This window comes from Nocardia elegans NBRC 108235 (assembly GCF_001612845.1).
Taxonomy (GTDB): Bacteria; Actinomycetota; Actinomycetes; order Mycobacteriales; family Mycobacteriaceae; genus Nocardia; species Nocardia nova.
Genome location: NZ_BDBF01000027.1, coordinates 56,975 through 113,915, shown reverse-complemented (window position 1 = coordinate 113,915; position 56,941 = coordinate 56,975). Strand labels below are relative to the sequence as shown.

Here is a 56,941-nt window from a genome sequence, read left to right as displayed (position 1 = left end):
CAGCACCGAGTCCAGATCGACGCGCGGGCCGGGCCGGAAGTCGGTGCCCTTGGTGTAGGCGACCGGGAGGAGCACACCCTGACGGACGTCGTCGGGAATGCCGAGAATCTGCGCGACCTCGCGCTCGTACTGCAAATGCAGTGTGGTCCACGTGGTTCCGAGGCCGCGTGCGCGCAGTGCCAGCGCCAGGCTCCACGCCGCCGGGAGCAGCGAACCCCACAGTCCTGCCTGGTTGTCGGGCAGCGCCCCGCTGGTGCCCGTGCTGATCGCACCGATCACCAGCACCGGAACCTCAGCCATCACCTCGCGCAGATAATCCGAACTGGTGGCGATGCGGGCGGCGCTCTCGTCGGCGGGTTCGCCCCCGGCCTCCCGGTAGGCCAGATGTGAGCGCCGGTAGTGCTCCGCGACCTGCGCCTTGACTTCCGGATCGGTGAGAACGATCCAGTGCCAATGCTGCCGGTTGCCTCCGGACGGCGCCTGCAAGGCCACCTCCAGCGCCTCGCGGATCACGTCCAGCGGTACGGGCCGGGTCAGATCCAGACGGCGGCGCACCGCACGCGTGGTGGTCAGCAATTCATCCGGGGTGAGCGGAAGCAGTTCGGTCACTACGGGTCTCCTTCTGGGTCGGCGTATACCGTCCAAGGATGCCCGACGCGGGTTTTGTTCCCTGAGCCGAAGCGATGCGGTCCGCACCCGCGAATGGCGAAGCGCGTACTCCCGCCACACGGTGGGAGTACGCGCTCCGGAGAAAGGAATTCGCCGTCGCTAGAAATAGTGCGCGCGGCCGGCGACCGGACGTCCGAACGCTCCGAGCAGGGCCAGGATCGCGCCGATGACGACGGCGATGATGCCCAGAGTCCAGAGGATCGGGATGCTGAAGACGAACCCGAGAACGAGGAGGATGACTCCCAGAATAATCATGTGAAACTCTCCCTTTGCCTTTTGTTATCCAGGCGCTGCCACGTTCGGCCGTACTGCGATAACAAATCGCAGATACCCGGCCTCGAAGGCCGTAAACAGAACGTCTCGGGAGAGAAAGCGGCGTCAGGGCGCCCGGGTCAGCCACCGCCAGCGCGGCAGTTCGGTGCCGACGGTCGCGACGGCCAGTACGGTGACGAGCACGGCGACCCAGGCCGGCCAGGCGAACCAAGCGCCCAGCACCGCCGCGGCGATCAGCGCCAGCGTCATCGCGATGGTGGCCCAGCCGGGGACGGCGACGAGGACCTGCTTCTTGTCACCGCGGGTCGCGAAGATCGCCGGGATGCCGATCAGCACGACCACCGCGATCACCGCCGCCACCACGGACCACGACGCCAGCGCCCACGGCGCCGCGACCCACGCGATCAGTTCGGTGGCGACGCGCGCGATGGCCGGCCCGCGGCCCTGCTCGGTGAGATTCGGTGAGACATCCGCACGTTCGGACATGTCGCTCAGCCTCGCACGTCCACCTCCCGCACGCACGACGAACGCTGTGCGAGGGCCTCAGCCGGGCGTTCGCGCGCCGGGAAACATGATCGGGCTGATCAGATAGGGCCGGCGATCCGGTCCGGGACCGTTGCCGCTGACCGAGGCGAGGACGCGGCGGAACCCGTCGAGCATGGCGTTGCGCTCCTCGGGTGAAAGCCACAGCGTGCCTTGGCGATAGCCGACCGAGTCCGCGACCGGATCGGCGCCCGGCTCGGCGAGATAGGCGTCGAATTCGGCGACCAGGACGGCCATGGCGGTGGCGAATCCGCGGCGGTGGTCGTCGAGCGTCATGGCCGCGGCCGCTTCGGCGTCGATCACGGGACGGTCGGCGCGCAGCCGATAGGACCGCTCGACCGCACCGCGAACCCGCCGCTCGTCGGCGACCTCCAGGATGCCGCCCTCCACCAGGAGGCCGAGGTGCCGGTAGATCGTCGTCCGCGGCACGTCGTGCAGACGGTCGCACAACTCGCCCGCGTTGCGCGGCGCGTCCCCGGACAGCGCGTGCACGATGCGCAGTCGCACCGGATGCAGAAGGAGATCGGCAGGGTCCATCGCTCAACTATCCCATTCTTGGTACCATTTCCAAAGTTGGTATTGATCGAGAGGGAATTCGGATGCGGAACGTGCCAGGCGAACGAATGACGGTGCGCGGCATCGAGATCTATGTCGAGCAGGGCGGTGCGGGGGAGACCTGCGTGCTCTTCGAATCCGGCGCCGGCGCCGGGCGCACGCTGTGGGATCCGGTGGTGTCCCGGCTCGGCGATGTCGTGCGGACCGTCACCTACGACCGTGCCGGTCGCGGCCGCAGTGCCCGGGTGCGGCCGCCGCAGAGTATCGACGAGATGGCGGCGACGCTGGTCGCGCTGGTCGAGGCGCTGGCACCGCGACGGCTGATCCTGGCCGGGCACAGTATGGGCGGGCTGATCGTGCGCCGCGCCGCGGAAAACCTTGTGCCGCAGCCGATCGGTATGGTGCTGGTCGATCCGACTCCGGAAGCGGCTCCCTTCTACGCGGACTGGGCGGCGACCGCGGCGAAGACGGATCGTGTTCTCGCGGTGCAACAGTCGCTCGCCCGTGTGCGCCCGGTGATGCGGGTGCTGACGGCCTCCTACGGCCGGATGTTTCCCGCCGACACCTACGAGACCATGCTGCGGGAGGACTTCACCCCCGCCGGCATCGCCTGCACGCGCAGCGAATTCGATGCCTTCGCCACCGGCATCGGCCCGTTCCGGGACAACCCGCCGCAGCCGCCGCGCGGCGAGGTCGTGGTCATCTCCGCCCGGCGCGCCAACCGGTTGCACGCTCGCAACCACGCCACCATTCGCGAGTACCAACGCCGATTCGCCGATCAGGTGAGTGGCCGGTTCGAGGACGCCGACTCCGAGCACATCGTGCCGGCCGAGTGCCCGGATCAGGTGGCCGCCGCGGTGCTCCGAATGGCCGGCGCGCCCGAGCGCGCGGTATGACGAACGGTGCTCAGGAACCGAACATCCGCGCCAACACCGTCACGACGCCGTACTCGTGGTTGGCGGGCGCGAGGTAGCGGGCGCGAGCACGAACCTCGGGGTGCGCGTTGGCCATCGCGAACGACCACCGCGCGGCATCGAGCATCTCGAGGTCGTTGAGGTAGTCGCCGAACACCGCGGTCCGGGCGGGTGGTATCCCGAGCGCCTCCTGCAGCGACTGCACCGCGCGTCCCTTGTCCGCGTCACGGCTCATGATGTCGATCCAGTGGTGCCCGGACACCACGACCTGCTCGCGGGCGGCGATCGATCCGAACACCCGCTCGGCTGTCCGCTCGGCATCGGTGAAGTCGTAGATCGCCAATTTCAGCACCTTGTCGGTTACCGCGGTGAGATCGTCGACGCGCTCGAGGCGGGCGTAGTATTTCGCCGCCTCGTCGACGAATGCCGGATCCGTACGCTCGATATAGGCGCTGTCCAGACCGCAGACCACCAGACCGAGTTCGGCGGCGTCGGGTGCTTCCCGCACCGCCCGCACGACCTGGTGCACGATCTCGACATCGAGGCAGGTCGCGGACACGGTGACGCCGGAATGCACAACGAGACAACCGTTCTCGGCAATGTACGAGACCCCGTCCGGCGCCTGCTCGAACAGGGCGGCGAGCGTCGCGTATTGCCGCCCGCTGGCCGGCACGAAGGTCACTCCCCGCGCACGCATCACGTCGAGCAGCGGCCAGAACGTGTCGGGCACGGCACCGGAATCCGTGAGCAGAGTGCCGTCCATATCGCAGACGACCAGTCGCACATCCTGGTCACCAGGCGGGATCGAGGACCACGACGGTGGTGCCGGGACCGTCGAACGGCCCAGGGGGCCACTGTCTTCCGGCATGTCACACGATCCGCTACGCACCTGCCCACTTTCGTCGTCGACCACGCCGCCCCGAACGCGCCACAGCGTTGTGCGAGGTCGTCGTGTCTGGTCTCTCCGTGGCCAGTATGTATGCCGTCCGGTGCGACGGTGCGATGTCCCCGGCCACGGGCCCGTGCCGCGAGTCGGATACATCCCCTAAGGGGCCGGGCGGGACCCTAATCTGCCGGGAACTCAGGTGTTTTCACCATCCACGCGACGTCGCGGCCCGAAGATACGGTGGAGCACGGCGCGCATTGAGCCGCAGCGGCGCGCTCCACCTCGGCCGCATCCGGCCCGTCGGATTTCTCAGCGGGCCGGGATGTGCGCGCGATAGGCGCGGGCGACGAGGGCGGCGCGGACCTGGAGCAGCCCGGACGGGGAGGTCGGGTCCACCCCGATCAGCCGGCCGATGCGTTTGAGCCGGTAGTCGACCGTATTGGTGTGGACCCGCATCTCGTGTGCGGTGCGTTGCCGATTCAGTTCGTTACCGCAGTGCCGCACCAGCGTTTCGGTCAGTTCCGGATGGTCGTCGAGCGGGTCGAGGAGGGTGCCGAGGATTTCCAGCGCCGGTCCGGGCCGCGTGAGCTGGTATTCGAGGGCCAGGTCTCGCATGCGGTAGAGCCCGGGCCGGCATCGCAACGCGTGCACGGTGTCCAGCAGTTCGTGGGCTTGGGTGGCCGCGGCGGGGACAGCCGCACGGGCGGCGTGGACCGCCGTGGCGGTGATCGGTGTCCGAGTCGCCGAGGACAGCGTGTGTACGACGTGATCGAGACAGCGGTCGGAACCGACGAACGGGTAGGGCAGCAAGACGGTGCCGCCGCTCGGGGACAGCTGGAACAGCACCGCGCCGTTGCCCATCCGTTCCAGGACGGCCCGGGCCCGGCGCAACGCCAACCGCGCCTGAACCGACACATCGGCCGCCGGGCTGTGCCCGGCGGATTCGGCCTGCAACGAGATCGCCAGCACGTAATAGTGTTCGGCGAGCTCCACTCCGCATTCCCTCGCCGCCGCTGCGGCGGACCGGCCGCCGAGCAACGCGGAGGTCACCGCGTCGCTGCTCGGCCGGTAGTCCTCCGGCGCATCGGGGACCGTCGCCGAATAGGCGTCCGCGACACCGGTGGTCACGATTTCGAGGGCGTCGAGCACACGGCCGACCGACGTCATGATCGTGTCGAGGTTGTCGCCGGAAGTCCGCAGCGACTCCAGATGAAGCCGGAATGTCTCGAACACCGTGTGATGAACGGTCTCCAGGCTCGATTTGCGCCGGGCCCAGCGGTCCGCGGCCTCGGCCAGTCGCGCGGCCGCGCTCGAACAGCGTCCGCCGGAGGATAATTCGCGCAGAACCTCGTGGCAGAGGCCGGTGATCTCGTCGGCCGGTGCTGCCGGCGGCAGGTGTGGGCTCGGCGCCCGGGCGGTTCGTTCCCCATCGGGTTCGGCCCACTCGACGGGCAGCTGCTCGACGGACGACGGGGCCGCGGCGATCTCGACACCCATGGCAACCTCCAGCTGCGGTCCGGCACACGTCAGCCGCGGCCGGTTCTTCGACTCTGTACCTGCCGACCTGGTGGCAACCATGTCGGCAACGCGAGTATGTTACTTCACATTCACGTGCTGTGAATAATTTGAGACTACTGATAAAAGCAGGTAAGAGCGCAATTTTCTGTGCGTTTCGGCTCGGCAAGTTATCATGAACTCGTTCAATGATGACGCCGGAGCGAACGATCTCGTCGGCGGAATCCGCCGAGCCGGTGGTCGCCGTCCGAGCGACCGCGGCGCACGAACGGAGGTTTCGATGGGTTCGTTGAGTCCGACCCACTGGCTGATCATCGCACTGGTGATCGTGGTGTTGTTCGGCGCCGAACGCCTGCCCGACGCCGCCCGCGGTCTCGGCCGCTCGTTGCGCATCTTCAAGGGCGAAATGAGCGAAATGCAGTCCGGCGACTCCGGCCCGCCGAACACCGCATCCCCGAGCGCCCCGGGTGCGGGTCACCGGCCGGTGCCCGCGGTACCGCTGCCGCCCGCGCGACCGGCGACTCCGTCGTCGGTCGCAGTGGAGGATCGTCACCCGAGCTGACCGGATCGTTCGCCGCGGCAAGAAGCCGAATGCTCGACGACACGTTCTCGAGGGCCCATTGTCGCCGCGCGACCGCCCCCGGACGCGCATCATTCAAAGATGCGGTTACAGCAGTCGAACGCTGCGGCCATGACCGAAGGGCGCGTGTGGCCGTGCGTGACGTCCTGGCGGCACTGACCGCGATCTGGCGATCCGGTGGCACCGCCGGTGTCGCCACGGTGGTGCGCACCAAAGGCTCGTCACCGCGCCCGGCGGGTGCGGCGATGGTCGTGGCTCCCGACGGCGCCGTGGCCGGATCGGTCTCCGGCGGCTGCGTGGACGCGGCCGTCTACGAGCTGGCCACCGACGTGGTGCGGATCGGGCAGCCCCGGCTGCAGAGCTACGGGGTCGACACCGATGAGCTGTTCGGTATCGGGCTCACCTGTGGCGGTGAGATCGATATCTTCGCCGAGCCGATATCGCGGCAGACGTTCCCGCACCTGCCGGCGGTGTTCGCCGATGTCGCCGCCGACCGCCCGGCCGCCATCGCCACCGTTGTCGCGCACCCGGATTCCGCGCGACTGGGCCGGCGGCTGATCGTCACCCCGGATTCGATCCACGGATCGCTCGGCTCCGGACGAGCCGACGTCGTCGTGGCCGAACTGGCCCGCGAACTACTCGCTGCCGGGCGTGCCGGTGTGATCGGCTGCGGGCCGGACGGCCGCCCGCTCGAGTCCGGCATGGACGTCTTCGTGAACCCGTTCGCGCCCCGCCCGCGGATGCTGATCTTCGGCGCGATCGACTTCGCCGCCGCGCTGGCACAGCAGGGCGCTCTGCTCGGCTACCGGGTGACGGTCTGCGACGCCCGCCCGAGATTCGCGACCGCGGACCGGTTCCCGGCCGCCGACGAGGTCGTCGTCGACTGGCCGGATCGTTACCTCACCGCCCAGGCGCAACGGAAAACCCTCGACGGCCGGACCGTCGTATGCGTGCTCACCCACGACCCGAAATTCGATGTCCCGCTCCTGCGGGTGGCGCTGCGGCTTCCCGCATTCGGCTACGTCGGCGCCATGGGATCGCGACGCACGCACGACGATCGGCTGCGCCGATTGCGCGCGGCGGGACTCACCGACGCCGAACTCCGTCGCCTCGCCGGCCCACTCGGCCTCGACCTCGGCGCCCGTACTCCGCAGGAAACGGCGGTGTCGATCGCCGGGGAGATCATCATGCGCACCCGCGGCGGCGGCGGTAACCCGCTGACCGAACTCGCAGGACGAATCCACCACGACCACACGCACTGACGTGTGGCGAATACCGTTCTGTCACAACGTCTCACCGCCGTCGCGCTCCCCGAACATCCGGTACACCTCCACGGCGCCGGCGCGCGGCAGATAGCGCATCGGCAGCCGCCGCTCATCCCAGGGTTTGGCGAACTCGGCGTAGAAGGTGCCGGGCTCGAAATACTTGTCGCTCCCGCCCGCCAGGTACGGCGCGCAATCCTCGCGCGTGGCCAGGAAGACGACCTCATCGGGCGCGCAGTGGTACAGCGCCGCCAGGCACATCGGGCACGGGTGGGCGATGGCGTAGACCGTGCAGCCGGTCAGATATTCGGTGCCCAACGTCCGGCACGCCGCGCGGATGGCGCGAATCTCGGCATGGTCGGTCGGATCATGAGTGGTACGAACACAATTGCTGCCCTCGGCGAGGACCGCGCCGTCCTTGACCACGACGGTCCCGAACGGCAGTCCGCCCGCGGCGACACTGGCGCGAGCGATGTCGACGGCACGCTGTGCGAAATCCGCGGAACTCGTCGCCTCCGGCATCAGCCGACCGGCTCCGGCCGGACCGGGCATCCGACGTCCTCCAGCCGTGCGGGGCCGGTTCCCTTGGTGGGATCGGTCTTCCACGGCCAGTCGTCGGAACGGAACGGCGCCAGGGACGGCAGCACCGCTTCCCGTCCCCGCGCGGCCATTTCGCGTGCGATGGCCGCGCGCCCGCCGCCACCGAGTAGTTCTGCGTCCATGAGGTAGTAGTCGCGGAAGAACACCATGCCCAGCGAGCGGTCGGCGACGATGCGGCCGAGTACGTCGAGTAACTTCTCGGGTGTGGTCTCGAATTCCGTCGTCTCGACCAGCAGCAACCGGTCACCCATGGCCGCGGTGCCCATGAACTGGACGAGAACGCTGTAGAGGATGTTGTTCTGCCGCGCGACGTACAGCGAGTTGCTCACCGCGTAGGTGCGCTCCCAATCCTCGCCGAGGCTCGCCTTCCAGTCGTCGAGAACCGACATCCAGTGGCCGACCTGAGCTCCCGAGCCGATGCCGATGGACCGGGCCGAGTAGGGCTCGGTGTCGCGGATGTACTTCTCGACGTCGTCGTAGCGGTAGCCGCCCCGGGCCAGGCATTCGTCCATGAAGGTCAGATTGCGCTGCAGGATCGCGTGCAGTATCGCGCGGTCCTCGTCCGAGATGTCCAGCGCGTCGAGGCTGTCGAACGCCGTGCGGTGCTGAGCCCGGTACATCTCCAACGGGGGACGCCACAGCTGATTGGCATACGCGTCGGAGAGGTACGGGGCGAGGATCTCGTAGATCGCCATGGTGCTGTGGCCCACCGACTTCGCCAACTGGTAGACGATCGGCACCGGCGGCGCCACTTCCGGTTCCCGGCCGGGGCGGTACAGGATCATCTGCCCGCCCGCGCCGGTGAACAGCGCCAGGATGATCGGCACCTGGTCGAGCATGTTCTGTTTGAATTTCTCCAGCGAGGTTTCGTACAGCTGCATCATGGACGCGTTCAGCGCCAGGACCGCCTGTTCGGCGACGGTGCGGGAACTCGCGGGCGGTTCGTCGGCGATCACCGGACGCATGAAGGCAGGGATCGCGCTGCCGTCGGTTTCGGTCATTGTCGTCACTTCTCCTTCTCGAATGTGGGCCGGTCTCACGGCAGATGCCAGAACACGCTGGTCACCAGCCAAAACAGCAGCGTCCAGAACGTCATCACCGCGGCGATGAGCACGGCGCCGCGAATCTCGATCGCCTTCCGCGCCGAACCCGGGGCAGGCTGCAGCCAGCGTGCGAGCAACGGATTCACATAGCGCGGCATCGTCACGAACGTCATGACGAAGCTGGACAACAGATTTCCGACCAGCATGCCCAGCCACAGCGGCAGCCCCGCCGGCGCCATGGCCAGCGAGAGCAGCACGACCGTCGGATACAACCCGACCCACACCGCGATCGACGTCTTCGTCTGCGAGGGTGGGTGTGCGGGGTCGACGTCCTCGAAGGCGAACCAGCTGCCGAACGAGTTGTCGATCGTGCGTAAGTGGAAGTCGCTGAAGCGTTTTCCCTCGTCGAGTAGTCGCTGTCGCTCGGTGGAGGTCAGCCAGCGGTCCAGGTCGGCGGCGCTGTCGTAGCGGTAGAGCATCGTCCACTCGTCCTGCACGCCCTCGATCGGCCGGAAGATCTCCGAGCCGCGGAATCCGGGAAACCTGTTCTCCGCGCAGCGAAGTCGTTCCTGCCAGGCCAGGAACTCGTCGATCTGGTCGGGAAGGACCCGATGGGTGACCATCGCGGTGACGAGGGTGTCGGGCGGGGCCGCCGCGCCGGTGACGATCTGCTGCGTGGGCGGGCCGTCGAGATAGCGGCGGCCCTCCGCGAGGCTGTCCTGGCGGGTGGCGCTGTTGATCCACGCGCGCAGATTCGGAATCGAGTCGAAGCGGTAGATCAGCGACCAGTGCGCCCGCGGATGCGCGGGCGGATCGATCTCCGCGGCAATGAATCCCGGATACCGCGAGGCCATGCTGTTGAGCCCGTGCTGCCACGCCAGGAACGCCTCCTCGCAGCCGGGACGAACCTTCTCACCGATGATGACGGTGGCGGCGTGACCGGCCGGCGTTTCGCGGGGCATGGTGGTCTCCCGGCTCAGCCGGTTGGGGTCAGCCGGGTCGGTCGCAGGGCCCGGAAGATCCGGTCGGGCGTCAGCGGCAGTTCGCGATAGCGCACACCCGTCGCGTCGTACACGGCGTTGGCCAGTGCCGGTGCGACCGGATTGATACAGGATTCGGCGATGCCCTTGGAGCGCACCGGACCCGCCGAATCGGCCGACTCCACCAGGAGTACCTCGGTGCGCGGAGCATCGGCATAGGTGGGGATGCGGTAGTTGCGCAGCGTCGGATTGGTCATGACGCCGTTCTCGTCGACGAGATGGCGTTCGGTCAGGACGAAGCCGATGCCTTGGACCACGCCACCTTCGATCTGTCCGCGCACCTGCGCGGGATTGATGACGACACCGGCGTCGGTGGCCTGCACGCTGTAGAGAATGCGGATCTCGCCCGTGACGCGGTGCACGGCCACCCGGAAGCCGTGCGCGTTGCAGGACAGGCTGCGGGGTGAGCCGTAGGCCTTGCGTGATTCGGTGAGCCGCACCCCGCGAGCCCGCGCGGTGGCCGCCAATTCGGTCAGCGGGATGCGGTGCTCGCCGCAGCGTACGGCGTCGTCGTCGAGTGTGCACGAGGTCAGGCCGACGCCGGAATCCGCGGCGGCGAAGCGCAGGATGCGTTCGCGCAGCGCGGCCGTTGTGCGCTGAACGGCGTTGCCCGCGACGAACAGTCCGGCGCTGGCGAAGGCTCCGGTGTCGAAACCGGTGCGGTCGGTATCGGATTGCACGAGCCGGATGCGGGCCGGGGTGGTGCCCAGTTCGGACGCGGCGATCTGAACGTGTGCTGTCGAGGTGCCCTCGCCGAATTCCACGGTGCCGATGGCGATGTCGTAGATCCCGTCGTCGCCGAGGGTGGCCAGCCCGACGGATATGTGTTCGGTCGGCGGGGCGGTCTCGTGTATCGAACCGGCTGCTCCGGTGCCGATCAGCCAGTTCTCGTCGAGGGCCTGTCCGTCGGGACGGGCGCGCAGCGCGGCGTCGACCCGGTCGATACACGCGGACAGGGTGTCCTCGGTGAAGGCCACGTCGTCGGCCTCGTCGTGTATCGCCAGCAGCGCGTCACCGGGGCGAATGATGTTGCGGCGGCGCAATTCCAGCGGATCCATGCCGAGTGCGACGGCCAGTTCGTGCATCGCCGACTCCATCGCGAAGACCGGTTGCGTCATGCCGTAGCCGCGCAGCGCGCCGCTGGGCACGGTGTTGGTGTAGACCGAGTAGCCGTCGAACTTCTTGTTGGGGCAGCGGTACATCGCGACGGCGGAGCCCCCGGCGAACAGGGTTTCGCCGCCGTGGTTGCCGTAGGCGCCGGTGTTGGAGACATTGCGGAACTGCAGCGCCGTCAGGGTGCCGTCGGAGCGGGCGCCGAGTTTGACCGTGATCTTCATCGGATGCCTGGGGGAGGCGGTGGTGAATTCCTCCTCCCGGGTGTATTCGAGGCAGGTCGGGCGGCCCGTGTCCAGCGTCGCCAGCGCCACGAGGTCTTCGCTGATCACTTCCTGCTTACCGCCGAAGCCGCCGCCGACCCGCTTGCAGAACACCCGGATCTGGTCGGGCCGCAGATCGAACAGGTGGGCCAGCTTGCCCTTCGCGATCCACGGCGACTGCGAGCTGGTGCGCACATGCAGCCGGTCCTGTTCCATCCAGGCGATCGACCCGTGCGTCTCCAGATGCGCGTGCTGCACGCGCGGTGTGAGGTACGTACCCTCGTGAATGACGTCGGCGTCGGCGAAACCCTGTGCCACATTGCCGATTTCGCCGTGGAGTTCGATCAGGACGTTGTGCGAGGGATCCTGTACGAATGGGTCGTCGGATCCGTGCAGCTGCGGCGCACCGAAGCCCATCGCCTGCTCGGGATCGAAGACCGCGGGCAGCACCTCGTACTCGACGACGACCCGGCGGCAGCCCTCTTCCGCGGCGGCGATCGAATCGGCCAGCACCGCCGCCACCCGCTGCCCGGCGAAACGGACCACATTGTCGAGGATGTAGGTGTCGTCGGGGTCGACGAGATGGTCGGTATGGATCGCGGTGGTGAACCGTTTGCGCGGCACATCCTCCCAGGTGTAGACGCGGTGCACCCCCGGCACTGCCAGCGCCGCGGATTTGTCGACGGAGACGATGCGCGCATGCGCGTGGGGCGAATGCAGCACTTTCAGATGCAGCATTCCTTCCGGCGCGGTGTCCATCGTGTATTCGGCGCGCCCGGTGACCACGTCGGTCCCCGCGGGCGCGCCGACACTCGTGCCGACGGCCCGGCCGGGCGCCGCCGTCTCGACCGCGGCCATCCCGGCGATCGCATCCTCGATGGCCCGGTAACCGGTGCAGCGGCACAGATTTCCCTTCAACGCGTGCGGAAGGTCCTGTCTCTGCTCGTCGGTCAGCGCGGACGCCGTCATGATCATGCCGGGGGTGCAGAAGCCGCACTGGAATCCGGGGGCGTCGCGGAACTGCCGCTGCATCGGGTGCGGAGCTTCCGGCGAACCCAGGCCCTCGATCGTCGTCACCGCGTGCCCCTCGGCGCGGAATGCCGGGGTGATGCAGCTGTGCACCGGCCGGCCGTCGAGCCAGACCGTACACGCGCCGCAGTCTCCGGCGTCACACCCCTTCTTCACCCCGAACCAGCCCAGGTGGCGCAGAAACGTCCGCAGGCACTGACCGGGGTTCGGTTCCTGCGAGAACGTCTTGCCGTTGACGGTGTAGGTCATCTCGGGCTCGCGAGTTCGGTCCGCAGTTGTTCGGCGTAGTGCTTCGCGAGATGTTCGCGGTGCTCCGGGGTGCCGTTGGGGTCGGCGAACCATACGTGCGCCGGAATCGCGTCGATGTGGTCGTGCAGGGCGTGCGCGTCGGGTGCGGTATCGAAGTGCAGGACAACCGGATAGGAGGTTGCCGCGGTGAGTACCAGCGTCAGATCGTCGGCGCCCGGGGTCCGGGTGGCGACCATGTATATCGTGGAGCGCCCGAGTGCGGTGAGCGTGAATCGCCGCTGCGCGTGCGCTTTTCGCGACGCATCGATCGGAATGTGAATACTTCGCAGAATTTCACCCGGCCGCAGCACATTCCGGTGATTGCCGACGACGAAATCTTTCGCCGCGACGGTTCTTTCCGTTCCGTCCGCCGCCCACAATCGATATGTGGCCTCGAGGGCCACCGTCACGGTGATCATCGGGCCGGCGGGCAGCGACATGCAGATGTTGCCGCCCACCGTCGCGGCGTTCCATATCTTGAACGACGCCAGGAACGCCTCACAGCCGGAACGAAGCAGGCCGGCGGCGGGCCAGTCGCCCGGCGGCTCGAACTCGTGCAACTCCCTGATCGTGCACGTCGCGCCGATTTCCAGGCCCTGGGCGGTAGGAACCAGGCTCGGCCAGCCGAGCGCCACGAGGTCGATCAACCGGCGGACCGCGGGCTGTGGTTCGGAGAACAACCATGTTCCTCCGGCCAGCCATGCGTCTCCGGCGCGCCAATCCGGACCCGGTCGGGTCGAGGGCCGGCGAATGACGTCCTCGACGGTGTTCAGATCCATACGAGCCTCCAAGACTCGCGACCGGCTCTGCTGGACATATCGACTGTAGGATTTTATGTCGATACCCGAGGAGTTTCGCGATTTTTCGTATTTGCCGATGAGTTGCTCGTGATTTTCTCGAATATTCGATCGGCTGTGTGTTCGCGATGGAGTGCCGGAAGAGGTCGCGCCGGCGTCCAGAAGTTCCACGGCGCGTAGGGGTGGAGACCCGTCCGAAGGCGTTGGGCGGGATCGGTTCCGGGGGCCGGGGCGCCGCCGTGCATCCGAAGCGCTTGCCGAGACCGCTGTTTGACGATCCGGAAGCGGGTTATTTCCCAACTACACCAGTCCATCGATGTTGAGAATCGGTAGTAGCCATGATCGTATTCATCGGGTTGATCATTCTGTTCGCCGCGCTGGTCGTCGGAATCGCCGCAGCGTTGGCCAATTCCGGCGACACGCACGTGCTGGCGAGCGAATTCACCGTGTTCGGAGCCCATTTCACCCCTACTCAGAACGAACTGTTCGCCGCTGGTGCCGCGGTCGGTGCCGTCGGCATGCTCGGCCTGGGCATCGCCCTGAGCGGGGCGTTCTCCTCCGCGCGCCGGCATGCGGAGATACGCCGCGAACTGCGGCAATCGCGCCGCGAAATGACCGCCACTCGTCAGGATCTCGCGAAGACCCCGCCGGCGCAGCCGGTTGTCGCGAAGGCCGCGCCCGCGGAATCGGCGGCCACGCCGAAGCCGCGGCTGCGCAATCCCTTCACCCGGCGTGGAACCGGGATGTCGCGCAGCGCGCAACCTCAACCCTGATCGCCGCACCCCGTGACGAGGCCCGGAATACACTGAGCTACAGCGTATTCCGGGCCTCATCCCTGTCCGGACTCATGCGATGGTGTGATCGGTGGCCGTGCTCAGCCGATCGCGCAGAATGGCCGCCCCGGAACCGGAGAGGTCGTCGCAGTAGGTGATTCGGCCGGCCATCGCCATGGTCAGTGCGATCGTGCTGCCGGCGACCGGTGAACCGGTCCCGGCTGTGAAGGGGCCGTCGGTTGCCTCCAGCCGCAATCCCTCGATCCTGCTGCGGCTGGACACCGTGAAATTTCGTCCGGCGTAGAAGCGGGCGACCGCGGTGGCGGCGTCCACGGAGGGCGTGCCGGACAGTCCGAGGGGGCGGCGGATGTCCTGCGCGTGGACCACCACCTCACCGAGCCAGGCCGCGGTATGTCCCGACGGCGCGACGGTGCTGGTGGCGACCGCTCGAAACCGTGCCAGAGTTTCGGCGGGAGTCGCGCCCCGATGCTCGGCGAGTCGCCGATTGTTGTGCTCGTCGAAGTCGAACCGGGCGCCGAGCACACTCCGGAGCCAGCGAAACCGGCCGATGGTGGCCGTCGCGGTGAGGTGGGCGACGACCTCCTCCACCGTCCACTCCCCGCACAACGTCGGCCGGTCCCACTGCTGCTCGTCCAAGCCGGCGAGCTCTTCGGCCAGCGCTGCCCGTTCGGCCCGGACCATAGCCCAGATATCCTCGCGAGCGATCCTGTTCGACATCCACAACCTCCAGTCCGGGTGTGCCCGCGCCGCTGATCAACGGTGTCCCCGCAGGGCGGACGAGCGTTCCCACTACAGACGAAGGGGCGGAGGCGAATTCATCGGCTCGGCGGTTGCGACATCGGCGATGTGCGCCCGAACCGTCGACCACCTCGTCTCCGGCGCGTCACGAACGCTGCACGAACCTGAGGTAGAACGCGGCGAACACCAGCACGATCCCGATATTCACCAGCAGCCGTGCCCAGAAATGGTGTCTGAAGAACAGCACATCCACGCCGACCACGACGGCCACCAGTGCGAGCACGTAGACAACGACGGTCGCCTGCCTTCCCATGACCTCTTTCTACGCCGAGTAGCCGCCGTGGAAGAGGATTTCGAGCAAGGCGGCCCACGATCCGACCCGTCTGCTCGGCCGCCTGTCCCGTGCTCGGGTCGTGAGCGTAGCCCGTCGCGGTGAACCCGCTCGCGATCGATGGCAGCCTGACAGCTAATTTGACGCCTGTGTGGTGAAACCGGTCCCGGAGGGTGCGGGAGCGTTGCGGTTCGCGTTCCGATCGGACTCTGCCACGAATTTGCCGAGAATTCGTAGTCGACTGCGCCGCACGCTGGGATTCACTGTTTCGGGCGGCGAAATCGTCATTCGATCGACGCACGTGAATTCGCCGTTTCTCCACTGCCCGGTCCGGGTTGGAGCTTAAACTACCTCAGCCGCAACGTGCACAACCATGCGAGAGGGTCGGGAAAAACTCGAAGATAAACACCCGGGAGGTGTGAAATGCCGGAGACTGGTCATCGGCGCATGTCACGTCCATTGTTGATTGCGAGCATGTTGCCGCTTGCGGTCTTTTTAGGCACGGGAGTGGCCACGGCATCTCCCGGCGATCTCGTTCTCACCCCGGCCGACGCCGCGCAGGCGCCCGCTGTGCCGCCGCTGGCAGTGGACTGGCAAACGCTGGCGCACGATGTGCAGGGGATGATTCCCTTCCCGGTGCCGCTGCCCCTGCCGCCCGCCGACGGTCCTGTCGTCCAGGACAATTCGGCCGCCGCCCCGCAGAACGGACCCGGCGACGAAGGGTCGGCCCAGGCGGCGACGGCAGACGCGCCGTCCGTCGCCACCGCGGCCGCTGCCGTTACGGACGCGACACCCGTCGACACGGCGGCCCCGATCGCGGATGCGCTGCCCGTCGAGGACCAGCATCCGATCGAGACGTTCTGTGAACAGGTTCCCGCCGATCCCGATCGCTGTGCCGCCACGGTGGTCGACGCCGGAGTCGGTGCGGCCATCGGTGCCGGCATCGGCGCGGCGGTGTCCGCACCCCTCGCGATCCCCGCTGCGGCGCTCGGTGCGGCAGCCGGATTCGTCGTCGGTATCCCGTTCCTGCCGACCGGTCTGGTGGCCGGCCCGCTGATCGGCGCGGCCGTCGGCGCCGCGGTCGTCGCCGCGCCCGCTGCCGCGCTCGGTGGGGCGCTCGGTGCGGCGGTCGGCGCGATCGTCGGGCTCACCGCGCCGCTCCCGCCGAAAGCCGCTCCCACCGATGCGCCCATCCCCGCCGATGCATCCGGCCCCGCGGCGACATAGCGCACGGTCACCACGACGCCCGTATTCCCTCGCGGTCTTCGCGACTGCGAGGGGATAGGGATGTCGTCAGCCGGAAGGCCACACGTCATGCCGGAGGTCATCGACGGACTCCGGAACCGGCCCGAAACCACCGATGGCACAGTGGATTCCGATGTGCTCGCGCATTTCGTCCCCGGCTTCCGGCGTCCGACGACGGTCGAGAGCATCCTCGGCTCGCCCTGGCCGAGCCGACCCGACAATCTGCCGCTGCCGACGGGGATGTCCCGGGAAAGGACTCCAGCATGCGAGCGATGACCGTGCGCGACCGTGATTCCGGTATCGCCGGGCTCACCTCGACCGATATGCCCTACCCGCACGCCGCGGAGAACGACGTCGTCGTGCGGGTGCACGCCGCCGGCTTCACGCCCGGCGAACTCGACTGGCCGACAACCTGGTCCGATCGTGCCGGCCGCGACCGGACACCCACCATCCCCGGACACGAGCTGGCCGGTGTCGTCGTCGAACTCGGCTACGGAACCACCGGTCTCACCGTCGGCCAGCGGGTATTCGGGCCGACCGACTGGGCGCGCAACGGATCGCTGGCCGAATACACCGCGGTGGAGGCCCGCAACCTCGCCCCGCTCGCGGCCGATATCGACTACATCGTGGCCGCCGCGCTGCCCATTTCCGGCCTGACCGCATGGCAGGGGTTGTTCGACCACGCCCACCTGACGACCGGCCGGACGGTCCTGATTCACGGCGCCGCAGGCGGTGTGGGCTCGATCGCGGTGCAACTCGCGCGCGAGGTGGGCGCGCACGTGATCGGCACCGGCCGAGCCGGCGACCGTGACCTCGTCCTCGGACTCGGCGCACAGGCCTTCCTCGATCTGGACAGCGACGACCTCCGGGACGCCGGTGCGGTGGATGTCGTCTTCGACGTCATCGGCGGCGCGATCCTCGAGCGCTCGACCGAACTGGTCCGTCCTGGTGGCACCCTCGTCACCATCGCCATGCCGCCGACGACGCAGCCCAGGGACGGGCGCGCCGTCTTCTTCGTCGTCGAACCCGACCGCGCGCGGCTGGCCGATCTCGCCCAGCGGGTGCGGTCGGGGCGGCTCGAGCCCATCGTCGGCTCCGTGCGACCCCTCGCCGACACGGCGTCCGCATTCGCTCGCCGCCATCGCACACCGGGCCGGACGATCATCCGGGTCGCCGACGAGTAGCAGGGGGCAGGGTTGACGTATTGACTGGCCGGTCATTAGTGTTGACTGCGTGGTCAATAAGTCACCCGCTGCGTCGATCGAGCTCGAGCGTCTCGGTGTGCTGGTGCGGGTCTATGTCGGGACAGCTCTGGCAACCGTTGCCGCCCTTGCGGTTCTGTCCGCGGTCGCCCCGTACGAGGCGCCGCGCGAGGCATGGGGGCACGCGGTGATCGTGGCGGTGTTCGCGGTGCTGCTACCGCTGCGCTTCCGGTCGGCACGTCGCGGCGGTATCGCCGCGCTGCGCGCCGTCGGCCTGATCGCGGCCGCGCTGTTCCTGGTGAACGTCGTCGAAGCGCTGCTGCCGCATTTCCTACCCGGATGGATGCGCGTGGAGATGCTGGGCATCGCGGTGCTGATGGCGCTGATGATCCTTCTGGTCGTGCGCGAGCGGATATGACGGGCCCGAATCAGCGCGCCCGGCAACGGCTCAGCGCCGAGGCCCGCCGCCTCCAGTTGGAGACCGCGGCCATCGAGATCGTCGGGCGCGACGGGCTCGCCGCGGCCACCGCCGACGAGATCGCCCGCACCGCCGGAGTGTCGAAAGGCTTGCTCTGGCACTACTTCACCGACTTCGACGACTTGATGGCACACGCCGCCCGGCGCGCGTTCACCGCACTCGAAGCGGTCGTCGCGGCCGACATCGACCTCGACGCCGATGTCGATGATCTGCTGCGCGCGGCGATCCGGCGCGCGGCGCAGCTGCCCGCCACGCACGGTGCCGAGCTGCGGACGATCCGCCAGATCGTGCTGAATCTGGGCGCATTCGGCGGCGGTGCCGCCCTGCGCGACCGGGAATACAGCGCCCTGTATGCCCGGCAAGCCGCACTCCTACGGCGCGGTCAGGACCATGGACAGCTGCGCGCGGACCTCGATCCGCGGCTGTTGGCGGTGACGTATCAGGGGATGGTCGACAGCATGCTCGATTATCTCGACACGAATCCGGATGTCGACCCCCTGACCTATGCCGACCATGTCGCGGATGTCCTCCTCGCCGGAATCACGCCGCCCGGAAAACGATGAGCCGTGGCGGCCGCGTCCTCGTCGGATCACGAGATGGCCGCAACTCGGCGGCGGCGTCGAAACCCTCCCCTCGGAGGACCCCGGCCGACGACCGCGCGTCGATAGTATTGCCGCGCTCGACTACGACGCCGCCACGGTGATCGCGCCCCGTCCACCGATGCCGGCAACACGCGGAAAAACCTGTCGCCCCGGGCAATCCGGGGCCTCCGAGTTCGAACCCAACCGTAGGAGCAGCATGAAAGTCTCCGTCATCGGCACCGGACTGATCGGCTCCCAGGTGATCCAGCGCCTCACCGCGGCGGGACACGAGGCGTCCGGGCACGCCCGCTCGACCGGCCTCGACCTGCTCACCGGGCAGGGCCTCGACGACGCGCTCAGCGGCGCCGAGGTCGTCGTGAACGTGACCAATTCACCGACCTTCGACGACGCGTCCATCGACTTCTTCCGCACCACGGTGACCAATCTGCTGGCCGCCGCGGAGGCGGCCGGTGTCGGGCATCTCGTGACGTTGTCCATCGTCGGTGTCGACCGTGTGCCGGCCCTGGCCTACTACCGGGCGAAAGCCCTGCAGGAGAATCTGGTCGAGGCGGGGCCGATTCCGTACTCGATCGTGCGCGCCACCCAATTCATGGAGTTCGTCGCACCGACGATGGACGCGACCACCGACGGCGACGCCGTGCACCTGCCCGCCACTCCGATCCAGCCCATCAGCTCCGCGGAGGTCGCCGCCGAGGTCGCGGAGGTGGCCGTCGGCGCACCACTGCGGGGCATTCGCAATATCGCGGGTCCGGATGTCTTCGCTCTCGACGAACTCGGCCGCATCACACTGGAAGCCACCGGCGACCACCGCCACGTTGTCACCGACAACGCCGCGGGCCTGTTCGCCGCGGTCGAAGGCGATGAGCTGACAGCGCCCCCGGACGCCCATCTGGCCCGCACCCACTACCGCGACTGGCTGCGCTCGCACTGACCGGACGCGCCTGCCGGTTGCGCAGGGCAGCGGTACCTTCGACATGGTGAATGCCGAGGTCTTCGAAAAGCACCGCGCGAACAACTATCTCCGTCGCCTCGCGGATTCGGATCTAGGCCGGCACTACAAGGCGATCGCGTTGGAGCAGCTGGACATACAACCGGGCCACACAGTTGTCGACCTCGGCTGCGGGCCCGGGGCGGACCTGCGTGGCTTCGTCGCGGCGACCGGTCCGGGCGGCCGGGTCGTCGGCGTCGACAGCGACGCTGCCGCCCTCACCGAGGCACGGTCGGACATTCGGGCGGGGGAACCGATCGAACTCGTCCACGGCGACATCCACGGTCTCGACCTTCCCGATGCCGTCGCCGACCGCGCACACACCGACCGGGTGCTGCAACACGTGGCGGACCCGGCACGGGTGCTTGCCGAGATCCGCCGGATTCTGCGGCCGAACGGCATCGCCGTGCTTGCCGAGCCGGACTGGGACACGCTGGTCATCGACCATCCCGACATCGACATCGCCCGTGCCTACACGCGTTTCGTCACCGATGTGGTGGTCCGCAACGGACAGATCGGCCGGCAGCTGCCCCGGCTCGCCGTCGGCTGTGGTTTTCACGTCGCGGACGTACTGCCTATCACCACGGTCTTCCGGGATGTCACCACCGCCGACCGAGTGCTCGGCTTCGAACGAGTCACCGATCGTGCCGTCGCCGCCGGATATTTCACCCGCGACGCGGCCGACACGTGGCTGACCCACCTCGCCACCGAACCGTTCTTCGCGGCCGCGACCCTGTTCGTCGTCGTCGCTGTGCCGAATACGGGCACGCCCGGCGTGATCGTGGGCGAAGGCCGGGCCTGAGGGGCGGTGCGGCGACCGGGCTGCCCTCACGTCCGGCCGGTGCGGTAGGCGTCGAGGATCGGCGCCAGTTCGTCCGGCGTGGCGCCGTGCAGGATGACTCGGTCTGCGCCGTAACCGAATTCGTCGCGGATGCGGCGGGCGCATTGTTCGGGGCTTCCGGTGGCGGCGGATGCGAGCCACTCGTCCGGAATCAGGCCGGCGATGTGTTCGATCTGTGTGGCGCCGGCCTTGCTGTCGATTCCGCCGGCGACCGATTGCACGACCGGGTCGGCACGAAAGCGTTGCAGCACAGCGGGATCCCAGTCATTGGTGCGAACCAGGAGGTCGCCGTAGCCCTGGAGGTAGGTCGCGAGGCGTGCCACGGTCTTCTTCAGGCGCAGTTCCTCGGGCAGGTGGTCGCCGACGGTGGCCAGGCAGGACCATACTCGCACCGTGGCGGGGTCCCGTCCGGCTCGTTCGGCAGCCGTTTCGACCGTGGTGACACACCGCTGCAGGGTCTGTGGCGTGAAGTAGGTGTGCAGGATGACGTCGTCGAAGACGCGGCCGCCGAGTTCGAGTGTGCGCGGTCCGAAGGCGACCAGTCCGAGCGGGATGTGTTCGCGAAAATCGCTGTCCAGGAACAGAACCGGGTATTTCCCGATCGGTCCGTCGTGGCCGATCACGGCCTCACCGCGCCACAGCCGTCTCATCACGCCGGCGAAATCCTCCAGTTGCGCGGTCGTCACCGCGGGAATGCCGAAGCCGGCATAGAGCGCGCCGATGCCGCGGCCGATGCCGAGGGTGAAGCGGCCTCCCGACAGGCGATGCATGGTGGTCGCCCACGAGCCGGTGATGAGCGGGTGGCGCGTGTTGTGATTGGTCGCCGCGGTGGCGATCCGCATGCGTGTGGTGACGGCGCATGCCGCACCGGTCAGCGAGGATGCTTCCTTGATATTCCATCGTTCCGAGATGAACGCGGTGCCCAGGCCGAGCTCCTCGCCTCGGCGGGCCTCCTGGATCAGCGCCGCGGGCCCCTCACCACCCGCTCCCGCGAGAAGATAGTAGCCGAGTTCCGAAAGCTGTTCGGGCACAGACGAATCGGCGTCGAGCTGCTCTGGTCGGCCGCTGCCCTCGGAGGGGTCGGTCATCTGCGAGTCCTTTCTCATTGCGGACCACTCGGCGGATGGTCGATCTCCTGCCGCACCACATGGGATCCGAGGAATCCGCTCGCGCCCATGACGAGCTTTCGGGTACTCAACGCTCGCCTCCGGCTTCGGTCACCGGCTCTCCGATCACAGGGCCTGTTCGCCACGACGTGTCGGAACCGCGGCACCCGGGAAGGGATGTGGCTTGCGGACTCACCGAAAATAGACACGTGTCTTGTCAAGTGTCAACAGTCTGCGGCGGGCGAGGTGCGGAACTTCGGCGCAGTCATCCGCCCGTCGCTGCTACGCGAATCCGGTTGGGTCCGCGACCGGTCCCGGGCGGTGATCCGGTGTTCCGATGAGTAGGAGACTCACGTCACAAATGCGGGTTCAGCGGCCAAGCTGAGCTGTATGTCCAACACAGTGATCGGCAATATCGACAGAATCGCCGAGGAGATCCACAACGGGGCCGACGAGGGTGACTCGCTCGGCCGGCTGCCCGACGACATGGCCAAAGGGCTGAAGGACGCGGGCGTCATCCGGATGCTGCAGCGCAAGAAGTACAACGGCTACGAGGCGCACCCGCGCGAGTTCGCCGAGACGGTGATGAAGACCGCGAGCCTCTACGGTTCGGCGGGCTGGGTGGCCGGCATCGTCGGCGTGCATCCGTGGCAGCTCGCCTTCGCCGATCCCAAGGTGCAGGAGGAAGTTCTCGGCGCGGACACCGACACCTGGATGGCATCACCGTATATGCCCGGTGGTGTCGCGGTTCCTGCCGATGGCGGATATGTCATGAGCGGGCGCTGGCAGTTCTCCTCCGGCACCGATCACTGTGACTGGATCTTCCTGGGCGCCTTGGTCGGCGACGCGGACGGCAAACCGGTCATGCCGCCGCAGCCACTGCATGTGATCCTGCCCCGCTCGGACTACGAGATCGTGGCGGACTCGTGGGACGTGGTCGGGCTGCGGGGCACCGGCAGCAAGGACATCGTGGTGCGAGACGCCTTCATCCCCGATTACCGGGTGACGGACCAGGGCAAGGTCATCGACGGCAGTGCCGCCGCGGAATACGGCGTCACCGAGACCCTGTACAAGATGCCGTGGTCGACCATGTTCCCGCTGGGCATCACCTCGGCGACGATCGGCATCTGTGAGGGCGTGCTGGCCGCGGGCATCGACTATCAGCGAAATCGGGTGGGGGCCACCGGAACTCTGGTCAAGGACGACCCCTACGTCCTGCACGCGCTCGGCGAATCCGCGTCGGAGATCGATGCCGCCCGTCAGCAGCTGCTCGCCAACGTCGACCGCATCTGGGACCTCGTCGACGCGGGCAAGGAGATCGAATTCGCGATGCGCGCCGCAGTGCGCCGGGATCAGATCCGGTCGGCATGGCGGGCGGTCCGGGCCGCCGACGACATCTTCGACCGCGCCGGCGGCAACGCGCTGCGCATGGACAATGCGCTGCAACGGTTCTGGCGCGATGCCCACGCGGGGTTGCACCACGCCATCCACGTCACCAGCACGACCTATCACGCGTCGGCCATGGCCTCGCTGGGTGTGGAAGTACCGCAGGGTCCCCTGCGCGTGATGATCTGACCGAGCGAACCGAATGCGAGTTGTGTTCATGAGTGAAAGCGGTTGTCCATGAGTGAAATCAAGGGTCTCGGCTACGTCCGGGTGCTCGCCACGGATATGGATCGCTGGCGGGAGCTGGGCTTCGATGTGCTCGGCTTCGCACCGGGATTCGGGGACGAAAAGGACGCGCTGCATTTCCGGATGGACGAGCGTCCGTCGCGGATCACCGTCGAACGTTCCGATGTCGATCGGGTGAGCGCGGTCGGGTGGGAATTGCGGGACGGGCCGGCGCTGCGCCGGCTGGAAGCGACATTACGGGACGCCGGATACGAATACACGGCCATGTCACAGGAATTGGCCGACCGCCGCAAGGTCGAAGCCGGTATCCGCATGACCGACCCCGGTGGCACGCCGCTGGAGTTCTTCCACGGTCCGGTACTCGAGCACAGTCCGGTGGTCACCAAATACGCGCAGCGATTCGTCACCGGCGCACAGGGACTCGGTCACGTGGTGATGCCGACCGCCAACTTCGAGGAGTCCTACACCTTCTACACCGAGACGCTGGGCTTCCTGTCGCGCGGGGCATTCCGGATGCCCTCACCTCCCGGTGCCGGACCGCTGCGGATCAGGTTCCTCGGAGTGAATCAGCGCCACCACAGCCTGGCGATCATGCCTGCGCTGGAAGGCCGTGATCCCGGGTTGATTCACGTGATGGTCGAGGTCGATTCGCTCGATGCCGTCGGGCAGGCCCTCGACCAGGTGATGGCACGGGATTTCCCGGTGTCGTCGACACTCGGCCGCCACACCAACGACAAAATGGTGTCCTTCTACGTCGGGGTGCCCGGCGGCTGGGATATCGAATACGGCACCGCGGGCGAATTGGTCGACGAGTCCTTTTACACCGCCGAGGAGATCACCGCCGACAGCTATTGGGGACATGAATGGCTGTGGGCCAAGCAGATGAAACAGGCGTGAAAGGACATGGACATGACGACGACGCATGACGAGGTACGCCGGATCGAGGCCGGGGCAGTGCCCACGCGATTCGCCCGCGGCTGGCATTGTCTCGGGCTGATCAGGGACTTCGCCGATGGACGGCCGCATTCGATCCGGGCCTTCGGCACCAAGCTGGTGGTCTTCCGCGGTGAGGACGGCCGGGTCAACGTGCTCGACGCGTTCTGCCGGCATATGGGCGGCGACCTGTCCGACGGCGAGGTCAAGGGCAACGAGATCGCCTGCCCCTTCCACGACTGGCGCTGGGGCGGCAACGGGCGCTGCAAGCAGATCCCGTACGCCCGCCGGGTGCCGCCACTGGCGCGGACCAGGGCCTGGACAACGCTCGAGCAGGACGGCATGTTGTTCGTCTGGAACGATCCGGAGGGCAATCCGCCGCCGGAGGACGTCACCATCCCGCGGATCGCGGGCGCGGGCGCCGACAACTGGACCGACTGGCACTGGTACACCACGGTGGTCGACACGAATTGCCGCGAAATCATCGACAACGTGGTGGATATGGCGCATTTCTTCTACATCCACGGCTCCCTGCCGACCTTCTTCAAGAATGTCTTCGAGGGACCGGTGGCGACCCAGTACTTCGAAAGCGGCGCTCGCGCCGACCTACCCGGACCGGTGGGCCGGCCGCAACTGCTCGGCACCTCGTCGGTGGCCTCCTACTATGGGCCCTCGTTCATGATCGACGACCTCGTCTATCACTACGAACACGGTGACTACAAAACCGTGTTGCTCAACTGCCACTACCCGATCGACGAGAATTCTTTCGTCCTGCAGTACGGCATCATCGTCGAGAAGTCCGACACGCTGCCCGAGGATCAGGCGATGGCCACTGCCGTCGCGCTCGGCGACTGGGTCAAGCTCGGCTTCGAGCAGGACGTCGCGATCTGGAAGAGCAAGGCGCGCATCGACAATCCGCTGCTCTGCGAGGAAGACGGCCCGGTATATCAGCTGCGCCGCTGGTATCAGCAGTTCTACGTCGATGTCGCCGATGTCGCTCCCGAAATGGTCGACAGGTTCGAATTCGAACTCGACACCACGCGACCGCTGGCCGGCTGGGAGGAGCAGGTCCGCGAGAACATCGCCCGCAAAGCGGCGGAGGCGACTTCGTGACGCCGATCGACGAACGCATTCGGGAGGTGCCGATGGCGCCGGTCGAGTGCCGGCAGTGCGGTGCGCGCGTGCTCGCTCGGAAAAGCAGTTGGGCGCAGACGAGCATTCAATGGGACGCGGAGTCGAGCGCGGCGTGCGTGGAACGTCATGCCGCGGACGCACTCTCGGGCGAGGCGATGCGGCACTGCTCGCAACTTCGCGAATCCATCAGAGCCGCTGCGGAATCCGGAGAACTGCGCGTACTCGACAGCGCGGTGAGCTGAGCGCGGAGGCAATGGGCCCCTGCCGTCATCCGACGGCAGGGGCCCGTTCTGCTGCGCGTGTCCGAAGCTGCGATGCTCTGCGATCCCGCGGGAGGACGCATCGCTCCATCGGCGCGGCGACCGTCAGACGCGCACCGCCCGCGGCTCGATGCGGCGCGAGGCCGAGGCCGCGCGCCGAATCTCGTTCGCCGCGAGGCGCACTTCCGATACGACCGCCGTGGTTGTGATCGAGCGCGTCGGACCGCACAGGGACACCGCCATGCGACCGCGGTCCACGTCGATGTCCAGCGCGGCCGCCACCACAGTGACTCCCAATGCGCAGCCCTGCGAGTCCACGGCGACCCCGCTGCGATCGCGGACCTTCTCCAACTCGCGTTCCAGTTGCCGGCGAGTCCGCACGCTGTAGCAGGTGGGGGCGATGGCGAACGGGAGCTCGGGCCACTGCTCCGGATCCATCGCCGCGAGCAGCGCATGACCGGCCGCGGTGAGTTCGACGGGCTGGCGTGCGCCGACCGCCCACTGCCGTCCCGGTATCGGCCAGGCTCCGACCCGATGGAGATGCAGGATTTCCGCGCCGGACAGCAGGCTCAGATGCGCGGTCAGACCCGTGCGCCGGTGCAATCCGGTCATGACGGCCGTCGCCACGTCGTTGAGGCTGCGCTGGCGCACCACCTGCGACCCGAACTCGAACATCCTTATGCCCAGGACATATTCGAAGCCGTGGCGTTCCACCCAGCCGAGTTCCACGAGCCGCTGCAGGATTCGATGCGCGGACGAGCGAGGCAGTTGGGACCGGCGTGCGATATCGGCCAGCGTCATGGGCCGCTGCCCGACGAAGGCCTCCAGCAGGGACGCCACGCGATCGATCATCGCGTTGGGGGGTTGTTCGAGCTGCACCGTTGCCATCTGTTGCCTCCAACCGCCAGACATGGTCAGAATGTGACTACATGTCAGATTCTGACAGGTTTGAGTGTAGGGAGGGCGCAGATGGATGTAAAGCAGATCACACCGATCTGTTCGAACGGTTCGACGAATGGAAACGTGCCAGGCGATTTCCGGGCAGCGTTACTGTGGACTGCGATCAAGGAGGACAGAGGTCGTGAGCAAGTCGTCCAGGCCGACGCTGACCGAACGCCGCGCGGAGGAACTGCGTCTGGCCATCGCGAATACCGCGCGCGATATGTTCGTCGCCGACGGTGACACCTCCGCGACCGTGGAGCGCATCTGCGAGACGGTCGGCATCGCGCCGAGGACTTTCCACCGCCACTTCCCGGTGAAGGAAGACGTTATGGGGCCGCTGTTCCGGCGCAGCCAGGCGATCATCATCGACTTCCTGAAGAATGCGCCGGCCGACGCCGACGTCGCCGAAACACTGGCGCGCGCGTTCACCACCGAGGTCTACAAGCGCCGGACGCCCGAGTCCGACCGCAAATTCATGACGTTGATGATCCATACGCCGCAGTACCGCTTGCGCTGGCTGGAATGGGGCGAGCAACTCTGCGGACCGATCACGGAATTCCTTTCGGCGAGAGTCGAACTCGGTGACGATCCGTTTCTGCGCCGACTCCCGGCCGAGCTGATCGTGCACACCAGCCGCCAGGCCTACATCCAGTGGGTCGACCAGGAGGTCGGCGGCGATTTCTCCGAGGTGGAAGCCTTGCAGCTGCGCGGCATGAAGATGCTGCTCGTCGGTCTGCGGGCGGTGATGGGGCAGCCGTCGGCGCCGGTAGCGTAGTCGCACGCGTGCGGCGGAACCGGCGCCGGCACTGTGGCTAGCGGGCGAGGAACGCCGAGACGGTCGCCTCCCATGCCTGCTTCTGCTCGATCATCACCCAGTGCCCGCAGTTCGGGAAGATGTGCACCTCGCCGTGCGGCAGAGTCCGCATCGCGATCAACGACATGTCGACCGGGCTCACCCGGTCGTCACGCCCCCACGTGATCAGCGTCGGAACGGAGATCCGGCGCAAGTTCGCCCAGCCCGGTGTGACATCGGCGGCACGCGCCGCCTCCGCCATTCGCGCCAGCGCCGCACGTCCGTACATCCGCCGCGAATTCTCCAGGACGCCGGGTTCGGTGGCCTGCTGCCAGCGCTGTTCGATCAGCTCCTCGGTGAGCATGTTCCGGTCGTAGACCATCGAGCGCAGCCAGGCGACCAAGCTGTCGCGGGTCGGATTCTCGACGAACTCACTGAGCCGGATGATTCCTTCGCCCGGCTGCGGACCGAAGATCGTGGTGCCTATGCCGCCGATGGTCACCAGGCGCTCGACTCGCTGCGGCGCGGCGAGAGCGAATTCCGTTGCCACGAAACCGCCCATCGAGTTCCCGATGATCCGGACGGTCTCGAGTCCGAGCCCGTCCAGGAACGCGGTGACCGCCTGCTGCGCCGACATCATCGGATGTGCTGCGCCGAAGTCGTCGCTGACCCCGAATCCGGGGAACTCGAGCACGAGCGTGCGGTACCGCTGTGCGAATGTCGGCACGTTACCGCTGAAGTTGCGCCAGCCGGTGACACCGGGTCCGGACCCGTGCAGCATCAGCAGCGGCGGGCCCTCGCCGCTGTCGCGGTAGCGCAGGACGCCGTGTTCGGTGGGCAACTCCAGCAGTTCGGGGACGGCGTGGGCATCGACGGAGGTACTCATATGCCGAGCCTGCCATCGCCGCGACGGGGCACCGGCGACATTTCCCGGTCAGCGGTCGACTAATTCTGACATTTTCATCAGAAAGGCTTGACGCGGCCGCGCTCCGCAGTTGATGATTTCATCAACAAAGAGGTGTGGAGGTGTCGTGACGAGCATCGACGAGGGCGTCGGAACCGGGCGGACAGTGCCGGTCGGCGATCGGGAGATCTTCTTCAGTGAGGTCGGATCCGGCCCGGCTGTGGTTCTGTTGCACGGTGGTGGCGCCGGCGCGACCGGGTTGTCGAATTACTCCCGCAACATCGGCGCGCTGGCGCGAAAGTTCCGGGTGATCGTGCCGGACATGCCGGGTTACGGCCGGTCGTCCAAGCGGGTGGACCAGTCCGATCCGTTCGGTGACCTCGCCGGGGCGATCGGCGGGCTGCTGGACGAACTGAGCATCGGGTCCGCGCACCTGGTCGGCAACTCCTACGGTGGTGCGGCAGCCTTGCGGCTGGCGATGGATCGGCCCGAGAAGGTCGACAGGCTGATCCTGATGGGGCCCGGTGGCGTGGGCACGACGCGGGCGCTGCCCACAGCCGGGCTGCGGGAATTGTTGAGCTACTACACCGGCTCCGGTCCCAGCCGGGAGAAGCTCTCGACGTTCATTCGCGAGTATCTGGTCTACGACGGCAGTGCGGTGCCGGACGAGCTCATCGAGGCCCGCTACCGGGCCAGCCTCGACCCGGAAGTGATAGCGGACCCGCCGCTGCGCCGGCCCTCGGGACCGCTGGCGTTGCGCACGCTGTGGAGAATGGACTTCACGCGTGACTCGCGCCTGCGAAAGGTCGCTCATCCGACGCTGGTCGTGTGGGGGACCGGCGACAAGGTCAATCGGCCCGCCGGTGCGCGCATGCTGGCCGACGTCATGCCCAACTGCGATCTGTACCTGGCGGCTAATGTCGGCCACTGGGTGCAGTGGGAGCGTGCGGACCTGTTCAACACCCTGGCCACCGCCTTTCTCGAGGCGGACCGATGAGCGAGTTCCTCCGCCCGCGCACCGATGATTCGGTGTTCGGTGCGGTGCACCTGGGATACGTTGTCGTGCAATCGAATCGGCTGACCGATTGGCGGCGTTTCGGTGCCGATGCGATCGGGCTGCACGTCGACGATCTCGACAGCAATACCGTGCGTTTTCGCCTCGACGATCGCTCCTGCCGGTTCCTGATCCGGCGGGGCTCGGCCGAGGACGTCATCGCGTTGGGCTGGCAGGTCGACGATCACGAAACCTTCGACCGCATCGTCGCGCGGGTCACCGAGCGCGGGGTCCCGGTCATCGAGGCGACACCCGAGGAAGCGGCCCTGCGGGGCGTGGAGCGGTTGTGGCGCTTCGCCGGCCCGAAAGGCATCGCACAGGAAATCTTCACAACGCCGATTACCACTCCGGAGCCGGTGCGAATGATCAGCTCCGGCTGGGTGACGGGTGAGGCCGGACTCGGGCATGTGGCGATGATCTCGCGCGAACCGGAGGCGATGCGCGGCTACTACGAGACCGTCTTCGACTCTCGGTTGTCGGACTACATCGACGAGAACGTGTCCGGCCTGAAGATGAAGATCCGGTTCCTGCGGGTCAACGAGCGACACCACTCGATCGCCATCGCCAACGTGCGCGGTGTGAAGATCGATCCGATTCGAACCTCTGTGCAGCACATCAACATTCAGTCCGCGACGCTGGACGATATGCTCGCCGCTTTCGAGCGAGTCACCGCGCTCGGGTTCCGGATGCAATGGTCGGTCGGTCAGCACACCAACGACCGGGAGTTGTCGTTCTACTGCGTGACCCCCTCCGGTTTCGAGCTGGAGGTCGGCTGGAACCCGATCGTGGTCGGCCCGGAACTCGAATCCACCTGGGAGCCGACGACCTATCACGGCATCAGCATCTGGGGCCACACCCCGGTGGGAGAGACCGTCCTCGGCAAATTCGCCCAGTTCCGGCACAGGCGCTGCAGTCGATCGGAACTCCGGAGATCACCGTTCCCGAGCTCGCAGAAGGATTGTCACGATGAGCACCACCGACTACGACGTCGTGGTCGTCGGCCTGGGGCCGACCGGCCTGACCCTGGCCAATCTGCTCGGCCGTCGCGGGATCAGCGTTCTGGTGCTCGAACGCGAACCGGAATTCTACGGCCTGGCCCGAGCGGTCTATACCGACGACGAATGTATGCGGATCTTCCAAACCGCCGGTACCGCAGACGAACTCGCCGCGGATATGAACACCGACTCCGCCGTCCGATGGGTGCGCCGCGACGGACGTGTGCTCGTGCAGTTCAAACAGGTCCAGCGCCCGCTGGGCTGGCCGGTGGTCAACTTCCTGTACCAGCCCTATCTGGAGAACAGCCTCGAACGCGCCCTCGGCAGATACCCGCATGTGACGGTGCGCCGGGGCCGTGAGGTTGTCGATGTCGACCAGGGCACCCACGGTGTCGTCGTCGAGCACGTCGGATGCGGTGGCACCGGCTACGGTCAGCGCGAATCGGAAACCGATCCGAGCACCACCGAGCGAGTGCGTGCCGAGTTCCTGATCGGCTGCGACGGCGGGCGCAGTATCGTGCGCGCGAAGCTCGGAATCGACATGACCGGCACCAGTTTTCCGGAACGGTGGCTGGTGGTGGACCTGAAGGCGAAAGACGGAGTGGACGCCTTCCGGCACCTGCCGTACTTCGATTTCGTGTGTGACCCGGATCTGCCGATCGTGTCGTGTCCCCAGCCGGACGGGCATCACCGATTCGAGTTCATGCTCACCGAAGCGCAGACGCAACAGGAGATGGAGGACCCGGAAACAGTCCGCCGGCATATCGCCCGTTTCGTGCACCCGGACGAGGTCGAGGTGCTGCGCAAGCTTGTCTACACGTTCAACGCCGTGGTCGCCGATCGCTGGCGCGTCGGGCGCATCCTGCTCGCCGGCGATGCCGCGCACATGACACCGCAGTTCGTCGGGCAGGGTATGGGCTCAGGCGTGCGCGATGCGGACAACCTGGCCTGGAAGCTCACCGCGATCCTGAAACACGGCGCCGGCCACGACATTCTGAACAGCTACGAAACCGAACGCCGCCCGCACGCCGAGGCGATGATCGACTTCTCGGTCTTCAACAAAGCGCTGGTGTCGGTCGACAACCCACTGATCGCGGCGGCCCGCGACATCGCGATGACGGCCTCGCTGCGCACTCCTGGCCTCGGTGGCTGGATCCGCGCCGCCAAGATGAAGCCGCGTCCGCGGTTCCGCAGGGACGCATACCTCGGGCTGCCACGCCGGCGATTCGGGTGGCGCGGCGTAGAAGGAGCGTTGTCCCCGCAACCGGAGGTCCGCACCTACGACGGCCGTCACCAGCGTCTCGATGATGTACTCGGCCTGGGTTTCTCGGTGCTCGGTTACGGCGTCGACCCCCGTGTCGTGCTCGGTGCGGACGATGTGGCCGCGTTGCAGGCGCTGGGAACCCGGTTCGTGACCGTCTATCCCTTCGGCGGGCGGCCCCAGGGTGCCCCTGGCGACGGGCGCACGACCGGTGACGACCATGCCGATGTCGAAGACCACACCGGCGCGTTGATCCGATGGTTCGCCAGGGCCGGCGTCGGTTCCGGCGGGATGGTGCTGCTCCGCCCGGACCGCTTCGTCTTCGGAGCCGCGCCGGCCGGGCACGGAGGCGAATTGGTCGCCGAACTCACTGGGCAGCTCGGCGTTGACGTCAGGCGATCACCCGTTTCCACTGTCTCCCTTGCCCATTCGACGTCTCCCGCGAGCGGGAGGCTAGGCGAGGCCGGCCGCTGACGTATCGCGCGGGGAGGTATCGAGCGACGGCAGGGGACGCTGGACTATCTCGCGAGCGTCCTCGCGCGAGAGGCCCAACATGTGCAACAGATCTTCGGTCACCGAATCGGTGGCCTCGCCGTCGTCGCGGTCGGGTTGGTCGTGCAGCAGTCGCCCGAGGCAGATCGTGGCGCCCGCGACGATCGTCATGGCCAGTTCCGGATCCCGCACGTCGAATCGGCCTGCCTGAACGGCGGATTCGATATCGCGGCGAGCGCGGGGAGCCAGCCCCTTCGTCGAGCCGGCCAGATCGATCCCGTTGTTGATGAGGACCTTGCTCAGGGTCGGATTGCGCCGGTGCATACGGCCCGTCAGCCGAAAGCTCTGAGCGAACACCTGCGCCGGGTCGTCGAGGTCTTCGCAGAGCAGGTCGAGCAGTGCGCCGTGCCGGTCGAGCGCCTCCTCGACCGCTGCCCGGAACAGTTCCTCCCGGCTCTGGAAATGGTTGTAGAACGAGCCCATGCCGACGTCGGCGGCTTGGGTGATCTCGACGATCGGGACATTCACTTTTCCGTCCGCCATCAGCGATTGCGCGGCCGTCACGAGTGCGGCGCGGGTGCGTGCCTTGCGGCGCTCGAGCCGGTTCGGCTGGGCCCCGGTCTGTGCGGTCATCGCTGCATCACCTCTTCTCGCCTCCGTGCCCGTCATAGTAGCCGCTCTTGTCAATACTGACGAAATTCTCATCAACTCTTGACTGTGGATATCTTCGTGAGTGACGATATCGTCAGTTACGGGAAGGAGCGGCTGATGAGCGGCCATCACGATGTGCACAGCGACCTGCACAGCGAGCACGGCGCGTTGCCGGGAGAACACCCGGGGCGCTCACGCAACCCGGTCGTCAAGGTGCTCGACCTCGCGTGGCTGGAGTTCGACAAGCCCGATCTCGACAAGGCGGAGACCTTCGCTCACGCTTTCGGCTTCACGACCGCGATGCGGACGCCCGATCAGCTGCACCTGCGGGGCACGGACCCGGGCGCACCGTGTGTCCTGATCCGGCGTGGCGCCCGATCCCGATTCGTCGGCCCGGCCTTCCGTGCCGCCGATTCCGCAGACCTGCTGCGCCTGTCCGAGGCGCGCGGCGCTCGGGTCGTGCCGCTGGCGGAGTCACTCGGGGGAGCGGCCGTCGATCTTGCCGATCCGAGTGGGCTCCGGGTGCGGGTCGTCGCCGGCGCGCATGAACTCGTTGCTCTCGCCCCGCAGCAACCGCACGTGCTGAACACCGGGCACGACGTTGTGCGGGTCAACGCCACGCAGCGACCGGCCAGAGCCCCGGCGCGGGTGCAGCGGCTGGGACACGTCGTCGTGCAAACCACGAGATACCGGGAGGCCCTCGACTGGTACCTGGACAATCTCGGACTCATCGTCAGCGACTTCCTCTATTACCCCGGCCAGCGGGAGCGCGGGCCGGTCATGAGTTTCATCCGTTGCGATCGAGCGGGCACTCCGGCCGATCATCACACGCTCGCGCTGACCCTGGGCCCGTCGAACCGGTACGTGCATTCGGCGTATCAGGTGGCGGACCTCGACGCGCTCGCCGCGGGTGGCGAGTATCTGCGCGAGCAGGGTTATCGCCGATCCTGGGGCATCGGCCGGCATATCCAGGGCAGTCAGATCTTCGACTATTGGCGTGATCCCGACGGGTTCATGGTCGAACACTTCAGCGACGGAGACATGTTCGATGCCACCGTCGAGCCGGGCTGGGCTCCGATGAGCGCGTCCGGTTTGGCCCAGTGGGGGCCGCCCGCGACGAAGGATTTCCTCGGCATCACGCCGGGAGCCGAGTCGTTGCGTGAGGCACGCGCGATCGTCGCCGCGCTGCGCGAGGACAACGAATTCGATTTCCGCCGCCTGCGCGGCCTGTTGAAAGTAGCCAACTCATGACCATCTCCGTACTGCGCACCGTCGACCGCTGGTGGGTGCACACACCAGCGGGCGCCGCCCGGATCGACACCGCAGCGACCACCACCGGGGAGCTACTGGCGGATCGCGACGCTGTCCTCGCGGCGTCGGGAAGCTCCGAAACCGTTGCGGTGGAAACCCTTTCGTTGATATCTCCGGTGACCGCGCCGTGCCGCGTGGTCGCGCAGATGACGAACTTCGCCTCCCACGTGAAGGATTCCGGCGGTGACCCCGAGACCGTGCCGCTGACGTTCTTCCGCAAGGCATCGGGTTCGATCAGTGGCCCGTACGACGATGTGATCCGGCCCGCCCATGTGTCCCTGCTGGATTACGAGGTGGAGATCGGGCTCGTCTTCGGCCGGGAGATGCCGGTCGGCTCGGAGGTCACCGCCGAGAATCTCGCCGACTACGTCGCGGGGCTGGTCGTCACCAATGACGTCTCCGCTCGCGACGTCCAGTTGCCGAAAACGCAGTTCTACGAGGCGAAGTCGTACCCGACATTCACACCGGTCGGGCCGGCGCTGGTGCTGCTGGACGCCGACGAGCTGAAGCGGTTCACCGACCTGCGACTGCGGCTGTGGGTCAACGGCGGACTACGGCAGGACATGACGGTTGCCGACATGATCTACCGGCCGGTCGAGGCGCTGCGGGAACTGACCCGATTCCAGCGGATGGACCCCGGTGACCTGCTGCTGACCGGGACGCCGGTCGGCACCGCGATCAGTGCCCCGCCCAAGCCGGTGGAGATCATCGGCTCCCTGCTGCCGCCGAAGGTGAAGTGGAAGCTGTTCTTCTCCCGCCAGGCCCAGAATCCGAAGTATCTGCGGGACGGCGACGTGGTGGAGGCCGCGATCGGCACCGACGACGGCGTGCTCGATCTCGGCCGCCAGCGCACGGTCGTGAGGTACGCCCGATGACCGACACCGCGTCCCTCGTCGGCGCGTCCGAGGAGCTGTTGTGGCCGCGCTACGAGAGCCCGGCAGACCTCGAGGCGATCGAGTCGATTCCGCTGGAGGCGCGTGGCTTGCCGGAATCGACGTACGCGCTGCTCGTCCGTGCGGCGACGCGATGGCCGCAGCGACGGGCGCTCACTGTGCTGCCCGACGCGTCTCGCTGGCGAGAACCTTTGCAGCGCAGTTACTCCGAGCTGCTCACCGACGTCCATCGCTACGCGAATCTGCTGCGCGAGCTGGGTGTGGGCCGCTCCGATGCGGTCGCGCTCATCGCCCCGAACTGTGCCGAGCTGATTCCGGCGACCTTGGCCGCACAGCTGGCGGGCATCGCCGCTCCCGTCAACGGTGGGCTGTCCGGCGATCACATCGCGGAACTGTTGCGCCGTTCCGGCGCCAGGACGCTGATCGCCGCGGGTCCGGAGCTGGCGCCCGAGACCTGGGGCACCGCGCGCGAGCTGGCCGAGCGGGGTCTGCTGGACGCGCTGCTCGTCTTGCGTCCGACGGCCGCCGGGCAGCCTCGGCCGGCACTGCCGGTCATCGACGACGTCGTGATCGGCTATCTCGAAGATCTTGCCGCAGAACAGGTGTCGACCGAATTCGCCGGGCAGCCGCCTGCGGGATCGGATCTGGCGGCGCTGTTCCATACCGGGGGAACGACGGGTGTGCCGAAGCTGGCCGCTCACCGTCATTCCGGTGAGGTCGCCAACGCGTGGATGATCGCCGCCAACTCACTGCTCGACGACGAAGCGGTGGGATTCGCGGCACTGCCGTTGTTTCACGTCAATGCGCTTGTCGTCACCTTGCTGGCGCCGCTGTTCCGCGGCCAGTCGGTCGTGTGGGCGGGTCCGCTGGGATACCGCGATCTCGCACTGTACGCGGAGTTCTGGAACATCGTGGCGCACTACCGGATTGCGGCGATGAGCGCGGTGCCGACCGTCTACGCGGTGCTGGCCCGGTGCCCGGTCCAGGCCGATATCTCCAGCTTGCGTTACGCGATGGTCGGAGCCTCGCCGCTGCCGGCGGCGGTGCGCGAGGACTTTCAGAAACATACCGGCGTGACCCTCGTCGAAGGGTACGGCCTCACCGAGGCGACGTGCGCTACCGCGCGCAGCTTTCCGGACGTTCCCCGACCCGGCGCGGTCGGCCAGCGCATGCCTTACCAGCGCGTCGCGGTCGTCCGCGCGGCCGACAACGGGGCGTGGGAAGACCTGCCTGCCGGGGAAATCGGCGTGCTGGTCGTCGATGGCCCCACTGTCTTCGCAGGCTATGTCACCGGCCGTACCGACGCCGGCCACCGCCTCGACGGACTCGGCACGGTGATCGACGGCCGGCTGAACACCGGAGACCTGGCGCATATCGACGCCGAGGGCTTCATCCATTTGCACGGTCGCGCAAAGGATCTCATCATTCGCGGCGGTCACAATATCGATCCCGCGACCATCGAGGACGTCCTGCTGTCCCACCCCCGGGTCGGCGCGGCGGGAGCCGTCGGCCGCCCGGACGTGCACTCCGGTGAGGTGCCGGTCGCCTACGTCGCGCTCACCGGGGACGCGAACGTCACCGAGGACGAGCTGGTGCGCTGGGCCGCCGAGCGTATGCACGAACGCGCGGCCGTACCGAAGACCGTGACCATCCTCGACGCGCTGCCGGTCACCGACGTCGGCAAACCGTACAAGTTGGGTCTGCGCGCCGATGCGACACGGCGCGAACTGGTCGACGCGCTGGCGAATGCGGCCGGAGTTGCCGACATCGTCGCGGCGGTCGAAGACGGCGCCATCGTCGCGACGGTGGTGCTCGACTCCACCGCCGACCGCGCCGCGATCGAAGCTGTTCTGGCCCGCTACGCCGTCACCTGGAGAGTGGAGAGGCGTCGATGACGATCGGGCCCACCGCGTTCGGCGGCGGTCCCGTTGCCACCGCGTCTGTCGCCGCGGTGCGGGGTGTGTTGTCGTGACCTCGCCGGTGGTACAGGTCGTGATCGTCGGCGCGGGCCCGACCGGGTTGACGGCGGCCACGCTGCTCGCCCAGTACGGCATCGAATCGCTGGTACTCGAGCGGTGGGAGGGTGTCTACCCGCAGCCGCGCGCTGTCCACCTCGACGGCGAAATCCGCCGGGTCCTCGAACGGCTGGGTGTCGGTGCGGAATTCGACGCCGTCTCCCGTCCGGCGCTGGGTTTGCGATTGGCGGATCCGGATCACCGCGTGCTGGCGCAGTTCGATCGGGATACGACGGGCGGTCGCAACGGTCATCCGGAGGCGAACCTGTTCGACCAACCGGAGTTGGAAGCGATTCTTCGTCGCAACCTGGCTCGGTACCCGCAGGTGACAATGCGCGGCAATGCGGATGTCACCGCCGTAGTCCGAGAGAACGACTGCGTGCGCGTGGAATTCACCGATCGATCAGGCGGGCGGACCGAGGCCGTACGAGCGGAATATGTCTTGGGCTGTGATGGGGCGAACAGCCTGGTACGCAATCGAATTGGCGGACATATGCGAGACCTGCGATTCCAGCAGCGATGGCTTGTGGTCGATATCGCCGCCACGACCGAGCTGCAGCACTGGGAAGGCGTCCACCAAGTCTGCGATCCCGATCGCGCGGCCACCTATATGCGCATCGGGAAGACACGGTACCGATGGGAATTTCGGCTGCATCCGGGTGAAAACGCCGACGATTACCGGGATTTGGCCGCCCTCCGTCCGCTCCTGGGCCCGTGGCTCGGCGAGATCGAGTACGAGCAGATGGAAGTGGTGCGCGTCGCCGAATACACCTTCCGCGCGCAACTCGCGGATCGGTGGCGACAGGGGCGCGTGTTCCTGCTCGGAGATGCGGCCCATTTGACCCCGCCGTTCATCGGGCAGGGGATGGGCGCGGGTATCCGCGATGCCGCGAACCTCGGTTGGAAGCTGGCCGGAGTGTTGCGCGCCGAGTTGCCGGCCGCTGTGCTCGACACCTACGAAAGGGAAAGAAAACCTCACGCGCGCAAGATGATTCGGCTGGCGAAGCTTACCGGGCTGACCATGACCGAAGGCGGCGAGCTGGGCAACCGGTTGCGTGGCCTGATCGCGCCGTACCTGCGGCACATCCCGGGATTCGCCCGGATGGTCACCAGCGGTGAATCCCCACCACTGCGCGACTCCTCACCGGTGACGGCGAGGTGGATACACGGTCTTCTCGCCGGTCGTTTGATTCCGAACGATCGAATGCCGGACGGGCAGTGCGTCGACGACGTCATCGGCGGCCGATACGCCGTCATCACCCTCGAAGATCCGACGGCATGGGACCGCGCTGTGGTCCGCCGACGCGGCGGTGTCCTCGTGTGCCCGGCACCGAACTCGGAGCTGTCTCGGTGGATGCGCCGCGGTCACGCGTCGACGCTTGTCGTCCGGCCCGACGGTACCGTGCAGGACGGTCGCGGACGCTTGTCCGCGCTGTGTGCCTCGCTTCCGGACTTCGCGCCGAGCGTTCGGCGGTGATGCGCCGGCGTCGGTCGGCGGTGTTCAGAGCTGGGGCTGTGGTGGCAGTGGGCTGGTGGCAAGCTTGTGCGCCGATCGCTTGTTCATGCCGAACATGCGCAAGACGTGGAACGCCATTTCGTCGGTCCGTGCCTCGACGTCGGCGTCGGGTTGCGCGTCGAGCAGTTGCAGGAGACCCAGTAGGGCCCCGCCCGCGGCCATCACCGCCATATCCGGGTCCATCGGGTCGAAGCGGCCCGCCTCCTGCGCGGCGATGATGTCGTGACGGGCGCGTGGGGCCAGACCTTCCTCGCGCAGCAATACCGACATCCCGGAGTTCAGGATCACCCGGACCATCTCGGGCACCTGCCGCTGCAAACGTCCGGTCATGCGGAAACTCACCGCGAACACTTCGGCCGGGTCGTCGTAGAGCGCGACGATGGCGTCGCGCATCTCGCTGTAGACCTGCAACGCCGAGCGCACCGCCGCGTCGAAGAGCTGATCCTTCGACTCGAAATGGTTGTAGAAGGAGCCGAATCCGACGTCGGCGGCGTCGGTGATCTCCTGAATGCTCACCGCGGTTCGCCCCTCGGACAAGAACTTCCGGGCAGCGCCGAGCAGGGCGTTGCGGGTGCGCTCGCGGCGCCGATCGACACGGTTGCGCGTGACGGATTCGGTGGTCATCAGGCCTCCTGCGTCGGAATCGTCACCGAAATCGTATCTGAGGAAAACATCAGACCGGTGCTGCCCGAATCTCGAGGGCGGCGTGCATTTCGCCGGTGTCGATCGCTACTGTGCCGTCGGCCGGGTGTCGGGCTCGAAGCCGGAATCCGGTTCCCGGACGACGTTGGTGATGACCTCCCCGAAGGCGTGCGGGTCGTCGAGGAGCCAGCCGTGCCCACCGGGCACGGTGATCGTGCGAGGGTCGCCCAGGGCGGTCCGCAGCGACATCGACGTGGATTCGGGGATGATCGTGTCTCGCTTGCTCCACACCACGAAGACGGGCAGCCGGCGCTCGGCGAGCTCGGTGAGCTCGGAGGTGAGATTGGCGGTCCGGGCCAGGTGCGCGACTTCCCACACCGCTGTCGGGTTCCGCAGGACGTTGGGCACCGCGTCACGCATGATCACCGGCAGGACCCGCGTCAGTTGGCGACCGGGCAGCAGGTCTGCCGGCAAGTGCAGGCCCCAGTCCCACAGCGGACGTTCCCGGAGTGCGCGTGCCACCCCGCGACCGTCGGTCCATGCCGAGCCACCGATGGAGTTCACCAGCACGAGCCGCTCGGCGAGCTCCGGCAGATCGTGCGCGGCCTGGATCGCGACACCGCCGCCGAAGGAGTGCCCGACCACGGTGACCGGTAGCGGTAGGTCGATCGCCTCGATGAAATCTCCGACCCACCGGGCGTAGCCGGCGAGAGACCGATCCTCGATCGGCAACCCGGCGGTGCCCCCGAAGCCGGGAAGCGCGGGGGCGAAGACGTGCACTCCCATTCGAACGAGTTCCTCGAGCGGGCGGGTATAGGCGTATCTTCCCAATCCCCAGCCGTGCAGGAAGAGCACCCGGGGGCCGTGTCCGCCGGCCGAATAACGGGCAATCCTGCCCTCGACGACAACCGATCGTGATCGCAGCCTTGCGGAGCGATGGTGTTGTGGCTCTGTCCCGGTCGGACGGTCGGGTCGCAGCGGGCCTCGCCAGTGGGGCATCGGAACTCCTGACGTCGTCTCGGCGGCCTCGCCGTTGGTGCTGCGCAACCCGGTCACCCATCGTCGCGGGATGCGGCAAACCTCGGACAAAAAAGAAGCCGCGTCGGATCCAGACTCGTCGAGAGCGCTGTTCGGGTGGAAGGGTGCAACGTCCGGCATGGCCGGGTCACTGGTCTACGTCCGGGAGGACTTTCGGCCGCCGGATGTCCCGGATTCCACCGTCGCGGCCGGTTGCCACGACCATCGAGGTCGCTGGAGACGGGTATGAGCGGCCGCTGATTGTGCTTGAATACCTCTAGAACCTGTTTCAGTCAGCGATGACGGCCCGGTGGTTGATATGCGTGCGACGCGTCCCGATATCCCGCGAGATTTCGATGTCACGGATCCGGATATGTGGGCCCGGCGGGTGCCGGTCGAAGAGCTGGCGGAACTGCGCCGTGCGGCTCCCATCTGGTGGAATGCGAAGTCGCCCGGTTCCGACGGTTTTCCGGACGACGGATTCTGGGTCGTGACCAAACACGCCGACGTCAAGGAGGTGTCGCGGCGCAGCGATGTGTTCTCCAATGCCGAGAACACCGCGCTGCCGCGATACGGCGTCGAGCTCACCCCCGAGCGGATGGAAATGCAGCGGCTCGTTCTGCTCAATCAGGATGCGCCGCAACACACCAGGATGCGCAAGCTGATCTCGAAAGGGTTCACGCCGCGGGCGGTCAACGGGCTGCGCGCGGAGTTGTCCGCCCGCGCCGAGGCCATCGTCACCGCGGCCGCCGAGGCGGGCGCGGGTGACTTCGTCACGCAGGTGGCGTGTGAATTGCCGTTGCAGGCGATCGCGGAATTGATCGGCGTGCCGCAGGCGGACCGGATGAAGATCTTCCGGTGGTCCAACGAGATGATCGGCTACGACGACCCGGAGTACGCCGGCGTCGACCCGCTGGCCGCCTCCGCCGAACTGCTTGCCTACGCCTGGCAGATGGCCGAGGCGCGAAAGTCGCAGCCGGCCGACGACATCGTGACCGAACTGGTCCACGCCGACGTCGACGGAGAAGCGCTGACCTCCGAGGAGTTCGGCTTCTTCGTCATCCTCCTGGCCGTCGCGGGCAACGAGACCACTCGTAACGCGATCACGCACGGCATGATCGCGTTTCTCGAAAACCCGGATCAATGGGAGCTTTTCAAGTCGCAGCGGCCCAAGACCGCCGTCGATGAGATCGTCCGCTGGGCGACGCCGGTGAGTACGTTCCAGCGCACCGCGCTGGAGGACACCGAACTCGGTGGCGTACCGATCCGGAAGGGTCAGCGGGTCCTGATCGTCTACCGATCCGCGAATTTCGACGAAGAGGTTTTCGACGCGCCGTACACCTTCGACATCACTCGTGATCCCAACCCGCACTTGGCATTCGGCGGTACGGGCGCGCACTTCTGCATCGGCGCCAACCTGGCCCGACTGGAGATCGACCTGATCTTCAACGCCGTCGCAGACCACCTTCCCGACATTCGCAAACTGGGGGACCCACGCCGATTGCGGTCGGGCTGGTTGAACGGGATCAAGGAATTCCAGGTGCGCTACCGGGGCGAGTGAAGCACCGTCTCCACCGGCAAGCGGCATGCGCCTGACCGATTCGCTGAATCCGCAGACCGATCTGGCATTCGAGAGTTCGCGGCCGTTGGACGGTGGCGGTGTGGAGATCGTCTATCGAGTGTTGCCGACCCGCGCGTAGCGGCCGTCGAACCCGGTGCGCCTCAAGCGTTTCCGCATCGGGCAGAGCTGTCGTCGGCACCCTCGGCCGCGTGGACGGTGTGCAGGATCCAGTTGCCGCGGGCGCCGGATTTGGCGTCGTACAGCGAGGTGTCGGCCGCGTCGAGCAGCCATTCCGGGTCCTTGTCGGCGACCGGTGTGACGACGGCTCCGATGCTGGCGGAGATGTGGAGCCGGTGACCGCCGACGATGAGGGGATGCGAGAGGGCGCCGCGTAGGCGGTCCGCGACCGCCGCGACTCTGCGGGTGTCGGCCGGGGGCGGGATGAGGGTGACGAATTCGTCGCCGCCGATTCGCGCGACCAGGCATCCGTCGTCTTGCAGGCTGTCGTGCAGGCGACGGGCGACGGTGGCCAGCACCTGGTCGCCGACGCCGTGCCCGTATCGGTCGTTGACCTCTTTGAAGTGGTCCAGGTCGGTGAAGCACAGTCCCATCAGATCGTTCTCGCCGGCCGCGGAGATCACCGATTTGAGGGTGTCGAGGAGATGGCGGCGGTTGGGCAGCTCGGTGAGCGCGTCGTGGCGCGCCTGATAGTGGAGCTGCTCCTGCAGTTGGTGGCGTTCGGTGACGTCTTCGCCGATGGCGAGCAGATAGTCCGGCCCGAACGCGCTCCGGACATAGGTGATCGCGAAGGTGGCCCATCCGGTGCTGCCGTCCGCGCGCTGCAGGCGCCGTTCGATCTTCGCCGTGCCGGCCCTGGCCGGCACGAGGTCGTCGTAGACCATCGCGCGGATCGCGGCCTGATCGTCGGGGTGGGCGAAGTCGTAGACGCTGATGCCGCGCAGCGACTCGACCGGTACCCCGATCATGTCGGCCAGATGGGGGTTGGCTTCCAGCAGAACACCATTCGTGTCGCCGATCGCGATGGCGATGGACGCGTGGTCGAACACGAGCCGGAACCGGCGCTGGCCTTCCTCGACATCGTCGGCCCTGATCGCTTCGGCGAGGAAGTGGTGGCCGTGGCCGAACGCGACGAGCAGGGCGGCCATGCGCGGGCCGGTCTCGGGGTGATCGCTGAATTCGGTGAGTCGGTGCAATACCGGCGCGGATACGACCGGCACCGCGGGATCGGTGAGCCGGGCACCCGCCAGCGCCGCTCCCACTCGGGAGCCGGCGGCCGCGTCGAAGGTCTCCGCGGTGAGACTGGCGTGGAGTTCTTCCAGAAGATCGCGCAGAAACGAAATTTCTACGGTGGCGTAGGAAGGGTGAGTGGTAATCGTCGCCAGCGCGCGCTCCCATTGCTGGGCGAGTGCCGTGCTCAGATCGTCCACTCCAACTCCCCATGTCCGATGCGCTTCTGCTGCTACTTCGGTGCCCGGCGATACTTCCCCCGGCTGGTACTGCTGATCGTGACGCTGCAGACAAAGGTACTGCATGCCCGATTCGTCACGTCATCGGTGGACTGCTCACCGGTGGTGAGCCTCGACGAATATCGACCGGCCCTTGTAGCGGGAGGTGGCGCATTGCCACACCCAGCTCGCTTGGACGCATTGATCGAGGTCGTCGGCGTAGGCGGTGACGGCGGTGGCCAGTGGTGGGCTGAGTGCGGGGCAGCGGTCGAGCAGATCCTGCCGCAGCCTGCGGAAGTCGGTCAATCGCTCGCGCACGATCTGCGCGGCGCCGAGCACGGCGTCGGCCAGCGTCGCGCCGGGCGTATTGAGCAGGAGAATCGAGATGAGGTTGAAATCCGAGCGGTCCACGATAACCTCCTTCTCGAAGGAGAAGACATCGTTCATCAGCGCTCCGACTTCGGCGGTGAGACGTTCCAGCGTGCGCAGATCCTCGGCGAGACCCGCGGCCGCGAGCCGGTCCCAGGGCAGTGTGGTGTCGCGCGCGAACTCGCACAGCTGGATCGCGGGGTACATCCCCGAGACCTCGTTACGCAGGGTGATGTAGTCGTCGACGCTGAGCAGGTCACCGCGCGCGCCGACATTCTGATCGCGGATCGCCGAGCGCAAATGGTCGATTGTCGATGCGCGGAATCGCTCCAGCCACACCGGCTCGGCTTGATCGGTGAGGGTCGTCAAGAATTCGACGGTTGCCTCGACAATGGGCGTGGAGTTGTCCGGCCGGATCCGGCCGGACTCGAATAATCGACACAGCCGGTCGACCTCGAGTTGTGCCTGCGCTCGCTCGGCCTCGGACAGATGGCCGAACTTCTCGCGGCCCACGGTGTCGTTGAGCGCGAACAGGATTGCGTTGTAGATACCGATCGTCGTCATCCGCGCGAGGCTGATCGTCCGCGGATGCAGGTAGGGCGTCATCGAGTTGTAGGCGGCACCACTCCTTTCCAGCCAGATCCGGTGCCTGCGGCAGAAGGCCTCGACCTCCGCGCAGGCTTGGGCGCCGAACCGGTTGGGTCTGAAACTGCTGCAATATTGCGCGATATCGCAGTCGTCGGTACTGAACAGAGCGCGCAGTGACCATCGATCCCCATGAAGAAGTTCCTGGTACTGGGCGTGCATTGCGGCGATATCCGATGCGATCTGGGGCATGTACTGCACAAACGTCTCCCAATCCGTGAGCGGCATCCGCCGGCCCGAAACTGTCGCCGGCAGTTGGTGATACCGGGTACCAGTATTTCACCGGGGCAGCTGTGGGGAGTGGGTATGCGAAGCGAACGCATTTCGGAAACCGACACGAAGGGTGGATCGTGGAGCGGTCACTCGCGGGCCGGCACCAGCTCCGGCAGCGTCCATGTGCCGGTAAGGATCTCGGGGCGGGGCCGGTACAACCGGACCACGAGGTTCCAGCCCTCGGGGGTGGGGATCGCGTTGGGGACGCTGTCGGGGAAGTCGCCGAACCGGACCGTGACCGATCCGTCCGCGTTCGGCACTCCGGTGATGTTGTTGACGCTGTAGCTGTTTCGCGGATTCTTCTCGAAATAGCCGGCCGCGTTGTAGACCGAGACCGACCAGAACCCGTCGACGGGCACCTCGCGCAGGGTGAACTCGTAGTTGCCGGGCGGCAGGTCGGGAGCCACGCCGACGTAGGAGGCTTCCTCGCTGGGCAGCCCGCCCCAGCCGGCCGCCGTACCGATCAGATGACGCACCGGGTCGACCTGATCGCGGCGGCCGAACGTCGCGTCGAAACCGTTCATACCCGCGGCCAGGGTCAGCAGCGCCGTGCGGGTGGTGTCCAGGCCGGCGGTGTCGTAGCGGGGTGGGACGAACTCACGCGCCGAGCCCGCGGTGAGCGAGAGTCCGTCTTGCAGGGCCGCAACCGCCGCGAGGTCCCGGGCGGAATTCGGGTCGGCGAGGATCCGCACCGCCACCAGGGCGTAGTCGGTGCCGCAGTCGTCGGACCGCAGTTCATAGGACCCGGCATCGTGAAAGACCTTCTCGACGTAGTGGTCCTCGCTGACGACCATGGCCGACAGGTAGCGGCCGCCGTGTTCGGGCAGCGTCACGGTCGCGCCCGCGGCGAGGTCGACGACGGCGAAGCTGTAGAGGGTGTCGCGGTTGAGGCGGATCACGGTCTGACGATCGATCGCGGCCGGTTCCCGGTTGTGCAGGAACGTGTTGATCCCGCCGGCGTCGCGCTGCAGATCGGCGAACATCCGATCCGTCTCGGCCCGTACGAAATTGTCGACATTGACATGCACCGCCATCGCTGTACTCCTCACTGTTGCCGACAAGCCCGATACGGTCCCCATTGTGGTCCACGCGGTCGGTTCCGGGCCGCTTCGCGCATCTCTACCCGAGTCGTGTCTCTAAACCGTGGGCACCGCACCGGGTCGGTGACGGCGCTGGTCATCGCACTGCCGACCGCACGTACGGCCCTGCGTGGCCGCGGCGCCCAACGGGCCAGGTCGGCGATGCGGGAGTCCGGGGTTGCCGATGTCAGCGTGGTGCCGCTGCGGCCACGGCCCATTCGCCGAGTGTGAAATGTGTTCCCGTCCGGTGTATTTCGACTGCTCCGGGCCCGGCGAGGTGGGCGGGGATCACCAGTTGCCGTCGGTCGGCGGCGCGTTCGAGAATTCGGCGCCGGGTGGTGGCGGCCCGGTGTGGGTCGAGGCAGAGGCAGCTGCTGTGCGAGGGTTCGAGCAGTTGCAGCGGGCTGTGGACCATATCGCCGACGAAGACGGCGCGGTCGCTGCCGGAGTCCACGTGCAGCACCGCGGAACCCGGGGTGTGGCCGGGCGCGGATTCCAGGATCAGGTTCTCGTCGATCCGGTAGCTGTCGTCCCAGAGGACTGCCTGACCGGCACGATGGATCGGTGCGATGCTGTCGTCGTAGAGCAGCCGGTCGTCGGGGCGGCGCCCGCCCGCGTAGCCGCCGTCGGGCCCGAAGTAGGCGTCGTCGGCGGCCGGAATCAGGTACCGGGCGTTGGGAAATGTCGGCACCCATTGCCCGTCGACGTCGTGGGTGTTCCAGCCGACGTGATCGCCGTGCACATGAGTGTTGATCACGAGATCCACATCGTCCGGATGCACCCCGGCACGAGCCAGACGGTCGAGGAAATCACCCTGGCGGTGGTGGAACAACGCGCGGGCGGGCCGTTCGCGCCCGTTGCCGACCCCGGTGTCGATCAGGATCGTGCGCCCGGCGCTGCGCACTACCCAGGTTTGGATTGCCGCGACCGCCAGCTCGGTAGCGGGATCCCAATGATCGGGTGCGAGCCAGTCCTCGTTGGCGCGCCAGGTCCGATCGGTCGTGTCCGGCAGCAGGTCGGGGCCTGGCATCAGGGTGCCCTGCCATTCGATCACGCGGAAGATTTCGACATCACCCAGCACGATGCTCTGCGAACTTTCCATACTCGCGACGGTATGGACCGCAGCCGAGCTGATCAATGCCCAGGATGCACAGTTGAATACGTGAACGGATCAGCCGTGAGCGTTATCCGTAGGATTGTTCTATGGATGTGCTGAGCGATGCGATCGCGGCCGTGCGCCTGGGGCAGCCGTCGTCGAGCCGGCTGTTCACCCGCGAGCGCGACTGGTGCACCCGGCTCGCGCCCTACTCCGGCGCCGGCTTCCACATCGTGTTGCGGGGTAGCTGCCGATTGCTTCCCGACCAGGGCGATCCGGTGACCCTCGGCACCGGCGACGCGGTTCTGCTGCCCCACGGGACCGGGCATCTGCTCGCCGACCGGGCCACCGACACGCCGGCCGCGACGCGGGCGATCCCGTTCGAGCAATGGCGTGCGGCACAGCCGAATGAAACAGACTCGGGCGCAGGCGGTTTCGAGGTGTTGTGCGGGACGTATCGGCTCGACCGCCGAGGGCAGCATCCCCTCGTTGCGGAGTTGCCGACCGTCATCCACCTTCCGGATCGCATCGGCGATCATCGCGAACTGCGCGCCGCCATCGACCTGCTGGCATTGGAAGCCGACCAGCGCAGCCCCGGTTCCTGCATCGCCGTTCCGAGCCTGCTCGATCTGCTGCTGGTCTACATGATCCGCGCGTGGATGAACGAGAACGACGCGGGTCTCTGGTCGGCCGCGCTCACCGACCCGGTCACCGCGACCGCCCTGCGGGCACTGCACACCGCACCGGCCGCGCCCTGGACCACCGACAGCCTCGCCGCGGAAACCGGAGTCTCGCGCGCCACTCTGACGCGCCGATTCGCCGGCCTCGTCGGCCGGCCGCCGATGGGATATCTGACCTGGTGGCGCCTGACGCGAGCCGCCGCACTGCTGCGCGACACCACCGACCCCTTGCCCACCATCGCCGAACAGGTCGGATACGCCAACCCCTACGCCTTCTCCCACGCGTTCAAGAAGCAATTCGGCACATCCCCCGGCCGCTACCGCAACGACCGCGGATCCTCCGCTGTCGACCGGTGAGCGTCGTCCCGGTTTCTGCTATCACCGAGGAAAGCGGGCCGAGCCCTGGTAAGTGACGAATGATGCACTCCCGCAGCTGATTTCGCCTTCTGATAACTCCGGCTCCCGGGGTGCGCCGACTCAGCTGAGGTGTGCGGATATCGCGGCCATGATGCGGGTCACGACTTCGTCGCCTTGTGCGGTAGTGGCAACGAGGGCGTTCGGGTCGGCCTTGCGGGGGACCCGGAACTCGCAGATGGTCGCGCCGCGGCCGATGGTTCGGCCGAGTTCGACATCGACGCGGGCGGGGGCGAGTTCGAACAGATCCGGCCAGAGAAGGTAGGCGGCGGCGGAGGGGTCGTGCAGGGCTGCGGCTCGGGGTGTCGCGGGGTCGCTCATGCGCAGGTAGAAGCCGACGTGGTCGGCGACGATGGCGGCACGTTCGGTGCCGATGGCCCGCACCTGTTGCTCGTGCTCGGGAGTGATGAGGACTTGGTGGGTGAGATTGAGGCCGAACATGCGGACCGCGGCGTCGGAGCGCAGTACCCCGTCGAGAGCTTCGGGGTCGGCGTAGGCGTTGAATTCCGCGGCGGCGGTGTGGTTCCCGCCGGCCGTCGAGCCGCCCATCCACACGATCGAGTCGATGGCGTCGACCAGCTCGGGGTGTAGCAGCAACACCACGGCGATGTTGGTCAGCGGCCCGGTCGCCAGGATGGTGATCGACCTCGGTGCGGCCGAGCGCAGCGTTGCTGCCAACGCGTGAACCGCATCGACGGGCTCGGCGGTGCGACCGGCGGTGGGGAAACGGCGCCCCAGGGTGCCCATGGCGCCGGCGCCGAGGAGCCGTTCGATGGTCTGCGGCTCCTGCGCCAGCGGTTTGGCGGCCCCGCGGTAGATCGGTGTGTTCAGTCCGCAGAACTCGGCTACGGCCAGAGTGTTGGCGGTGGTGTTGGCCAGACTGGCATTTCCCACCACGGTAGAGATTCCGACGAGCTCGATGTGAGGTGCGCGCGCGAGCACCATCAATGCGAGCGCATCATCGAACCCGCTGTCGCAATCCATCCATACAGCACGCACGTGGCCACACCTCTCGCCGCACCGTGGTGTCAGGGGTTCGGGTGCTCCTGGATGCGGGGGAAGGGTTGTTCGGCTTCGAGGAGGTAGGCCAGTTCGATCAGGGTGCGTTCGTCACCGTGGGCAGCCGATAGTTGCACGCCGACCGGCAGACCTTCGGTGGTACGGCCCATCGGCAGGGAGATCGCCGGGGTGCCGGCGATGTTGTTCAGTGGCGTGTAGCTGACGTAGCGGGTGAGCCGGTCGATCAGTTCCGGGAAGGCGACTGTCGGGGCGATGTGGCCCAGCGGCGGTGTGGTGTGCGAGAGTACCGGCGACACAACGACTTCGAGCCGGGCGAACATTCGCGCATATGCCGCCGGGATACGCCGCAGCCGGCGCAGCGCCGTCGGCGTGCGGTGCAGGTTGCGGCGGTGATGGGCGCGCAGTCCGCGGGTGAGTCCGTCGGTGGCGGCCGCGTCGAACGACCGGTCCAGGATGAGCTTGCCCGTGCTCACCGCGAGATCGGCCAGTAGCGCCCAGTATTGGACGAAATCCACCGCGAACTGCTCGGTGACCGGGAGGGCGATCGGTTCGACGACGTGCCCGGCCTTCTCCAGCAGTGTGGCGGTGTGCTCGACCGCGGCGCGGGTGGGCGCGTCGACCTCGGCTCCGGTGACGCTGCGCATGAGCAGCCCGACGCGCAGCCGTCGTTGTGCCGGGCCGCGGACCTCGCCGATGGGGGCGAGTTTCGGGTTGCGCCAGACGTTTTCGGCAGCGGCGACGAAGGCCGCGGTGTCGCGCACGGTGCGGGTGAGCACGCCCTCGGAGATCATGTGGATCGGCACATGCCGGGCCTGTTCGCCGTCGATGTGGCGGCCGCGGCTCGGCTTGAGCCCGACGAGCCCGCCGCATGCGGCCGGGATGCGGATGGATCCGCCGCCGTCGTTGGCGTGTGCGATCGGCACCACGCCCGCGGCGACGAGTGCGGCCGAACCGCCCGACGAGGCGCCGATCGAGCGATCCAGATCCCACGGGTTGCGCGTCGGAGGTTCGGTCATGAATTCGGTGGTGGCGTTGAAGCCGAACTCCGGCAGTCGCGATTTGCCGAGCACCGTCAGTCCGGTGCCGAGGAACTGCTCGGCGTAGGCGCCGTTCTTCGCGGCCGGCCGCGCCCGGAACGCCTCGCTGCCGTGGTTGGTCGGCAGTCCCGCCAGGTCGGTGTTGTCCTTGACGAACGTCGGCACGCCGTAGAGGGCGGAATCGGACTTCGAGTGATAGCGCGGGGCGTCGTAGATCGCGCAGGCGACGGCGTCCAGTTGCGGGTCGACCGCGCGTGCTCGCTCGATGGCGGCGGCGGCGAGTTCCTGCGGGCTCACCGAACCGTTGCGGACCAGTTCGGCGAGGGCGACCGCGTCGTGCTCGGCGAGCGCATCGTCGCGAAATGCGTGAAGGGACGTCATGGCGGCTGAGTCTAGAAGAATGTACAGACTCTGCCCAGAGGAAAACTGTAAGAACTTACAGAGATGGCCTAGGGTTGCATCGTGACCGCGCGCCGCCACCGTCCCAGTGCCCTGGCTCGCCGCGAAGCCCTGCTCGCGGCCGCTGTCGAGGTCGCCGCGACCGTGGGCGTGGCCGGGGTGACTCATCGCGCGGTCACCGAACGAGCCGGACTGCCGCTGACCACGGTCGGCTACTTCTTCGACTCGATCGACGCGCTGACCGAGGAAGCGCTGCGGGTCTATACCGACGCCGACGCCGATACCCAGGTCGCGCTCGCCGAGGCGTTGGCCGAGGCGCACAGCACACCCGACGAGATCGCCGCCGCGCTGTCGTCGGCCGCGACCCCGCGCTCGCCGGAGACGCCGGCGTTGTTCGAGGCCTATCTGCACTCCGCGCGGCACCCGGAGTTCCGCGATGCCGCCGCACGGGCGCTCGATGCCGCACGCCGGGCCGCCGCCGCGGGTGTGCGCGCGGCCGGAGCCCCGGAGCCCGACGCGGCCGCACCGGCGTTCACGGCCCTGGCGCACGGGTTGGCATTGCACGAACTGGCGGTGCCGGGCACGCTGCCGCCGGATTCGGTGCATTCGGCGTTTCGCGCGCTGTTTCTGGGTTTCCTGCTCGACAACGGTCATGTGGAGCTGGCTCTGCGACTGCGGCGCCATGCCGCGGCAGACGATCAGGTGTCCGAGGGTGATCCATCGCCCGCCGAATCCGATGCGTGACAACGTCATTCGCGTCGCGCGTGGGTCTACTGGGCGCGAATCCCGATGTGCGCACTTCTGCGGCAGTGCTGGGCGGACTGGTTGTAGGCGCGGTCCAGGTGCTCACCGCGGTCCGCACACCAAAGGCGCAGCTACCGTGTGGAACTCGGTCGAGTAGGTCAGCGGCGGCGTAGTGCCCGCGTCCGCATGACAGCCGCAACTCGGAATCGACGGCGATCGAGTGCGCGTCGATGAGCCCCACTTGCTCGCCGCCGCGCGCCCACTGTGATCAGGATCGTTGCCGAGGCGCCCACGTGCGTGCACCATCGAAGTCGGCCGATCAAGGATGCTCGTGCGGGGGCCGATCGAGCCCGAGCTGCCGGATCCGTGAGATCCCTCGAGGACTGGGCACTCTCTCCTTCGTGAACGGCGCGTGCCGGCCCCGGCACGGCGCGGCCGGTGGTCCAGGCCGGTCTCCGGTACGCCTTGGCGGCGATAGCAGGCAACGGAATTCGTCGCGGAGAGGAGCGAATGCGATGACAGACACCCTGACCGATATTCCCACCGCACCCCTTCGGCTCGCACGCCCGGTCCCGGTGGCGCGGGCGACGCCGCGAAACCGGGTTCCGGCGACCGGGGTCGCGCGCGAGTGGCAGCAAGCCAAGACGGTGCTCGTCACCCGGGTCGCCGGGCCGAAGCAGTTGGTGACCGTGCCACGGCTGGTTGTCCCTATCGGACTCGGCCAGTTGGCATTTCGCGTCTCCTCCCGAGCTCCGGAAGCCGACGATCTGCTGCGCGACGGCCGTGTGCTCGTCCAGGCCGGCGATTGGCGCGGACATCCGGCGCTGGGGTCCCATCAGCGCCAGGGGCACGCGCAGGTAGTGACCGCAGGCACGTTGGTGTCGTTCGTTCAGGCCGAGATCGAGGCCAAGTACCGGTGGCAGATCCCCCTGGCGAAGTTCGGCCACCGGCTGGCACGGGGAAGCGCCCCCTACGGCGACGTCGTCGTTCTCGTCACGGTTCACGAGCCCCCGTCCCCGATGCTGCCGCCGACGCCCTGACCACAGCCGGCTTTCGGCGACCCAGCCTGTTGTCGGCGAACATTGCCGTCTCACCGAACGTAGCGATGCCGCCGGGGTGGCGATCGGCCCGGCGGCACCGCAACGACTTTGCGTAACCCGTCATGCCTTCCGGCTCACGCGCAGGCCGGCGCCGGGCAGGACGCCGACCTACTGTTCTGTTACCCGCTCCGCCATCGCTAGCAAACCTCCAGCGCTCGAGTATCGAGCGGAAATTGCCTGCTGAGGGAAGTATTCAATCGGAGTTTCCCTCCGCGTCACCGTCAGGCAATGACAAGCTACCTCGGTCGAGGGGGTGGCGAAGACTCAGTCGAGGCTGACGATGCCGGCTTCGAGTGCGCGGCTTCGAGTGCGACGCAGACGATCCAGGCACGCTGTACAGTCGGATCCTGCTCTTGCGGACCTGATCGCGGTGGATCCGTCCACGCAGGAAGCGAACGTATCGATGGTGGTGGTTCCTGGGCGCCGATCCGGGAACAGGAACTCCACCATGGGTACGCCGAGAACGGCGAGCTCGTCACGGGCTTCAACACCTCTCGGGAGGACCTCATCCAACGCCCGGTGCTCAGCGGCCGGCTGCGACCGCCGGCCGCATAGCCGCCCCGCTGCGAGCAGCCGCACGTTGCTGGGGCGACCGCGCGTCGGTACCGATTCGGCCGTTTACCACTGGTGAGAATCGCGGCCGCAGTAGGCTACTGCCCGTCGTCGGCTCGATGATGGGAAAGTATGCGCGCTATCGCAATTCGACTCGCCGCGGCCGTGGCCGCCATCGCAGCAGTCGTCACGTCGTTGCAGGTTGGGAATGGGGCACACAGTGATCGGAGCGGAATTCGACTCGCCGCGGCGCAGTGCGGCCTGGCACCGACAGCCGGCACCGTTGTACGGACGATCGGTACCAGGATCTATCGGCTCGACGTTCCTGCCGGCCTGACCGGACACTCGGTGCCGCTGCTACTCGCTGAGCATGGGAATGCCAGCAATGCGGCAGATTTCGAGCAGGTCTCGGGCTGGACTCCTTATGCGGCCGCGCACCACTTCATCGTCGCCTACCCGCAGGGCAACGCGAACAATCTGCCGCTGGATCCCGGTAACGGTCTGGTGGGCAACGATTGGGAGTTTCAGCAGGGCTCGATCGATGTCCAGTTCCTGCGCTCGGTCGTCGCCGACATCGAGGCGACGTGGTGCGTCGACACCGCACGCGTCTACAGCAGCGGGTGGTCCGACGGTGGCATCATGTCGCAGCGGATGGCGTGCGATGCCCCCGACGTCTTCGCGGACGTAACCTCTTGGGAGGGCGGGGATCCCACCCTCCCGAACCCAACCCTGCTGGTTCCCAGTCCCGGGTCGCCCTGCAAACCCGCTCGGCCGATCTCCGCCGGCATCGCCCAGGGGCAGATCGACCCGATCTCCGATCCGCTGGCCGGTGTGGCCAACGTCGACGCATGGGTAGATCGCGATGGCTGCCCCGTCCCGCCGGCCAAGTCCAGCGACACATTCGGCACGACGGCAGGATACGGACCGTGCCGGAGCGGGACCTCCGTGCAGTACCGGGTGGAAAACGGGCAGTTGCATCAATGGCCGTCCGGCGCAGCCGGCGAGGACTTGCGAGATCGACTGTGGAACTTCATGTCCGCGACCACTCTGCCGTAGGAGCCGAGCGGGCAATGCGTCGGTCCCGGTACCCGACGCTCGTCATTCATGGGCGAGGGCGCGGTCGGTGAGGGCGCCGATCGCGGGTCCGAGGATCTGGGCGTAGCTGACCGTGAGGTGGTTGTCGTCGCGGAACACCAAGGTATTGCCGACGATGACGGGACAGCGGGCGGCGGTGCAGAACATCGAGGTGAGATCGGCGTACTGGCCGCCGCCTGCCGTGGTTGCTGCCTGCTCGGCCGCGACACCGGCGTCGTTCACTCCGACCGGGCGTGCGGGTGCGCATGCGGTGGCATCGTCGAGGTGTTCGGACAGGCACGTCGGCACCGTGGTGTGGGGATCGGGGATCGGCCCGAGAACGAGGACGGCCGAACCGATCGCGCGCAACTGGGCAACCAGGTGGCCCAGGCTCTCGACCCAGGCTCGATCGTAGGAGACGAAACCGAAATCGCCGCCGTAGCGCCGGGACATGTCCAGGACGATCAACCGCGGGTGTTCGTTTCGCAGCCGGTTCAGCATCTGGCCGCGCCATTGCTCGCATTCGGTGTACTCCCGGTCCAGGTACGGGCTGGTGATGGGCAGGTCCAGCAGTGGACAGGTGACCTTGGCCATCGTTTCCAGCCGCCAGTGCCGCGCCTCGGCGATCGGCTCCAGCGCCGGATTCCACATCGCCGCATGGGAATCGCCCACCAAGGCCACCGTGGTGGGCGAGTCCGGATCACCCGAGGCGCACTCGGCCTGGCCGGCCTCGCGCCACGACCGGACACAGCCATTGGTGAACACATCGGCCTTGTCGCCGGGTGCGCTGTCCAGCGAAGGGGTGAGATTTGATGGGACAGCACGGATTTCGGCCGAGGCGGCGACCGCGGTGTGCGCCTGTGCCATCAGCTGCCGGACCGCCTCGTCGCGGGGGTCGGCGGCGGGCGCGGCCGAGTCCCGGGGCGTGGTGAGTACGAGGGACGGTGCCGCCACACCGTGCCCGACCGGGGCGGGTACGAGCACGAGCAGCGCGAGTGCCACACTCGCGGCGAGCGCGGTGCAGGTCCCCCCGCAGGCGAGACTGCGCACGGCCGAGTTCCGCAACGGCGCCGCGAAGCGAACCGGATTCTCGATCGTCCACTGGGTGAGCATGGCAAGCCCGCCGGCCATCACGAGCGCACCGAATGCGCCGACTCGCCCGAGCGGGTGTCCCAGCATATGCGGCGCCAGCAGCAACACCGGCCAATGCCACAGGTACCAGGCGTAGGACAAGCCGCCGATCGCCCGTATCGGACCGCGGGTCAGCAGCGAGCCGACCCCGAAACGTGCTGCGGCGCAGCCGGATACGATCATCAGAGCGGTGCCCACGACGGGCAGCAGGGCCGCGCTGCCGGGATACGGTGTCCTGCCGTTCAACTGGGTGCAGGCCACCACGACCAGAACAAGACCGATCCATCCGGCCGGCGCGGCCACCGAGTGCGGCAACCGGGACCACACGGCAACCGAGAGCGCGATCAGGCCGCCGGCGGCCAATTCCCACGCCCGGGCGGGCAGCGAAAAGAACGCCCACGGCGGGAGCGTGCCGGTCCAGATCAGTGAGATCGCGAACGAGAGCGCGGCGACCACCGCCAGAATGATCAGGTAGGGGAGTGCGGTGGCCGATCCGGTGCGGCGGCGCCGCACGAGCCACGCCGCCGCGACGATGAGCAGCGGCCACACCAGATAGAACTGTTCCTCCACGCCGAGTGACCAGAAGTGCTCGAACGGCGAAGGGGGCTCGTTCGCCGCGAGGTAGTCGGTGCCGCGCAGGGCGAGCCGATTGTTCCCGACATACAACGCACTGGCGATCCCGTCGCCGAGGACCTGGCGCGCCTGCAGCGGCGGCAGCAGCACCGCCGCGCCGATCGCGGTGGCGACCACCACGATGCCCGCCGCGGGCAGCAGCCGCCGAGCACGTGCGCCGTAGAAACGGGCCAGCGCGACGGTGCCGCCGGCTCGCACCTCCCGGCACAGTATTCCGGTGATCAGAAATCCGGAAATCACGAAAAAGACGTCTACGCCGACAAATCCACCGCTGATTCCAGGAATTCCCGCATGGAACAACACAACCGCCACGACCGCGACTGCTCGCAACCCCTCGATATCGGGCCGAAATCCCTCCCGGGGCTGCGATGCATGGTGAACCCGGTCTGCCTGCCGATTTGCCAACCCGCTTACGGCCGTGTTCGTCATGTGCAGCATTGTGGTGGATCGACTCGATCGTGACGCGACGACGTGCCGGTTTCGTGGCCTGAAGAAATTCGCTGTGCCCGGTGTGCTACTTATGGTCGAATTAAGTGGTTTTCGCGTCGCTGAATTGAACGAATCCGGGATCGGAATGTAACCGCTTGCGCCCAAATCGGTCCGGTCATTGTCTGCGCTCGAAGTTACCGCCGGAGCCCTCACGGCCGAGCGCGACGAGGGCCCCGGCGGCTCGGTCCGCCGGGGCCCTCGACCTCACCGTAGAAGACGGTGAGCGGTCGCGCGAGCGAAACAGGCAGCGGAGCTGTCGATTTCGTGTCTGCGAAGTTGCCGGATGCGGGTTCGCTCGCCCGGGGTATGCGCTAGGTTGTGAAGCGCCACAACATCACACGCTGTCGGGGCGGCGCTTTCGCCGATGTTTTGGTGTGTGCCACGGGTTTCCGCGGGCCGGTTTGCCCAAGCCGGCTTGTTGTGCCCTTGACTTCCTCATTGAGCCGGGGAATCGAGGGACCGGAAGGCCCGGTGCCGGCGAGGGAGCCCTGCCACTGGTCATCTCACGCCGGCACCGTGTCCAGCCGGGAAATCGCAGGCCACGCTACCACTTCCAGTGTGTCCCTTGCTGATGCTGTGCGCACTCGCCGACGCTCAACCGCGAGGGCTGTTGGGACCGCTCGCAGGCCTGAGCGGATGAAACAGCGGCCTTCGGGTGTGGGTCGCGGTGCGGCGCGCGGTGTCGAGCTGCGGCGAGTCTGGCGTCGGCGGCGAACATCCGCGCTGACGAGCGCCGAATCGCCTCGTTGGCGAATTCGAGTACCGGGTCATTGCCCATGTCAGCTCCCGATAGCCGTGCTGCGGTTCGCCGATCCACGACCTTGAACCCGCGCCCGGGTGGAGCCGTACCCCTGAGTCTCGCCCCCTACGTCCGCTCGGTCCTACCCGGTACCCATGCCCGCGAAACCCGGCCCATGCATGTGACATAAGCACTCCCACCGGCAGCCGAAAATCTGTCGTGTCGGGTGTAGACATTCGCTGGAGGTCGTTGTAGAGTCGCTGTTGTTCGAATTAATGAGTCCGAGTGGCCGGGCAGGTG

General features: G+C 67.4%; 52 protein-coding genes and 1 pseudogene (1 of these 53 only partly in view). 27 read left to right on the top strand and 26 right to left on the bottom strand.

Annotated elements, in window-relative coordinates; all coding sequences use genetic code 11:
- The 4 genes from NE2_RS20065 to NE2_RS20055 all read right to left on the bottom strand — a co-directional run.
- Positions 1 to 609: the 5' portion of a nitroreductase family protein gene (locus NE2_RS20065; RefSeq protein ID WP_063028329.1), read on the bottom strand. It extends 18 nt beyond the left edge of the window; the window shows 609 of its 627 coding nt (coding positions 1-609); it begins with the start codon at positions 607 to 609; its stop codon lies beyond the left edge, outside the window.
- Positions 610 to 768: 159 nt separating this feature from the next.
- Entirely contained in the window at positions 769 to 924 is a 156-nt protein-coding gene (locus NE2_RS36325) for a hypothetical protein (protein WP_086007330.1), read from the bottom strand.
- 123 nt (positions 925 to 1,047) lie between these two features.
- Complete coding sequence (locus NE2_RS20060; protein WP_174553961.1) at positions 1,048 to 1,428, bottom strand: hypothetical protein; 381 nt, start codon at positions 1,426 to 1,428, stop codon at positions 1,048 to 1,050.
- Between the two features lie 57 nt (positions 1,429 to 1,485).
- A complete protein-coding gene (locus NE2_RS20055; protein ID WP_063028327.1) occupies positions 1,486 to 2,022 on the bottom strand; it encodes a helix-turn-helix domain-containing protein in 537 nt (178 codons plus the stop codon).
- A gap of 62 nt (positions 2,023 to 2,084) precedes the next feature.
- Here NE2_RS20055 and NE2_RS20050 point away from each other — a divergent pair, with 62 nt between their 5' ends.
- Positions 2,085 to 2,936: an alpha/beta fold hydrolase gene (locus NE2_RS20050; RefSeq protein ID WP_084494177.1), complete on the top strand. Its 852-nt coding sequence runs from the start codon at positions 2,085 to 2,087 to the stop codon at positions 2,934 to 2,936.
- 10 nt (positions 2,937 to 2,946) lie between these two features.
- On the opposite strand, the gene NE2_RS20045 is transcribed toward NE2_RS20050, so the two are convergent.
- Together NE2_RS20045 and NE2_RS20040 are read right to left on the bottom strand one after the other, a co-directional pair.
- The gene (locus NE2_RS20045; RefSeq protein ID WP_063028318.1) at positions 2,947 to 3,822 is read right to left on the bottom strand and encodes a Cof-type HAD-IIB family hydrolase; all 876 of its coding nucleotides are present in this window, start codon (positions 3,820 to 3,822) and stop codon (positions 2,947 to 2,949) included.
- A gap of 327 nt (positions 3,823 to 4,149) precedes the next feature.
- Complete coding sequence (locus NE2_RS20040) at positions 4,150 to 5,337, bottom strand: PucR family transcriptional regulator (RefSeq protein WP_063028316.1); 1,188 nt, start codon at positions 5,335 to 5,337, stop codon at positions 4,150 to 4,152.
- A 298-nt stretch (positions 5,338 to 5,635) separates the two neighbouring features.
- Between NE2_RS20040 and tatA the strand changes: the two genes are divergently transcribed.
- Both tatA and NE2_RS20030 read left to right on the top strand, forming a co-directional pair.
- Positions 5,636 to 5,917, top strand: coding sequence for a Sec-independent protein translocase subunit TatA (tatA, locus tag NE2_RS20035; protein WP_063028381.1), 282 nt, complete (start codon positions 5,636 to 5,638; stop codon positions 5,915 to 5,917).
- 152 nt (positions 5,918 to 6,069) lie between these two features.
- On the top strand, positions 6,070 to 7,197 hold the full coding sequence (locus NE2_RS20030; RefSeq protein WP_063028377.1) for an XdhC family protein: 1,128 nt from the start codon (positions 6,070 to 6,072) through the stop codon (positions 7,195 to 7,197).
- A 21-nt stretch (positions 7,198 to 7,218) separates the two neighbouring features.
- Here the strand turns inward: NE2_RS20030 and NE2_RS20025 are convergent, their stop codons facing one another.
- The 5 genes from NE2_RS20025 to NE2_RS20005 are packed head-to-tail and all read right to left on the bottom strand — an operon-like array spanning position 7,219 to position 13,352.
- Positions 7,219 to 7,719 carry a nucleoside deaminase gene (locus tag NE2_RS20025; protein WP_063028379.1) on the bottom strand — a complete coding sequence of 167 codons (501 nt, stop codon included), beginning with the start codon at positions 7,717 to 7,719 and terminating at the stop codon, positions 7,219 to 7,221.
- Complete coding sequence (locus NE2_RS20020) at positions 7,719 to 8,798, bottom strand: hypothetical protein (RefSeq protein WP_063028313.1); 1,080 nt, start codon at positions 8,796 to 8,798, stop codon at positions 7,719 to 7,721. Before NE2_RS20020 ends, NE2_RS20025 begins: the two co-directional genes overlap by 1 nt.
- A 35-nt stretch (positions 8,799 to 8,833) precedes the next feature.
- The gene (locus tag NE2_RS20015) at positions 8,834 to 9,802 is read right to left on the bottom strand and encodes an antibiotic biosynthesis monooxygenase (RefSeq protein ID WP_063028311.1); all 969 of its coding nucleotides are present in this window, start codon (positions 9,800 to 9,802) and stop codon (positions 8,834 to 8,836) included.
- 14 nt (positions 9,803 to 9,816) lie between these two features.
- Complete coding sequence (locus NE2_RS20010) at positions 9,817 to 12,534, bottom strand: molybdopterin-dependent oxidoreductase (RefSeq protein WP_063028309.1); 2,718 nt, start codon at positions 12,532 to 12,534, stop codon at positions 9,817 to 9,819.
- The gene (locus NE2_RS20005) at positions 12,531 to 13,352 is read right to left on the bottom strand and encodes an FAD binding domain-containing protein (RefSeq protein WP_063028307.1); all 822 of its coding nucleotides are present in this window, start codon (positions 13,350 to 13,352) and stop codon (positions 12,531 to 12,533) included. The genes NE2_RS20010 and NE2_RS20005 overlap by 4 nt, the downstream gene beginning before the upstream one ends.
- A gap of 356 nt (positions 13,353 to 13,708) precedes the next feature.
- Between NE2_RS20005 and NE2_RS20000 the strand changes: the two genes are divergently transcribed.
- A complete protein-coding gene (locus NE2_RS20000; protein WP_063028305.1) occupies positions 13,709 to 14,143 on the top strand; it encodes a hypothetical protein in 435 nt (144 codons plus the stop codon).
- A gap of 72 nt (positions 14,144 to 14,215) precedes the next feature.
- Here the strand turns inward: NE2_RS20000 and NE2_RS19995 are convergent, their stop codons facing one another.
- Both NE2_RS19995 and NE2_RS36320 read right to left on the bottom strand, forming a co-directional pair.
- Positions 14,216 to 14,881, bottom strand: a complete 666-nt coding sequence (locus NE2_RS19995; protein WP_063028303.1) for a maleylpyruvate isomerase family mycothiol-dependent enzyme — start codon at positions 14,879 to 14,881, stop codon at positions 14,216 to 14,218.
- Between the two features lie 166 nt (positions 14,882 to 15,047).
- Positions 15,048 to 15,215 (bottom strand): hypothetical protein, encoded by a 168-nt coding sequence (locus NE2_RS36320; RefSeq protein ID WP_167356756.1) that lies wholly within the window; start codon positions 15,213 to 15,215, stop codon positions 15,048 to 15,050.
- 525 nt (positions 15,216 to 15,740) lie between these two features.
- Between NE2_RS36320 and NE2_RS19990 the strand changes: the two genes are divergently transcribed.
- The 6 genes from NE2_RS19990 (at position 15,741) to NE2_RS19960 (ending at position 20,550) form a co-directional block, all read left to right on the top strand.
- The gene (locus NE2_RS19990) at positions 15,741 to 16,460 is read left to right on the top strand and encodes a hypothetical protein (protein ID WP_063028300.1); all 720 of its coding nucleotides are present in this window, start codon (positions 15,741 to 15,743) and stop codon (positions 16,458 to 16,460) included.
- Positions 16,461 to 16,741: 281 nt separating this feature from the next.
- Positions 16,742 to 17,662, top strand: a complete 921-nt coding sequence (locus NE2_RS19980; protein WP_063028296.1) for an NADP-dependent oxidoreductase — start codon at positions 16,742 to 16,744, stop codon at positions 17,660 to 17,662.
- 49 nt (positions 17,663 to 17,711) lie between these two features.
- Positions 17,712 to 18,098 carry a hypothetical protein gene (locus NE2_RS36315; protein ID WP_063028294.1) on the top strand — a complete coding sequence of 129 codons (387 nt, stop codon included), beginning with the start codon at positions 17,712 to 17,714 and terminating at the stop codon, positions 18,096 to 18,098.
- Entirely contained in the window at positions 18,095 to 18,721 is a 627-nt protein-coding gene (locus NE2_RS19970; RefSeq protein WP_063028292.1) for a TetR/AcrR family transcriptional regulator, read from the top strand. The genes NE2_RS36315 and NE2_RS19970 overlap by 4 nt, the downstream gene beginning before the upstream one ends.
- Before the next feature lie 235 nt (positions 18,722 to 18,956).
- The gene (locus tag NE2_RS19965) at positions 18,957 to 19,691 is read left to right on the top strand and encodes an SDR family oxidoreductase (protein WP_063028290.1); all 735 of its coding nucleotides are present in this window, start codon (positions 18,957 to 18,959) and stop codon (positions 19,689 to 19,691) included.
- 43 nt (positions 19,692 to 19,734) lie between these two features.
- Positions 19,735 to 20,550, top strand: coding sequence for a methyltransferase domain-containing protein (locus NE2_RS19960; protein ID WP_063028288.1), 816 nt, complete (start codon positions 19,735 to 19,737; stop codon positions 20,548 to 20,550).
- A 26-nt stretch (positions 20,551 to 20,576) separates the two neighbouring features.
- Here NE2_RS19960 and NE2_RS19955 read toward each other — a convergent pair whose 3' ends face one another.
- A complete protein-coding gene (locus NE2_RS19955; protein WP_084494184.1) occupies positions 20,577 to 21,677 on the bottom strand; it encodes a TIGR03857 family LLM class F420-dependent oxidoreductase in 1,101 nt (366 codons plus the stop codon).
- Positions 21,678 to 22,085: 408 nt separating this feature from the next.
- Here NE2_RS19955 and NE2_RS19950 point away from each other — a divergent pair, with 408 nt between their 5' ends.
- From NE2_RS19950 to NE2_RS19935, 4 genes are read left to right on the top strand one after another with little or no spacing between them, the layout of a single operon-like run.
- A complete protein-coding gene (locus tag NE2_RS19950; RefSeq protein WP_063028286.1) occupies positions 22,086 to 23,270 on the top strand; it encodes an acyl-CoA dehydrogenase family protein in 1,185 nt (394 codons plus the stop codon).
- Between the two features lie 48 nt (positions 23,271 to 23,318).
- Positions 23,319 to 24,224 carry a VOC family protein gene (locus NE2_RS19945; RefSeq protein ID WP_063028284.1) on the top strand — a complete coding sequence of 302 codons (906 nt, stop codon included), beginning with the start codon at positions 23,319 to 23,321 and terminating at the stop codon, positions 24,222 to 24,224.
- Between the two features lie 6 nt (positions 24,225 to 24,230).
- Positions 24,231 to 25,373, top strand: coding sequence for a 3-ketosteroid-9-alpha-monooxygenase, oxygenase component (locus NE2_RS19940; RefSeq protein ID WP_373862261.1), 1,143 nt, complete (start codon positions 24,231 to 24,233; stop codon positions 25,371 to 25,373).
- 32 nt (positions 25,374 to 25,405) lie between these two features.
- Positions 25,406 to 25,636, top strand: coding sequence for a hypothetical protein (locus NE2_RS19935; RefSeq protein ID WP_063028371.1), 231 nt, complete (start codon positions 25,406 to 25,408; stop codon positions 25,634 to 25,636).
- Positions 25,637 to 25,759: 123 nt separating this feature from the next.
- On the opposite strand, the gene NE2_RS19930 is transcribed toward NE2_RS19935, so the two are convergent.
- Positions 25,760 to 26,542, bottom strand: coding sequence for an IclR family transcriptional regulator (locus NE2_RS19930; RefSeq protein ID WP_063028282.1), 783 nt, complete (start codon positions 26,540 to 26,542; stop codon positions 25,760 to 25,762).
- Positions 26,543 to 26,735: 193 nt separating this feature from the next.
- Between NE2_RS19930 and NE2_RS19925 the strand changes: the two genes are divergently transcribed.
- The gene (locus tag NE2_RS19925; RefSeq protein WP_084494174.1) at positions 26,736 to 27,371 is read left to right on the top strand and encodes a TetR/AcrR family transcriptional regulator; all 636 of its coding nucleotides are present in this window, start codon (positions 26,736 to 26,738) and stop codon (positions 27,369 to 27,371) included.
- Between the two features lie 37 nt (positions 27,372 to 27,408).
- On the opposite strand, the gene NE2_RS19920 is transcribed toward NE2_RS19925, so the two are convergent.
- Positions 27,409 to 28,275: an alpha/beta fold hydrolase gene (locus NE2_RS19920; RefSeq protein WP_063028280.1), complete on the bottom strand. Its 867-nt coding sequence runs from the start codon at positions 28,273 to 28,275 to the stop codon at positions 27,409 to 27,411.
- Positions 28,276 to 28,429: 154 nt separating this feature from the next.
- Here NE2_RS19920 and NE2_RS19915 point away from each other — a divergent pair, with 154 nt between their 5' ends.
- From NE2_RS19915 to mhpA (NE2_RS19910), 3 genes and pseudogenes are all read left to right on the top strand, one after another.
- The gene (locus NE2_RS19915; RefSeq protein WP_373862262.1) at positions 28,430 to 29,290 is read left to right on the top strand and encodes an alpha/beta fold hydrolase; all 861 of its coding nucleotides are present in this window, start codon (positions 28,430 to 28,432) and stop codon (positions 29,288 to 29,290) included.
- Positions 29,287 to 30,057, top strand: a pseudogene (locus NE2_RS35085) (VOC family protein); the annotation flags it as partial. The gene NE2_RS19915 and the pseudogene NE2_RS35085, both read left to right, overlap by 4 nt.
- 256 nt (positions 30,058 to 30,313) lie before the next feature.
- On the top strand, positions 30,314 to 32,077 hold the full coding sequence (gene mhpA, locus NE2_RS19910) for a bifunctional 3-(3-hydroxy-phenyl)propionate/3-hydroxycinnamic acid hydroxylase MhpA (RefSeq protein WP_063028276.1): 1,764 nt from the start codon (positions 30,314 to 30,316) through the stop codon (positions 32,075 to 32,077).
- Here the strand turns inward: mhpA (NE2_RS19910) and NE2_RS19905 are convergent.
- Positions 32,057 to 32,728, bottom strand: coding sequence for a TetR/AcrR family transcriptional regulator (locus NE2_RS19905; protein ID WP_063028274.1), 672 nt, complete (start codon positions 32,726 to 32,728; stop codon positions 32,057 to 32,059). The two genes, mhpA (NE2_RS19910) and NE2_RS19905, sit on opposite strands and share 21 nt — an antisense overlap.
- A 135-nt stretch (positions 32,729 to 32,863) precedes the next feature.
- Here NE2_RS19905 and NE2_RS19900 point away from each other — a divergent pair, with 135 nt between their 5' ends.
- From NE2_RS19900 to mhpA (NE2_RS19885), 4 genes are all read left to right on the top strand, one after another.
- Positions 32,864 to 33,997, top strand: a complete 1,134-nt coding sequence (locus NE2_RS19900) for a VOC family protein (protein WP_063028367.1) — start codon at positions 32,864 to 32,866, stop codon at positions 33,995 to 33,997.
- A complete protein-coding gene (locus tag NE2_RS19895) occupies positions 33,994 to 34,932 on the top strand; it encodes a fumarylacetoacetate hydrolase family protein (RefSeq protein ID WP_063028272.1) in 939 nt (312 codons plus the stop codon). Before NE2_RS19900 ends, NE2_RS19895 begins: the two co-directional genes overlap by 4 nt.
- Positions 34,929 to 36,845 (top strand): acyl-CoA synthetase, encoded by a 1,917-nt coding sequence (locus tag NE2_RS19890; RefSeq protein ID WP_063028270.1) that lies wholly within the window; start codon positions 34,929 to 34,931, stop codon positions 36,843 to 36,845. Before NE2_RS19895 ends, NE2_RS19890 begins: the two co-directional genes overlap by 4 nt.
- A gap of 73 nt (positions 36,846 to 36,918) precedes the next feature.
- A complete protein-coding gene (gene mhpA / locus NE2_RS19885) occupies positions 36,919 to 38,442 on the top strand; it encodes a bifunctional 3-(3-hydroxy-phenyl)propionate/3-hydroxycinnamic acid hydroxylase MhpA (protein ID WP_063028268.1) in 1,524 nt (507 codons plus the stop codon).
- A gap of 24 nt (positions 38,443 to 38,466) precedes the next feature.
- Here the strand turns inward: mhpA (NE2_RS19885) and NE2_RS19880 are convergent, their stop codons facing one another.
- A complete protein-coding gene (locus tag NE2_RS19880) occupies positions 38,467 to 39,105 on the bottom strand; it encodes a TetR/AcrR family transcriptional regulator (RefSeq protein WP_063028266.1) in 639 nt (212 codons plus the stop codon).
- 105 nt (positions 39,106 to 39,210) lie between these two features.
- Positions 39,211 to 40,047 carry an alpha/beta fold hydrolase gene (locus tag NE2_RS19875; RefSeq protein WP_063909437.1) on the bottom strand — a complete coding sequence of 279 codons (837 nt, stop codon included), beginning with the start codon at positions 40,045 to 40,047 and terminating at the stop codon, positions 39,211 to 39,213.
- A gap of 412 nt (positions 40,048 to 40,459) precedes the next feature.
- Here NE2_RS19875 and NE2_RS19870 point away from each other — a divergent pair, with 412 nt between their 5' ends.
- Positions 40,460 to 41,701 (top strand): cytochrome P450, encoded by a 1,242-nt coding sequence (locus NE2_RS19870; protein ID WP_063028264.1) that lies wholly within the window; start codon positions 40,460 to 40,462, stop codon positions 41,699 to 41,701.
- 161 nt (positions 41,702 to 41,862) lie between these two features.
- Here the strand turns inward: NE2_RS19870 and NE2_RS19865 are convergent, their stop codons facing one another.
- From NE2_RS19865 to NE2_RS19850, 4 genes are all read right to left on the bottom strand, one after another.
- Complete coding sequence (locus NE2_RS19865) at positions 41,863 to 43,149, bottom strand: sensor domain-containing diguanylate cyclase (RefSeq protein WP_063028262.1); 1,287 nt, start codon at positions 43,147 to 43,149, stop codon at positions 41,863 to 41,865.
- Positions 43,150 to 43,284: 135 nt separating this feature from the next.
- Positions 43,285 to 44,373, bottom strand: a complete 1,089-nt coding sequence (locus tag NE2_RS19860) for a terpene synthase family protein (RefSeq protein ID WP_084494181.1) — start codon at positions 44,371 to 44,373, stop codon at positions 43,285 to 43,287.
- 167 nt (positions 44,374 to 44,540) lie between these two features.
- Positions 44,541 to 45,488, bottom strand: coding sequence for a DUF1214 domain-containing protein (locus tag NE2_RS19855; protein WP_063028260.1), 948 nt, complete (start codon positions 45,486 to 45,488; stop codon positions 44,541 to 44,543).
- Between the two features lie 232 nt (positions 45,489 to 45,720).
- Positions 45,721 to 46,635 (bottom strand): MBL fold metallo-hydrolase, encoded by a 915-nt coding sequence (locus NE2_RS19850; RefSeq protein WP_063028258.1) that lies wholly within the window; start codon positions 46,633 to 46,635, stop codon positions 45,721 to 45,723.
- A 101-nt stretch (positions 46,636 to 46,736) separates the two neighbouring features.
- On the opposite strand from NE2_RS19850, the gene NE2_RS19845 reads away from it, so the two are divergent.
- On the top strand, positions 46,737 to 47,666 hold the full coding sequence (locus NE2_RS19845) for an AraC family transcriptional regulator (protein ID WP_063028256.1): 930 nt from the start codon (positions 46,737 to 46,739) through the stop codon (positions 47,664 to 47,666).
- Positions 47,667 to 47,786: 120 nt separating this feature from the next.
- On the opposite strand, the gene NE2_RS19840 is transcribed toward NE2_RS19845, so the two are convergent.
- Together NE2_RS19840 and NE2_RS19835 are read right to left on the bottom strand one after the other, a co-directional pair.
- Positions 47,787 to 48,722 (bottom strand): nucleoside hydrolase, encoded by a 936-nt coding sequence (locus tag NE2_RS19840; protein WP_146165277.1) that lies wholly within the window; start codon positions 48,720 to 48,722, stop codon positions 47,787 to 47,789.
- 29 nt (positions 48,723 to 48,751) lie between these two features.
- Positions 48,752 to 50,161 (bottom strand): amidase, encoded by a 1,410-nt coding sequence (locus tag NE2_RS19835; protein ID WP_063028252.1) that lies wholly within the window; start codon positions 50,159 to 50,161, stop codon positions 48,752 to 48,754.
- A gap of 81 nt (positions 50,162 to 50,242) precedes the next feature.
- Here NE2_RS19835 and NE2_RS19830 point away from each other — a divergent pair, with 81 nt between their 5' ends.
- The 3 genes from NE2_RS19830 (at position 50,243) to NE2_RS19820 (ending at position 53,631) form a co-directional block, all read left to right on the top strand.
- On the top strand, positions 50,243 to 50,923 hold the full coding sequence (locus NE2_RS19830) for a TetR/AcrR family transcriptional regulator (RefSeq protein WP_063028250.1): 681 nt from the start codon (positions 50,243 to 50,245) through the stop codon (positions 50,921 to 50,923).
- Positions 50,924 to 51,438: 515 nt separating this feature from the next.
- On the top strand, positions 51,439 to 51,963 hold the full coding sequence (locus NE2_RS19825) for a hypothetical protein (RefSeq protein WP_063028248.1): 525 nt from the start codon (positions 51,439 to 51,441) through the stop codon (positions 51,961 to 51,963).
- A gap of 777 nt (positions 51,964 to 52,740) precedes the next feature.
- Positions 52,741 to 53,631: a CE1 family esterase gene (locus tag NE2_RS19820; protein ID WP_167356754.1), complete on the top strand. Its 891-nt coding sequence runs from the start codon at positions 52,741 to 52,743 to the stop codon at positions 53,629 to 53,631.
- A gap of 42 nt (positions 53,632 to 53,673) precedes the next feature.
- On the opposite strand, the gene NE2_RS19815 is transcribed toward NE2_RS19820, so the two are convergent.
- Positions 53,674 to 55,842, bottom strand: coding sequence for an acyltransferase family protein (locus NE2_RS19815; RefSeq protein ID WP_063028361.1), 2,169 nt, complete (start codon positions 55,840 to 55,842; stop codon positions 53,674 to 53,676).
- Between the last annotated feature and the right edge of the window lie 1,099 nt (positions 55,843 to 56,941).

Coding starts and splice junctions, on each gene's coding strand:
- NE2_RS19935 (WP_063028371.1), top strand. CDS start 25,406: ATGGCGCCGGTCGAGTGCCGGCAGTGCGGTGCGCGCGTGCTCGCTCGG.
- NE2_RS19860 (WP_084494181.1), bottom strand. CDS start 44,373: ATGCCCCAGATCGCATCGGATATCGCCGCAATGCACGCCCAGTACCAG.
- NE2_RS19995 (WP_063028303.1), bottom strand. CDS start 14,881: ATGTCGAACAGGATCGCTCGCGAGGATATCTGGGCTATGGTCCGGGCC.
- NE2_RS19905 (WP_063028274.1), bottom strand. CDS start 32,728: ATGACCGCACAGACCGGGGCCCAGCCGAACCGGCTCGAGCGCCGCAAG.
- NE2_RS19895 (WP_063028272.1), top strand. CDS start 33,994: ATGACCATCTCCGTACTGCGCACCGTCGACCGCTGGTGGGTGCACACA.
- NE2_RS19855 (WP_063028260.1), bottom strand. CDS start 45,488: ATGGCGGTGCATGTCAATGTCGACAATTTCGTACGGGCCGAGACGGAT.
- mhpA (WP_063028276.1), top strand. CDS start 30,314: ATGAGCACCACCGACTACGACGTCGTGGTCGTCGGCCTGGGGCCGACC.
- NE2_RS19930 (WP_063028282.1), bottom strand. CDS start 26,542: ATGGCAACGGTGCAGCTCGAACAACCCCCCAACGCGATGATCGATCGC.
- NE2_RS20015 (WP_063028311.1), bottom strand. CDS start 9,802: ATGCCCCGCGAAACGCCGGCCGGTCACGCCGCCACCGTCATCATCGGT.
- NE2_RS19890 (WP_063028270.1), top strand. CDS start 34,929: ATGACCGACACCGCGTCCCTCGTCGGCGCGTCCGAGGAGCTGTTGTGG.
- NE2_RS36320 (WP_167356756.1), bottom strand. CDS start 15,215: ATGGGAAGGCAGGCGACCGTCGTTGTCTACGTGCTCGCACTGGTGGCC.
- NE2_RS19955 (WP_084494184.1), bottom strand. CDS start 21,677: ATGACCGACCCCTCCGAGGGCAGCGGCCGACCAGAGCAGCTCGACGCC.
- NE2_RS20055 (WP_063028327.1), bottom strand. CDS start 2,022: ATGGACCCTGCCGATCTCCTTCTGCATCCGGTGCGACTGCGCATCGTG.
- NE2_RS20060 (WP_174553961.1), bottom strand. CDS start 1,428: ATGTCCGAACGTGCGGATGTCTCACCGAATCTCACCGAGCAGGGCCGC.
- NE2_RS19900 (WP_063028367.1), top strand. CDS start 32,864: ATGAGCGGCCATCACGATGTGCACAGCGACCTGCACAGCGAGCACGGC.
- tatA (WP_063028381.1), top strand. CDS start 5,636: ATGGGTTCGTTGAGTCCGACCCACTGGCTGATCATCGCACTGGTGATC.
- NE2_RS19815 (WP_063028361.1), bottom strand. CDS start 55,842: ATGACGAACACGGCCGTAAGCGGGTTGGCAAATCGGCAGGCAGACCGG.
- NE2_RS19850 (WP_063028258.1), bottom strand. CDS start 46,635: ATGGAAAGTTCGCAGAGCATCGTGCTGGGTGATGTCGAAATCTTCCGC.
- NE2_RS19970 (WP_063028292.1), top strand. CDS start 18,095: ATGACGGGCCCGAATCAGCGCGCCCGGCAACGGCTCAGCGCCGAGGCC.
- NE2_RS20050 (WP_084494177.1), top strand. CDS start 2,085: ATGCGGAACGTGCCAGGCGAACGAATGACGGTGCGCGGCATCGAGATC.
- NE2_RS19980 (WP_063028296.1), top strand. CDS start 16,742: ATGCGAGCGATGACCGTGCGCGACCGTGATTCCGGTATCGCCGGGCTC.
- NE2_RS20010 (WP_063028309.1), bottom strand. CDS start 12,534: ATGACCTACACCGTCAACGGCAAGACGTTCTCGCAGGAACCGAACCCC.
- NE2_RS20005 (WP_063028307.1), bottom strand. CDS start 13,352: ATGGATCTGAACACCGTCGAGGACGTCATTCGCCGGCCCTCGACCCGA.
- NE2_RS19945 (WP_063028284.1), top strand. CDS start 23,319: ATGAGTGAAATCAAGGGTCTCGGCTACGTCCGGGTGCTCGCCACGGAT.
- NE2_RS19880 (WP_063028266.1), bottom strand. CDS start 39,105: ATGACCACCGAATCCGTCACGCGCAACCGTGTCGATCGGCGCCGCGAG.
- NE2_RS19870 (WP_063028264.1), top strand. CDS start 40,460: ATGCGTGCGACGCGTCCCGATATCCCGCGAGATTTCGATGTCACGGAT.
- NE2_RS20020 (WP_063028313.1), bottom strand. CDS start 8,798: ATGACCGAAACCGACGGCAGCGCGATCCCTGCCTTCATGCGTCCGGTG.
- NE2_RS36325 (WP_086007330.1), bottom strand. CDS start 924: ATGATTATTCTGGGAGTCATCCTCCTCGTTCTCGGGTTCGTCTTCAGC.
- NE2_RS19835 (WP_063028252.1), bottom strand. CDS start 50,161: ATGACGTCCCTTCACGCATTTCGCGACGATGCGCTCGCCGAGCACGAC.
- NE2_RS19950 (WP_063028286.1), top strand. CDS start 22,086: ATGTCCAACACAGTGATCGGCAATATCGACAGAATCGCCGAGGAGATC.
- NE2_RS19960 (WP_063028288.1), top strand. CDS start 19,735: ATGGTGAATGCCGAGGTCTTCGAAAAGCACCGCGCGAACAACTATCTC.
- NE2_RS20025 (WP_063028379.1), bottom strand. CDS start 7,719: ATGCCGGAGGCGACGAGTTCCGCGGATTTCGCACAGCGTGCCGTCGAC.
- NE2_RS19965 (WP_063028290.1), top strand. CDS start 18,957: ATGAAAGTCTCCGTCATCGGCACCGGACTGATCGGCTCCCAGGTGATC.
- NE2_RS19845 (WP_063028256.1), top strand. CDS start 46,737: ATGGATGTGCTGAGCGATGCGATCGCGGCCGTGCGCCTGGGGCAGCCG.
- NE2_RS19920 (WP_063028280.1), bottom strand. CDS start 28,275: ATGAGTACCTCCGTCGATGCCCACGCCGTCCCCGAACTGCTGGAGTTG.
- NE2_RS20040 (WP_063028316.1), bottom strand. CDS start 5,337: ATGGGTGTCGAGATCGCCGCGGCCCCGTCGTCCGTCGAGCAGCTGCCC.
- NE2_RS20045 (WP_063028318.1), bottom strand. CDS start 3,822: ATGCCGGAAGACAGTGGCCCCCTGGGCCGTTCGACGGTCCCGGCACCA.
- NE2_RS19825 (WP_063028248.1), top strand. CDS start 51,439: ATGACAGACACCCTGACCGATATTCCCACCGCACCCCTTCGGCTCGCA.
- NE2_RS20000 (WP_063028305.1), top strand. CDS start 13,709: ATGATCGTATTCATCGGGTTGATCATTCTGTTCGCCGCGCTGGTCGTC.
- NE2_RS19940 (WP_373862261.1), top strand. CDS start 24,231: ATGGACATGACGACGACGCATGACGAGGTACGCCGGATCGAGGCCGGG.